Consider the following 43124-nt stretch of genomic DNA (forward strand, 5'->3'; position numbering starts at 1 on the left):
TTCAAAATAGCTTTTGATTTGTTTAAACAAGATGTGTATAAAGAGTAGTTCCCCATGGGGAGCCAAAAAATCAGATTTCAGTTTCAAAAATCAAATTATAATAGAATATCAAATTTTTCAATCTAATCATTTTGCTGAATCTTTTCCCTGACTCCCCTTGGGGTCGGGGTAAATCAGGGAAAATTAAACTATAGTAATTCTTACTGATTAGTAACTAAAAATGAAATTATAAAAAGTTTTGAGCTATTTTAATGTTTATTCAAAAAGATTAAAATCATATAGAATGCTATTGTACAAAGAACCACCAAGATTCACAAAATCCACAAAGAAGAATCATATAAAGTGAGTTATTCTAGTTTTTTTATTTTCGTGTCTCCTTTGAGTGTTTTGTGCCATAATGCTTTAATTTTTTCAAATTGAAAACAGTTATCGATACACTTCAAAAAGCCTTGCGAAAATTGTTTATATTTGACATCCATACCAATAAATAACTATAAAAAGCCAAATAATAAATAGAAATGAAAAAATACCTACCTATTATTCTCATTTTACTTTGGTCCTGTCAAATGGAAGTGAAAAACGAAAAAGAACAAAAAATACAAACTAATCCCGATTGGACCATAGTCATTCACGGAGGAGCTGGAGACATTGAAAAAGAAGGATTCTCTGAGGAAAGACAATCAGAATACAAACAAAAATTAGAGGAGGCCATTCAGGCGGGCTCTGTCATTCTAGAAAATGGGGGGACAAGTTTAGAAGCTGTTGAAGCAAGTATTCATATCATGGAGGATTCACCACTTTTTAATGCTGGTAAAGGAGCCGTTTTTAATGCTTTGGGTCAAAATGAAATGGATGCTTCCATTATGGATGGAAAAAGTGGAAAAGCAGGGGCGGTGGCTGGAGTCCGTCATATTAAAAACCCCATCAGTGCAGCCATTGCAGTGATGGAAAAATCGCCACATGTATTGCTTATTGGTGATGGTGCTGAGAAATTCGCTTCAGAACATGGAGTGGAAATCACCGATACTTCTTGGTTTTATACCGAAAAAAGATGGAAAAGCTACGAGAAAATGAAGCAAGACAAGCACGGAACAGTGGGCTGCGTAGCACTAGATAAACACGGGAATATTACAGCTGGAACCTCCACTGGAGGCATGACCATGAAAATGCCCGGAAGAGTGGGTGATAGCCCAATTATTGGCGCTGGCACCTATGCCGATAATCATACTTGTGGGATTTCAGCCACGGGTCATGGGGAGTTCTTCATTAGAAATGTAGTGGCCTACGATGTGGCCGCCATCATGAAATATCAAGGAAAAAGTATTGAAGAAGCAGCAAATTATGTGATTCAAGACAAACTAAAATCTCAAAACGCTAGCGGTGGAATCATAGGTTTAGATGCCCAAGGGAATATCATCATGGAATTTAATACTACGGCTATGTTTAGAGCATCGAATCGCTCTGATGATGATTTACGAGTGGCTATTTTTAAATAAATCGCTATCTGGCCAAGCAATATTAAGACCGCATTCATTTCCACGGGCTTCCCCGCGGCTATTCATCTGTCGCCCTTCCAGGACTCAAATTAGCATCATCCTTAGACTATTTAAATGAGCTCGAGAAGTGGCGAGGCGGAGAGCTTGCGATTCTAAAAAAACACATCTGTGGAAATAAGCGTTTTAATCCTGACCGTAATGTCATGGATTCCCTTTTAATACCATCTAATCCTAAGCCCTTAACAAATCGTGAATTTTTTCCTTTGCTGCTCTTAGTGCCTCAGCAATGTTATTTTCTATAACAATAAGCTCCTCAAAATCGTTTGAAGTAGCTTTGTATTTGCCAGAGGGCAATTTCTTAATGTTGATATTTATCGTACTGCTCATCATCTATGGGTTTTAAACATATTTTGCAATAGTGCGTCTGAGATGAGTTAGATTGATTGGTTTGGCAATGAATTCTACACAACCAGCTCGTCTACACCTCTCTATATCTTCATCTTGGGTATAGGCGGTTTGAGCAATGATGGGTAAATCGGGTTGAAGTTTCAATATTTCGGTGGTAGCCTGCAAGCCATCTACAGTAGGCATTTTAATATCCATAAGCACCAAGCAAATATTCTTTTCTCTGCAATAATCTATGGCTTCCTTACCATTTTTAGCCCAAATGACATCTAGATTTAAATCTTTCAATACATATTTCAGTAGGTGGTAATTGTCCTCTTCATCTTCTGCTATCATCACCATGTTTTTTTGAGGAGGTTTTACCTTAGAATTGTTTTCTTGGGATAAAGGATGGATGATTTCAAAAACCGATCCTCTATTTACTTCGGAGCTTAAGCTAATTTCCCCACCTAATAATCGCATTAAAGAACGGCTAATAGACAGACCAATACCAGTTCCTTGTGGCTTCTCAATATGATCGATTTGCTGAAAACGTTCAAATATTTGCTGCTGTAATTTGATAGGGATCCCAATCCCTGTATCCTTTACATATATGTGAACTAAATTGTTTTTTATTTCAAAACTAATCTCTACACTACCTTCTTCTGTAAATTTCAAAGCATTATTGACTAAATTCATCAATACCTGCTTCAGCCTCAATTTATCAGTTTCAATAATCGTGTCTAAATTTTCAGTCTGTGAATATTTAATTTCAATATGACCTTTGTCTTTATTATGCTTATCGAAATCAAATATCGTTTTTATATCCAGTAATAACTGGTGAATACTCAAGGCTTCTGTATTGATGGCTACAAGATCAGACTCAATCTTTGCAATATCCATTAAATCATTAATCAATTGTAATAGCGTATCGGAATTATTATTGATGATGCGTATAAAATCAGAAGTATCCTCAGGATCGGCATCTTCCAATAACTGACTAAAACCCACAATAGCATTCATAGGAGTTCTAATCTCATGACTCATATTGGCCAAGAACCTATTTTTCAGTTTTTCTGCATTTTCAGCCTCATTAAGGGCTAATTTTAAAGCATGTCTGTTTTCTTCAATTTCTCTATTTATATTTCTAAGTCGATCATTCTGGGTTTTATACTCTCTATTAATCTTCTCTAAATCACTATTTAGATTTTTCAATTCCTTATTGGTTTCTAAGCGATCAGAAATATCACGAGCAATAGTAATGATCACTTGCTTGCCCTTTATTTCAGTAATGGAGGAACTAATTTCTACCGGAATGCTTCTGAAATCTTTAGAAATGAGTTCTGTTTCATAAACATGCTTTTTCTTATCCTTTAATAATCGAACCTCTAATAAATAGTCAAATATCTTTTGTGGAGCGATAATCTTTTCTGGTTCCATGCTAAGCATTTCTTCACGGCTGTATCTCAATCGCTCTAATGAATTATAATTGACAGTAATAAAAGGGCCTTCTAGTTCTCTGATAAATACCAACTCATCTATCACATCTAAAAATCTGGTAAACTCATCTGGTTTATTCTCTGATTTTGCTATCTCCAACTGTTTCTTTTCTCTCTGGAGATGAGTCATTAATAAAACAATCCTCTCAAAAACACTAATTAGATTAGATTTCCCTTCTACAATAAAATCACGAGCTCCATATTCAATGAGGCTTTCTATGATTTCCGTTTTATAATCATCAAGTATAAAAATAATGGGAGGAACTATATTGAAGTCCTTTTTAATCTTCTTTAATAATTCTAAACCATTAAATGCTGGGAATAAATAATCAGAAACTATGATGCAGTTTTTCTTATCCTCTATTATACCCAACAAAGCCTGATAATTGGCTGCACTAGCTATGTTCATTCCCTTTTGTATCAATCCTTCCTTAATATCTACAAAGAATGAAGAATGAGGGCTAAAGAATACGATCCTATATGTATTAATTTTAGTCAACATAATAAAAGTTTATATATTATAAGACTATATTTTAAGAAATGGTGGTTACGAAAATGAAGTATTATAAGTTCTTTCAAAAAATAAGTCGTCTATTTAAGTAAAGATAATAAATATTAGTTCGAAATCAAAATCTAAAACAATATTTATATATCATCAATTTATTTAGTTTTGCTGCTTATTATAATATCGTAGAATATGCCATCCAAAAGGTTAGGCCGTAATAAATATGGAAAGTCAAGAAGGTAAAGGAATTACAATTTTAGGATCTACTGGGAGTATTGGAAGGCAAGCCCTTCAAGTTATTTCTGAATATCCCGAATTATTTAGACTAAAGATATTAAGTGCCCATTCAAGTATTGATTTATTGATAGAACAGGCATTGAAATATCATCCAGAAATGGTGTTTATTGCAAACTCCACGCGACAAAATGCCCTTAAAGCTGCTTTAGCTCATACCTCCATTCAAGTATTAAACACTGAGGAAGAACTATATGAAACTTTTCTTCAAGAAGACCTCCATATGGTGTTATTGGCCATTGTTGGATTTGCTGGACTAAAGCCTGCATTAAAAACCATTGAAGCCTCTAAAGATTTAGCTATTGCAAATAAAGAGAGTTTGGTGGTGGGTGGTCATATCCTCATGGATTTGGTAAAAAAGCATCAGGTCAATTTATTACCGGTAGATTCGGAGCATTCTGCGATTTTTCAATGTTTACAAGGTGAGCAAGCCGAGAGTGTAGAGAAAATCATTTTAACCGCTAGCGGAGGGCCGTTCTTTGAATGGTCAGCTGAAGAAATGAAGAAAATCACCTTAAAACAAGCGCTTAAACATCCCACGTGGGAGATGGGGCACAAAATCACCATTGATTCTGCAAGCATGATGAATAAAGGGCTTGAGGTGATTGAAGCCAAGTGGTTATTCAATTTGAATCCTCAACAAATAGACGTGGTAGCTCATCCTCAGTCTTTGGTACACAGTATGGTCCAGTTTAATGATGGCTCAGTAAAAGCCCAAATGAGTCCTCCCGATATGCGAGGTCCTATTCAATATGCTATGTTTCACCCCCATCGAAAACAAGCCGGTTTAACAAGATTTAATTTTTCGGAAGCATTGAGTCTCAGTTTCAAGCCTGTTGATATGAAAAAATTTCGTAATCTTGCACTCGCTTTCGAAGCTCTAGAAAAAGGGGGGAATATTCCGGCTATTTTAAATGCAGCCAATGAAGCTGCTGTTGAGGCGGTTCTCCAAAACCAGCTTCCTTTCTATAGAATATCAGAAGTGGTTGAAAATATGATGAAAGAAATGAACTTTATCCAAAATCCAAACTTACAGGATTTAGAAAATACTCATTTTGAAACCATCGCCAAAAGCAAAGAATTAATCAAGAGAAAAAACTAGAATGGATATCCTTATACAAATTTTACAACTCATTTTAAGTCTGTCGGTATTGGTAATTGTGCATGAATTTGGACACTTTGCCGCTGCAAAAATATTTCATACTAAAGTAGAGAAGTTTTATCTTTTCTTTAATCCTGGCTTCTCCCTTTTTAAGTTTAAATATGGGGAAACAGAATATGGTATGGGTTGGTTGCCTTTAGGGGGCTATGTGAAAATTGCCGGAATGATAGACGAAAGCATGGACAAAGAGCAAATGGAAAAAGACCCTGAGCCATGGGAGTTTAGAAGCAAACCCGCGTGGCAACGCTTAATCATTATGTTGGGTGGGGTTTTTATGAATGTGATATTAGCCATGCTTATCTATATTGTAATGATGGCCAGTTATGGTGAAGAATACCTTCCTACATCGGCTGTTAAATATGGAATTCAGGTGGATAGCTTAGGCCAAACCTTAGGTTTAAAAAATGGAGATAAAATTTTAACTCTTGATGGACAAGAAGTGGATGATTTCATGAAGATTCCTGCCCATTTAATTTTAGAGGAGGTGCAAGCCATTCAAATTGATCGTAATGGACAGCGATTAGATATTCCAGTAAGTACTCAGTTTGTAGGTGACTTAATAGCCAGCGAAAAACCTGGTTTCCTGATGCCTCGTATGCCCATTCGCATCAGTGAATTTGCCAAGAGTTCCACCGCAGAAGAAGCCGGAATTATGAAGGGCGATTGGATACAAAGCCTTAACGGACAACAGGTGGCCTTTTTTGACCAGTTCCAAATATTCAGAGATAGTGTAGCTGCCAATACAGGTAAAATGGTTCAGGTGAGTGTATTACGTGAAAACAAATTAAAGACCTTTGAAGTAGCAGTGCAAGACGATGGTCTTATTGGTATTTCAATTGGTGCCGATTTAGGATTGGATTTTGATTTAAAATCTCGCGATTATACCGTGATAGAAGCTATACCAGCTGGTATCAACAAAGCATTTGAAACCATTAATAGCTATCTTAAACAATTAAAGATACTTTTTAACCCTGAAATGAAAGCTTATAAGTCGGTTGGTGGATTTATTAAGATTGGTAGCATCTTTCCTCCGGTTTGGGATTGGATGAAATTCTGGAGTCTGACCGCTTTCTTATCCATCATGCTTGCTGTATTAAATATACTACCTATTCCAGCTTTAGATGGTGGTCATGTGATGTTCTTGATGTATGAAATTATTGCCCGCCGTAAGCCTAGCGATAAGTTTATGGAATATGCACAGATGGTAGGAATGTTCCTTTTATTAGCTCTATTGGTATTTGCCAATGGTAACGATATCTGGAACTTGTTTAACTAATGCTTGCCAGTAAAACCATATCAATTGGTTTTCTAACAAACACAAAAGCAAAGCCATAAAATGCCATTTTTTTCCTTATGTTTGTACTGAAAACAAACATTTACAGACATTAAAAAAACGGAATCTTGACGAAACCATCAAATAAAAAGGTCTACTTTCTCTCCGATGCTCATCTGGGTATTCCCGATGTGGAATCTAGTAAAGTTAGAGAGAGAAAGATGGTGAGATGGTTGGATGAGGTCAAGAAAGATGCACTAGCCATTTATATTCTCGGCGATCTCTTTGACTTCTGGTTCGAGTATAAAACGGTGGTTCCCAAAGGTTTTACTCGTCTTTTTGGCAAGCTGGCTGAAATTACCGACAGTGGTATTCCAATACATTTCTTTAGAGGAAACCATGATATTTGGGCTTTCAATTATTTAAATGAAGAGCTCAATATTGAAATCCATCGAGAGCCTTTAGAAGTGGAGCTTTTAGGTAAAAAGTTCTTTTTAGCTCATGGCGACGGATTAGGCCAAGGCGATAAGGGCTATAAGTTCTTGAAGTGGATATTTGAGCAGAAACTCAATCAATGGTTATTTCGTTGGATTCATCCCGATTGGGGATTGGCTATGGGTTTGTTTTGGTCGAGAAGAAGTCGTTATGCGAATGTAGCCCGAGAAGAAAAAGAAAGAGAAGAACCAGTTATACGAGCCATAGAGGATTCTAGATTACCTATGTTTGCCAAAGATTATTTAAGGCAAGGCCATCAGATCGATTATTTTGTGATGGGACATTGGCATATTGTTAGAGATTTCGAACTTCAATCAAACAGTCGTTTTATCTTCTTAGGCGATTGGATTTCTCGTTTTTCTTATGGTGTTTTTGATGGCGAGGTTTTTGAGATGAAGGTTTTTGAGGGGTAGATTAAAGAGATACCACAGAGGCACTGAGACACGAAGAGAAATGAGTGAATGATAGAATGGTTGAAGGAAGGTGCTATATCAAGATGCATCAATTCTTATAAGAGATTGCTTCATCGAACCTCCTCGCAATGACCCATCTTCGAATGGAGATACTAACCTGTATATAATTAAAAGGCCGGTCATTGCGAATGTAGTGAAGCAATCTCCTCAAATCTAGCCTATTTTCTATTACTATCAAACCAAGGATACTATCCTCAAACTTCGACTCTGCTCATTTCGAGGGGCTATCTTTCTATGCAAGGTTGATTACATCATTGGAAAACATCGATAATACTTCACAAACCTAAGCTTATTATATTTTTCGTTACCAAGGACGCTATCCCTTCTATGGCTATCATCCTTTATATATTCAGCCAATATGGAACATCTAACTAAGCGCCGTAGGTGCGGTATTTTGGTAGCATGGTGCGAAACGAAGTGGAGCGCCATGATAGCAATAATAGAATATTTTAAAGAGCCGCTCGATGATCGGGTTGATACGAAACAGAAAGGTTAGCGGTTTGAAAAGGAGGCTTGAGCTAGGTTCTGTTGTTTACATCGTTGTGTATTTACGATGGTTACGATTTCGCACCTGCGTAAATAAGTGTATTCGCATCCAAGGACGCTATCCCCTCTAGGCTTATCATCCTTTCTATTATGCTTTGCCATATGAAACGCTTAGCAGCGACATTTCATTAGCCCAGTATAAGGGCATGCAATGACCGAAATGCTGGGATAATGATGAACCCTAGTTTTATCTGGCCGGCCAGAGGTTCTGAATTAAAAGCTGCGTTTGCTGCCGGCTATATATCAATTTTCTTATGTGAGAAGGTGGGGTCAATTTTATTTGAGCACCAAGAAACCCTAAAAACCAGGGAAGCCTTCCCTTTTGGGGAATGATTCCCTTATTCGCCGGTTTGCCAGCTCAACCATATTATATTTTTCGTAATTTGCCCGATTATGAATGACCAGATTCCCATCAAAAAGATAATACATGTGGATATGGATGCCTTTTACGCATCGGTGGAACAAATGGATAATCCTGAGCTACAGGGGAAACCATTAGCTGTAGGTGGTGGTGGAGAGAGGGGTGTGATTGCAGCAGCCAGCTATGAGGCTAGAGCTTATGGTGTGCGTTCTGCCATGTCTGGAGCACTTGCTCGTCGTAAATGCCCTCCTCTAATCTTTGTGAAACCTAGAATGGAACGCTATAAAGAAATCTCCAATAAAATTCAAGAGATATTCTTTGACTATACCGATCTTGTAGAACCCTTAAGTTTGGATGAAGCCTACTTAGATGTCACAAAAAACAAGAAAAACATAAGTTCTGCTAGTAAATTAGCTAAAGAAATCCGCCAACGTATTTTTGAAGAAGTGGGATTAAGAGCATCGGCAGGAATATCTATTAATAAATTTACGGCCAAAATTGCCTCTGACATCAACAAACCCAATGGTCAAAAAACCATTATGCCCAACGCGGTTATTGCTTTCTTGGAGGAGCTCCCCATTGAAAAATTCTTTGGAGTTGGAAAAGTTACAGCTGAAAAGATGAATAGCCTAGGTATTTTCAATGGCAAAGATTTAAAAGCCCAAAGCTTAGCCTTTTTAGCAAGAAACTTTGGTAAATCGGGTAGTCACTTCCATGAAATCGTGAGAGGTATACAGCATAGTGAAGTCAGACCAAATAGGTTGAGAAAATCCATTGCTGCGGAGCGTACTTTTATTACTGACATTTCCTCAGAAAGCGATATGATTAAAAAGCTAGAACAAATAGCTGAGGAATTAGAGAGACGATTATGGAGAACCAAAGTAAAGGGGAAAACCATAACTGTTAAAATGAAGCATCATGACTTCACCATACAAAGCAGATCCAAAACCCTTAACCACTGGATCAATCAAAAAGAGGAGCTATTAATATTAGCAGTAGACTTATTACGTCAAGCCGCATTAGAAAAACCGGTGCGTCTATTGGGTATCTCTATTAGCAAATTAGATAACGAGCCCGATTTGCCTGTATCTTGGATTCAGTTGGAGATTGAGTTTCCGGGGAGAAGTATTGAAGAATTTAATAATACAAGGAAGAAAGAAGATACCACGGAGGCAATGAGACACAGAGGTGGAATGAGAGAATGAATGAATGTTACAAGGAAGAAAAGAAGGAAGCGGACCACGAAGGGTGGAAAATATTTCCGCCTGAGCTGAATTCTTGGATGTAGGATATGAAATGTCCGATGACCGATGTGGTCTTAAATCAACCTACATCTCTTATTGCTTAAGATTGCCACGTCGCTATACCTTACCACTCAGTGTATTGCCTCGCAATGACACATCTTCGGAGGAGATTCTACTACTGAGTTTTATATGAAACAAGTTCATGGCGAGCAAAGGAAGCCATCTCCTTAAATCAACACTTATTTCCAACAAACAAAAGCGCATAAATATAAGCTCTTTTCGGGGTATAAAATGACTATTTATACAAACTATTTATAAGCTATAAAAAGAAGGAATAATAGTCAAGATTTTCTATTCAAAAGGCAATACGACATTTAAATATCTGTATATTTGCGCTGCAATTAAATTAATTTTATAATCCAAAAGACTTGTTTAAACGCTTCTAAGTAAAATGGTTAGAAAGACAAGTCTCTAAAACACACATAGCATATGTCTGAATTCATTTCTTCAAAGGAAGCCATGGAGTTGGAAGATAAGTATGGTGCACATAACTATCATCCACTACCAGTAGTATTATCTAAGGGAAAAGGAGCTAAAGTATGGGATGCAGAAGGAAAAGAATATTATGATTTCCTAAGCGCTTATTCTGCCGTTAACCAAGGGCATTGTCATCCAAAAATTGTGGAGGCATTAGTTGATCAAGCACGTACGTTAACACTAACGTCTAGAGCTTTTTATAATGATGTTTTAGGTCCTTACGAAAAGTATATCACTGAATATTTTGGTTTCGACAAAGTCTTACCTATGAATACTGGTGCTGAAGCTGACGAGACTGCATTAAAATTAGCTCGCAAATGGGGATATACAAAAAAAGGTATTCCAGAGAACGAAGCTAAAATCGTTGTTTGTGCCAATAATTTCCATGGTAGAACTATTACTATCATTTCTATGTCGACAGACCCAGACGCTTATAAAGGTTTTGGCCCTTATACTCCTGGTTTTGTTACTGTTCCTTATAATGATTTAGATGCCTTAGCCAACGAATTAAAAGACCCTAATGTTTGTGCATTCTTAGTGGAGCCTATTCAAGGTGAAGCTGGTGTTTATGTACCAGACGATGGATACTTAAAGAAGTCATATGAGCTTTGCAAAGCCAATAATGTACTTTTTATTGCCGATGAGGTTCAGACAGGCATTGCCCGTACAGGTAAATTATTAGCTTGTGACCACGAAGAGGTACGCCCAGATATCTTGATCTTAGGGAAAGCCCTTTCTGGTGGTGTTATTCCTGTTTCTGCTGTTTTAGCTGATGATGACATTATGCTTTGCATTAAGCCAGGCGAACATGGTTCTACTTTTGGTGGTTTCCCATTAGCTGCAAAAGTAGCTGTTGCTGCTCTAGAAGTAGTCAAAGAAGAAAAATTAGCTGAAAGAGCTGAGTATTTAGGTGAGATTTTCCGTCGCGAAATGAAAGCCATTGATTCTCCTATGATTTCTTTAGTAAGAGGTCGTGGTTTATTAAATGCAGTTATTATTAAGCCAAAAAATGGAAAAGAAGCTTGGGATGTATGTATGAAGATGAGAGATTTAGGTGTTTTAGCTAAGCCAACTCACGGAGATATCATCCGTTTTGCTCCTCCTTTGGTTATCACAGAAGAACAATTAATGGCAGCTATTGCCTTAATTAAAGAAGCTATTGTTTCATTTGAATAGTCATTCTTCTTAGTATAGAATATAGAGCCATCGGATTTTTCGGTGGCTTTTTTTTATATTTCTTACCAAAAATGACTGCTCTTATCATAAAAATCATTTTCAGTATATTTATAAATTTCAATACAAAAGGTTTTCTTTGCAAAATCAGGCTTTTTGCTTGCACTAAAACATCATAGTCCGGAAATTCTATAATATTATATTTCTACCAGTTTTACTGAATTTAATGCAAATCCAATACTGTCCAAAATAATTTTTAGATTAAAAAAAAGATTCTTCATTTCTTTGGCTGAGAACGACAGTGTTTTACAAGGTAAAGAAGAAGCTGTTTACTATTTGCAATATCAAAAACGAAGGAGAGTTCTTCTCTCTTTCTGTTTTAAAAAATTAATACTTTCGCCTCTAAATCGAAAAGTTGCATTTACTACTTGAATTTAAGTTCTTTATGATGGAGTAAATGGGCTAACATTTGAAGCACCTTACTGATTGCGTTTAGTAACCTTCCAAATACCAGATTTCACTCCTTTTGAGAAACGAAAGAAACCAATAAACAAAGCCAAGTTCATGCTATAGAAATGGGTGATAAAACGGAGGAATCTAGAGTTAAAGCTGAGTTTTTTTAATAAAGAATCTAGCAGTGGAATAAAAAATCCGGCTATCTGAATACTAAAAGCCAATTGGTAAAATGGGGTATTCCAGAGTAAAGCGGAGCTCAGCAAACTAATGAGTAAGAAAAATGGACCTAGCCACCGTAGTACTTTATGTGATAAGAAAGTGAATGCCACACCGTTATTCATAGGCCAGAGTAGGTGACCAAACCATTTCAGGTTTTGAAAGTTCCCAGTAGCGATTCTTATTTTACGAATTAATTCAATTTTCAGGTCATTACTCACATCTTCAAAAACCTTAGCTTCTAGGTTATTAACACTCAGCTTTCCCTTTTCAAAAATCTTCATATTGATATAAAAATCATCAACCAAAGCATTGGAGGGAACCTGACTATAATCCTCTCGACGAATAGCATAACAACCACCGAAAGGGCCCATCATACTACCCCATACCAAAGACTCGTATTGCTTAATGTAAACTTCTCGGGAAATATAGGCTTTCTCCTGATGACTGATTCCTTCTTTTTTCAATCCCCTGTTAATCATATTTGTATCTACCAAACCAATATTCTCATCGGTAAAAGGGCGTGCAATTTCCAATAAGGTATTCTCATCGAAGATCACATTAGCATCAGTTAGTATCAGGATAGAACCCTTAGACAGATGAAACAAATCATTTACTACATTCTGCTTTCCTCTGCGCTTGCTATAGGCATTAAATATGAGATTGGGATGTTTATCAGCATAGGATTGAATAATTACATTGGTATCATCATCAGAATTATCAGAGCCAATTAATAGCTCAAATTTAGCAATTGGATAATTACTCTTGAAAACACTTTCTATCTTTTCCGCTATGACTGCTTCTTCATTAAATGCAGATACCAAAATAGACATCTTCGGTAACTCATCATCAGAAAGCTCTGGATAATTAAAGGTTTTTCCCTTAGCTAAAAATTTTATTAATAAAGGAAAGAAAACATAACTATGAAAAATCATGAGTACAGAGAGCCAAAACAATATTTGGAGGATCATCATCATAAGCTCTTATAAAAATTGATCAAGGATTGAGTAATCACTTTATTATCAAATTCCTTCTTTACAAATTCGTAGGCATTTCGTCCCATGGAATCGAAAAGCTCTTTATTCTCTACTAATTCTATAATTTTAGCTGCAAACTCATCAGGCTCGTCGGCAATCATCAACTCTTTTCCATCTACTGCAGGATTTCCTTCAGCGCCAATTTTCGTAGTCACTTGAGCCTTTCCTAAAGCCATGCCCTCCACTATTTTTATTCTCATTCCACTACCCGATAATAACGGAACTACGCCTATAGCTTTGCTGTTCATAAACTCAATAGCACTCTCTACTTCACCTATATAAACTAAGTTCTTCACCTTCATGGTTTTTATCCAATCTGGGGCATTTCTCCCTGCCAAATAAAACTTCAGATGAGGATGTTTCTTCACCACTATAGGCCAGATTTTATCAAAAAACCAAAGTAATCCTTCTTGGTTTGGTGGCCAATCGAGCGCTCCAATATGGAATACTGATGGAAATTCTTGTTTACTGGTATTTAATTTACTACCAAGGACATCAAAACCCGTTGGTGTGGTATGAACAGGAATCTTACACCCTAAAGACTGGAGTATTTTTCCATCTCTAGAAGTGATAGGAATCATGGCATCAAACTCATTCAACTGTTTTATTTCCAGCTTTTTTATCCTTTTAGCTAGGTTTGAAAAATAATAATTCTTTGGAAAAGAAGCATTCTTGGCTGTTCTTTCCCATATTTCAAATTCTAAATTATGAGCACGCATAGATACTTTTGCATTGGAATGGGCTCTAATGGAAGGCATATACATTCCCATATAACTTCCTTCCAATTGTATCACATCATATTCCTCCTCATCTAATAATAATTCTAATCTATCTCTAAACTTTTCCGTATAAAATCGCTCAGCAATATAAGCTTTATCAGAAAAGAAAAGGTTTTTTAGTGCCCCAATAGGAGAAATGAGAGCAGGAGTATCCACACCAACAAAACGAATAGTTCTACTTAGTTCGAGAGGGAGCTGATCGAGTCTGAAATAGTGTTTGGAGGTATTCATAGTCAGAATATCTACTTGATGTCCAAGCTTCACAAAATTGCGTGCTAAGGTTAAGGTAGCAATACTACCTCCATCTTTTGGAGGGTAAGGTATTTTATTGACTATGATTAATATCCGCATGCTACTGTTTTGGGTGAGCAAAGATAAAATTTTCAATCTGTTTTATAGAAAAATTAAGAATAAATCGGTGTTTTCCGCAGTAATTAAAATCCAATTTAAAAGAAACCAAGTCGAATTACACTAGCTATTAGATAAATATGAGGGAAAAGTGAAGAAAGCTAAGACCTAAATACTAGCCATAAAGTGAATAAAGAAACCACTCTCACCCATTTTATTAAAGGAATACTCTAATCGGAATACTATATCATAATAGGTGACCATATTTAAGCCCATTCCATATCCCCATAACCATTTATTCTGTAGATCATTTTCGTATTCAACTTCTCCAGGTACCCAACCTCCATCACTATATAAACTTAAATAAACTGCCCACGGAATTTTATTGAATTTGTCGGTAGGGATAAATTTAAGTGTTGAAACTTGCTGAGGAACCAATGAAAATTTCAATTCTCCTTTCAGGATAAAATAATTTTGACCATCGACAACGTAATATTCATAGCCTCGCACAAAATCTCTGCCATAACCTACTCCATAATTCAAGAAATAGGGCTGTTCGCCTCCACTACCAACACGCGCAATTATGCCTTCGGAATAATAAAATCTTTTATTAAGCTTCCAATATTTCCTAGCATTTATTTTGACACTCAGAATATTTATATCAGATCCTTTGAAGAATCCCATTCCTGTTTTCTCAATTAATAAATCGAGGTAATATCCTTTTAAAGGGAAGGTACGATAGTCTCTATGATCATTCTTAAAATAATAATTGATCTTAAAATATTGAGCTCGACTACGGTTTCCATTATAAAAATCAGGATTGATCTCAAAAACAGTATCCGCATAAATATGATCGTTATAACTCAACTCTACGCTATGTGTATTATAAATATCAGGGCGGTGTCCCAAAGTAATATATCCTGAATATCCTTTATGAGCATAATCGTCCACCAACTTCACTCTTTGAACTTTGTTGCCTACCGTTCCGTAAGAGACTTCGTGGTTCTTTGTCTGATTGAATCCAAATTCCAAACCTATGGTTTCTTTCTTATCTATATAAGGCACAGAATAACTAAAGCCCAACTTTTCATCATAACCAAATTGCAATAATATTTTTAAGTTCTCGCGCTTTCCTCTAAAATTCTCCCAATTGAGGAACATTCCATAATTGATTTTACTAAAATCTTTGGTTTCCCACCAAGCATTTAAGTTTCTTTCGGCCAATTCAAAAATAGGCAAAGGCCATATATACCAACGCTCTATCACTTTATAGCTTACCACATGTCTTTTTATACCATTAGAGGAGCTTAAAGAATCGATAACATCCACAAAATTAAACAGTGATGTATTCATTAAGTTCTCTCGGCTTTGTTCTAATATTCCTTGATAAGCAGAAATCCCAATGGTATCTCCAGGTTTAAAAGTGATTTCCCGTAAAAGGATGTTATCTCTCGTTACCTTATTTCCTATCAACTGTAAATCTTGAATAATGATTAAAGTATCTTGAGCAGATTTAAGCTCTTGTGCCCTCAGAGAGTAGAGGGACAATAAAAACACTGAAATAAGGAGCAAGATATGATATCGCATTCTAGATGTTTAAGTAGTTCATGAGTGAGTCGTAGCGTTCTGTTAAACTTTCGTTTAGTTCAGTTTCAGTATAAGATGCTTTTATTTCGTAGTTATATCTTGAGAAGGTTTGAAGTACAGGTTCAATATCTATAGAATTCAACTTTATGGTGACTTCTATTTTTGTTGATTCAGCAAAGGTACTTACAAACAAATTGAGAATCTTTATGTTATTGGTTTCAACTATTTGAGCTATTTCGGAAAGAGAATAGTCATGGATATTCATCATTAAAACGATAATACCTCCTGGATTACTGAGACTTGTAATCTTAGCCAAACGAGCTGCTAAATCACTCACCAAAATGCTTCCTAAATAAATTTCATTTTGATCCACCACCGGAACTAAAGTTAGATGATGCTCATGTATCAGCTCTAAAACTTCAAACAAATGTTGTTCTGAATGCACCGAGATATTAACATTAGCAATGGGGTGTCCTCCAATGGCCTCCTCAAATCTATTATAGGAATAAATATCATCTTCACTGATTAATCCAATATAGGTTTCTGCATTCACGATAGGTAAATGCGTCACTTTATACTCCTCCATTAAACTCAATCCGAGCATGCCAGTATCGGAAGTTTTAAGCGGAACAATAGTATTTGTTATGAGTTCGTGTGCCAGCATTTAAAATGGTTTTTTATCAAATTCCTCATCAAGAATGATGGCAAGATAGTTAATATATCTAGATTCTGCAATCTCTCCATTTTCTACCGCTTCCTTAACAGCACATTGGGGTTCCCGCACATGCAGGCAATTATTATACTTGCAATCGTGCATAAAAAATTCCATTTCAGGAAAGTAACCTGCCACATCTTGCTTCTCCAAATTCACTACTCCAAATTCTTTAATCCCAGGAGTATCTATGATGTATCCATTAAATTCTAGGGGATGCATTTCAGCAAAAGTAGTGGTATGGCGACCTTTTTGATGAACGGAGGAAATTTCAGATGTTTTTAGTTCTATTCCGGGCTGAATGGCATTCACTAAAGCTGACTTTCCCACTCCGCTATGCCCACCAAACATAGAAGTACGACCTTTCATCATCGCTTTAAGCTCATCTATTCCATCTCCTCTGGTAGCGCTGGTCACCAAACATTGATAACCTATGGTTTGATATAATTCCAAGAACTCATTCTGAATTTCATTCTCTTTCTCTTTATTGAGATCCACTTTATTAAATACCAAGACCACTGGAATATGATAGAGGGCAGCAGTTAAGAGAAAGCGATCTATAAATCCAGAACTGGTTCGAGGCTGACTAATGGTAACCACCAGAAAAGCATAATCAATATTGGTGGCAATGATATGAGTTTGCTTACTAAGCTTGGTTGACTTTCGAATGATATAGTTTCTTCGTGGCAAAATAGAATCAATCACCCCATTTTCTTCTCCATCTTTGATAAAGGTAACCCGATCGCCCACTGCAATAGGATTGGTACTTTTGATACCTGCAATCTTAAACTTTCCTTTAAATCTACAAGAAAGCACCAGCCCCTCATCTGTTCTCACCTCGTACCAACTACCAGTAGACCTTACAACTACGCCGCTATTTTGTTTTTCTTTTGTCATTTAAAAATTTGATTATTTCTCAATTCAAGACTCTTATAAAACTAAGAATCAACTCAGAAATTTTCGATAAAGATAATACTTTGAATAATTTGCTGTAAATTTACAAAACATAAGTATTACAAATCGAATTCTATGCTACAAATTGTACTTTCTCTTATACTTGGTCCTTTAATGGCCGCCATATTATTTGGCTATATGAAATATCGATTCCCGAGAGGATATTTTGGACTTTTGCTTCGCTCTTATTTTTGGGGGATATTTAGCACCATTGTTTTCGCGACCATTTTTTACATCACCTATCAACAGGGCTATCTGGTTTTAAAAAATCTTAGACGAATTATTTTCTTTAGCTTTTTCATTATCGCCTTTGGTCAAGAAATCGGGAAATTCATTGTTTTAAGATATTTAATGCTGCCTGCTAAGGTATTTCGAAATCCTTCGGACAGCATTATCTATTCTCTTATGATTTCATTTGGAGCTGTGACGGCAACTAATATTGGTATCCTTTTATTTTTCCCAAATTATGATTACAGCCTACTCATTTCAAATGTATTGGTAGGAATGGTTTATGCAGTACTAATGGGCTTCTTTGTGGGCATGGGTAAAATCAGGAATAACAGAATGATAGATTCATTATCTGGATTGTTTGGGGCTATTTTATTCCACGGAATATATGAATTTATCATCCAAACCAATGATCAACTTTTAATTTGGCCTTTCTTGATAGGTTCAGGTATTATTACCTTTCTATTAATTGTTAAAAGTATTCAGATATCCGACGAACTCTAAACTAGAATTTATCTAATTTCGCAGCTTGAAGTAGTTATCAACTTAGGAACAATATATCAAGAATGAAAAAGCCCATCAGAAAACTCCATTTTGACAGTGTTTTAGAGATTTTAAAAGAATACGATTTAGAGTCTACCTACGAAAAGGTGAACATTATTCCTAATCATGCAGATTTATACGAGGAAATATCTTCTTATATAGATACCGAAAGCTTTAGCAGAAGAGCTGTATTAGGTATTGATATTTATCGATATGGAATGTTCAAACATCTTGAACAAACCTTAATCCCCGCTTTGTTTAAAATTTTCTTTGAAAAAGCCATTAGGCTCTGCCTTGAATCCAATCAATATGTATTTCAAAATTATGACAAAAAAGCAATAGAAAAAGCTTTTATTAGTACTGGCGATGGTGGATTCTTAATTTTAGAAACACCTCTTCATGCAGTGCTATTTGCCATTAATTTTGAATTGGTGGTTCGCTCATATAATGCTTATCATTTGTTTCCAAAGTTGAGAAAAATAATTGGTAGTATAGAGTTAAGATATGCTATTACCCACGATACGCTATTCCATTTCGATGATAATTATTATGGAAGCGCTATTATCAATAATGCCAGAATCTTAAACAAAGACAACCTGAATAGATGTTTGATTGACGAAAGCACTTATACCTGGTTCCTCATTAACTGCGATGGAATTGAAAACCTTCAGGTATACACCATTCATGATATTGCTAATGTTTATGATTTCCAAGAATACGAACTCAAATGGATAGACAAGGGAGAAAACCTAATTATTCCTCCAAAGAAATCCAGATACGATGGAATCATCAATTCGGATATTTCTAAGATTGGCCAAATTCAGTCCAAAGAAATGTATTTAAATATCTACAACCTTCACATCCAGGTTAGCATGTACATTCGTTCAGATGCCTCTCAAGATAAAGAAAGACTAATTACTATTAGTTTGGGTAATCTGAATACCTCAGGAATATAATAGTTCCAGCGTTGAATGTATCATTAAAAATCTAAAGTAATCTGATTTTCATTTGATGTGGTTCCTGGTTTGGGAGTTGGTTTTTTCGCCTTTTTATAGTGCATAGGTTTTGGCTTATCCTTCCTCTCCTCCACTAAAACATGGTTCTCGTCCACCTCTATTTCTAATTCAATCTTCAGTTCAGTAGCTTCTTGTTTAGACTCCTCCTTTATGGTTTTCTTCATGGGAGGAGGATTCTGAAGTCTAGGTCGTTTTGCTCGTTTTTCAAGTGGCTTCTCTGCCGGCTTTTCCACAGGCTTCTCTTCTATTTTTTCGACTACATTTGGCTTAGCCTCAACAGCTGATTTTTCTATTGCCTTAGGTTTTTCCTCAATACTTGGCCGCTCTCTTAGTTTGGCCTTTGGGGTTTCTTCCTCCTCTACCTTTTCTTTTTGAACTTCTTCCTTAAGAACAGGAGCTTTTTCTTCAATTACAGGAATAGGTTTTCCTGAGTCCTCCTCAATGGTATCTCCTTTCGTATTTGATTCTACTGCTGTTTCCTCTACATTGTCATCTTCTGTATCATCATCTAGAGAAGGGTATTCATAAGCTAAGGGAGCAGCCCATTTTAAAGATTTTACTTTATCATTGGTCAAGCGTTTTCCCTTAGCTTTAAGGCTTTTTATGCCAATGAAATCATCCACATGAATTACTTCAACATTGGAATCTTTTCCTTTTCCGGTAGTCAACTCAAGTTGAGCTAAATAATCGAGGCTATACTCTAACATACGACCATTTTCATCACCAACAAAACAGACTTTCCTATCGGTTTCATCGAGATAAAAACGCTTCACATAGGGCAATTTAGTGGAAGGCTCCACATAAACCACAGTCATTACTTTTCTAGGATCATATTTTTCAATGTGAATCATTTGATCGTCAAAATGATTACTGATATCGAAATTATAAAGCTGATAATGCCCGTTTTTAAGGATGGTTAAAATCCTATCCTCCCCTTTGAAAGCACCAAGATAAAGGCCTCTATCTTCTGTATTTAAGCGTTTCACCGTCTCGTCATACCAAATATCAATAGCGCCTAAAGTACTCACTCCGTCTTCTTTTACTATGATTTTTTTGATATACTTCTTGGTGAGAATATTTCCTTTTGAACCTCTTCCCTTAATAGATAAATCTTTGAAATCGAAGTCGAGAACAGTTTTCTTGAGCTTGGGTTCTGCTCTTAAGTATATCTTAATCACTTCGGCTTCCCCATTCGGATTGGCTGTGAAATAAATCACTTTGGAATCTTTTTTACCCGTGGTAAGATCATACATCTTATCGCGAGTAATGGAAGTTACAGGGAAGCGTTTCACATAGTAATTCCCTCCTCTACCTTCCCGATAAACCATATTATAGGTCATACGGTCATCGCTCCTATTGAACACATCCACATGAATGATATTCTTACCCACAAAGGTTTTAGAACTCACCTTGGTGACCATGAAGTTACCATCTTGCATAAAGACGATAATATCATCTATATCGGAACAAACACCTACATATTCGTCTTTCTTTAGTGCAGTTCCTACGAAGCCATCCTCACGATTAACATATAGTTTAGTATTCGCAACAGCTACGGTTGCCGCATTAATGCTTTCGAAATTTCTAATTTCCGTTTTACGCTCTTTTCCTTTTCCGTATTTCTTCTTAATTAATTTATAATAGTCAATCGCATAATCAATTAAATTGGCTAAATGAAATTCTACTTTAGCTAATTCCTCATTCAAAGCAAAAATCTGCTCATCAGCCTTAAAGCTATTATACTTGGATATTCTCTTGATTTTAATCTCTGTTAACCTGATGATATCATCACGAGTCACCTCTCTAATAAAATCCTTTACAAAAGGTTTTAATCCTTCATCAATAGCAACAATAACCTCCTCAAAGGATTCACAAGTTTCAATATCACGATAGATTCTATTCTCAATGAAAATCTTCTCTAAAGATAGGTTATGCAGCTGCTCTAGTAGCTCCCCTTTCTTGATATCCAACTCCATTTTCAGAAGCTTCACCGTTTGCTCAACTGAGAATCGAAGCATTTCCTTAACCCCAAGAAACTGAGGTTTATCGTTCATGATGGTACAAGAGTTTGGTGAAATACTCACCTCACAATCCGTAAAAGCATATAAGGCATCTATGGTTTGATCTGGAGAAACACCAGGTGCCAAATGGAGCAATATTTCTACATCTTGAGCCGTATTGTCATCAATCTTTTTTATCTTAATCTTACCTTTATCATTGGCAGAGAGGATGCTATCGATTAGATTGGATGTGGTTTTGGAAAAAGGAATCTCAGTAATCTTAAGTAATTTGGCGGACTCCTGAACAATACGAGCTCTCACCCTTACTTTCCCTCCTCTTAAGCCATCTTTATACCTTTCTACATCTATCAAACCACCAGTCTGGAAGTCAGGAAAAAGTTCAAAACTTTTGTTTCTTAAAACAGAAATAGAAGCATCTATCAACTCAATAAAATTATGAGGCAATATCTTAGATGCCAAACCAACGGCAATACCTTCTACCCCATGTGCCAGCAATAATGGAAACTTAACGGGTAAAGCAACAGGCTCATCATTTCTACCATCATAGGACGATTTCCAGGTAGTTGTTTTGGGGTTGAACACCACCTCCAAAGCAAATTTTGACAAACGTGCTTCAATATAACGAGAAGCAGCGGCACGGTCACCTGTAAGGATATTCCCCCAGTTCCCCTGCATGTCTATTAATAAATCTTTCTGACCAATATGAACCAAAGCGTCACCAATACTGGCATCACCATGGGGGTGATACTTCATGGTATTTCCAATGATATTGGCTACTTTATTATAGCGGCCATCATCCATTTCTCGCATAGAATGTAATATTCTACGATGAACAGGCTTTAAGCCATCGTGAATATCGGGAACTGCACGCTCCAGAATCACATAGGAAGCATAGTCGAGAAACCAGTTCTCATACATGCCCGAAAGGTGCAATGCCTTTTGCATTTCACCCCGTTTTTTTTCCTCCTCACGTAAATCTTCGTCTGGCTCTAGATTCTCATCTAGAGGGTCAATATGTTCGTCGTCCATTCTTATTAATTTTATGCTTGTGCTCTAATTCATTTATTCCAAAAAATCTATTTCCAAAATCGTAATATCATAGTTTCCACAAAAATAAATATAATTGCGAAAAATAGAAACCATTTCCAAAGACTAAATCCCTGATCCATCTGAATCAATTGAGCAGTGATTTGTTTGGCTGAAGATTTTATCATCTGAAAATTGGGCCAATTGTTCTGGGCTATCTTATTGGAGAGCTCTTCTGGTGACCATATTCTAAAATCCGATTCTTTTCTATTATAGTTTACAGCAATTTCTTCGGTTGTGTTTTCCTGATACTGCACTTGAAAAATCCCATCATTGGGCCATTGCACATGAAGCAAAGTATATTCTTGGTAGCTTTTATGCTTCATCTCTGGAATCCACATTTGCTCGCCCTGTTTCAAATATACAACCGCATCTTGAGCTCTATCGTCATGGTTTATCTTTACCTCAACAGGAATTCCAGAGCCCAAAACCTCGTACATGGGTTTCTGATCTTTAGATTGCATCACCATTTGATATACTACAGGCACAAATAAAGCATGTTGTGGCAGCTGACTATACGAAGCCTGCAATGGGAAAGCCAATTGATATACTTTTCCTTTTCCCATTTCCGATTCACTAAGCAAAGTCTTACCACTTCTGGTTTGTAATAAGCTCAAGGTGGAGCTAGCTGACTGCAGATTAATGGGCCAATATTGATAAATCATGGGTAAATCTATCTTCTGATTTTTATCGCTTTGCGCCCATTCCTTTTGGAATACCCTTTCGAAGAAGGATAGCTCTTTATTGATTTCATTTAAACGTACTGAAGCACTATCCATTGATTGATAGCTGGGCAAATTGTTTATTCTTAACCAAGAATGATACTGATTTTTTTCTGAAGGAATAAATAAAACTTGAGTTCCAGATCTCACGTCGTCGGCAAGCTCTTTAGCCAAGCCACTTCCCATTTCTCCAATGCCATTTACTATGATTAAATCTTGCTGAGCGAGTAGATTATAATCAACAGAATTAGCGGTGAAATTAGTTAATTGGATGAGGGTATCCTCCTGAAAAAGCTGATTGAGATAGGCATTGGATTTTTCATTGGAAATCACTGCCACTTGAAATAAATCACGAACCTGAAAGCCAAAGAATAATCTATCATCATAAGTAATTGGATAATCTTCTATTGCTATTCTTCCTGTAAAATGGCCTTGTTCCTCGTTGGTGAAAGACAAATCAAAGACTCGACTTTCTCCTGCTTCTAAATCCACTGTTAAAACAGCCTTTTGCTGCGATTGAATAAATAATTTAAGCGGAATGCTATTCTGGTCCTCCTCTCCATTATTACTTAATAGAACATGTAAAACCGATACGGTTTGAGGAAGCTGAACAGGATGCTCGAACCAAACACTATCAACAGAAAGGTTATTAACGGGATTGTTTTGAAGCGGTAATAGTCGGACGAGCAGATTGGAATCTACCACCATGTTTTTATTGAAACTAGCATTTTTCTGGAAATCGGAAAGAAGATAGAAATAGGCTTTATTGGAAAGCAATTCATCTTGATTTCGAAGCATCTGCTCTCTTTGAAAAACCTCCTCTATATCTTGTTGCATATAAACCGGCTCCACTTCCATAATATGTTGAGCCATTTCCATTTTATTAAACCAACGGTGATGACGCGCATCCATTTCATTAGTGATCAAATGGAATTTATCGCTGTTCTCATAAGACTCTAAGATATTCAAAGCCATGTTTTGAGCTTCGTTGAGCAAACTTCCATTTTCCCCCATATGAGTCATACTAAAGGAATTGTCCAAATACAAACTCACCATCTGATGCTCTTGCTTCTCAATAGCTGCATTTTCTTTTGGAATAAAAGGACGTGCAAAGGCCAAAACCACAAAAACAATAGCTAACAACCTCATTAACAACACCATAAGATGTTTCAGCTGAGATTGTTTCTTGGTTTTTTTGTGGATACTTTTTAAAAGTGCCACATTACTAAAGTAAACTTTCTGATACTTTCGGAAATTAAAAAGGTGGACTAATATGGGAATAGCCACTGCAAATAATCCGTATAAAATATTTGGGTATAAAAACTCCATGTTTAAGTATCAAAATTTATGGAAAAGCACAAAAATAAGGCATTTCATTTAATTGAGAAATAAGGCTTTCGAAAAGATTTAAACACTTTTATCCGCGACACATTCCCATAATTATCACTGAAAAAACTAAGCTTTTTAAAACTAAGCTAACATTTATTATAGAAAGCTGTTTTATAGAATATTACAATAGATATAAAACCCAATAACAGCTTATCATTTCTCAATAGCCAGTAAATCTCCAGCCACATCTTCTCTTAACATTAACATATCGTATACTATTTTAAACCAAATAGCAATGCAAGGCCAAGCCTTAACGGAGTAGGGAACAATAAATTCACGACGAACAATGGGTGGAAAAGCATCTGTAAGTGCCAAAGAGGTGAGAATAATAGATGAAGCAAAAAGCGCAATATTCCATTTATTCTTAGGACTAGCCACAAACCAAATAGCAATTCCTGCCATGGCAATCACAAAAGTAGGCGATTCAGCTCTATGATTAAAAATAACCACCCATATCAATATGGAAGCTAGAGTAAGTAATCGGAATCTATAGAATTGATATTTCTTACAAAAGAGCATGGGAATTAGAAACACCACCACTCCTAAGACCTGAATAAACAAGTTATTGATAGGAACTGAAGAAATGAGCTTTAGCACGCTTAAAAACGAGAAATTGAGATAGGTTATTTTCTCTGCTCCTAAAAGATTCATCCAGCTTTCTACCAAAAATTGATATTTCTCCAAATTGATAAATGCCAAAGGCAGAATCAACCAAACCGCAAACCAGAAGAAGGAATATAATACCACTTTCCATTTCTTGGGATAAAGCAAAAAGATGGCAAAACCCACTAATCCAAACACCTTAATAAAGACAGAACTCACCATGAAAAAACTGGCCCAAAATTCTTTTCCTTTCTCCATTTTTCCGAAACTCAGAATCATCAAGGCCGCTAATAACGCGTTGGATTGCGCATTGAGCAAGGCAGTGATTAATTCAAGCAAGACTATCATCACCATCAGGCCTTTTGAGAAATTAGAAATCCGCGGTAAATAATAGAAGGAATAGACCAATAATAGCGCATTTAACAAACTCCAGAGCATCAACCCTATCCAATCGGGAAAATGGCTAAAAACCCCAAAAAAAACCGCAAAACTTGGAGAGTATTTAAAAAAATCAAAGTGTTCTGTAGGATGAATGACATAGAGATTTTTACCCTGGAAAAGATGATGATGAGAGTATTTAAATATCTCATAATTATTATAGTGAGAATATAGATTTTCATCTACACCAAAAGTCTTTTCACCTCTAAATAATAATGTAGACATCACTAGTATGGTTAGCATACTAATAAAGATGAAAATCGCTTTTCTATTGGATAAAAACCTTTGTAAATAAAGACGCACCATAATATTCAACAATTATGGTGCGAAATTATATATTTTAATCCTATTTATCTATTGGTATTTAAGAAGCTTCATTAACTAATCAACCACTTCACCAATAAGGGTAGCAGCAGTACAATCTAATACTTTCACCATGGCATAATCACCTGGTTTATAATCCTTTCTTGGAAATACTATCATCTTGTTCTGGCTATTTCTACCGGCTAACTGCTCGTCTGACTTCTTAGAAACTTTTTCTACTAAAACTTCGAAGGTTTTCCCAATATCTTGCTTATTAAGCATCAATGCTGATTTCTGCTGCTGCTCTATAATTTCTTGTAATCTTCTGCTTTTAACCTCCTCCGGAACATCATCATCAAATTTCTTTGCTGCAATGGTATCTGGACGCTCAGAATATTTAAACATAAAGGCATAATCGTAAGCGACCCATTCCATCAAACTCAAGGTTTCTTGATGATCCTCCTCTGTCTCGCTACAGAATCCTGCAATAATATCAGTTGACAATCCCACATCTGGAATATGTTTTTTAATGGTTTCAATGCGCTCCATATACCATTCTCGGGTATATTTTCTATGCATTTTTTTCAGTACTGCAGAACTCCCCGACTGAACTGGAAGGTGGATATAATTACAGATATTATGGTGTGCTGCAATAGTTTTAATTAAATCATCTGAAATATCTTTTGGGTGAGAAGTGGCAAATCGCACACGTAATAGTGGAGACACTTCTGATACCATTCTCAATAAATCGTGAAAACCCACCTTATCTTCTTCAGAATCCCATTTATAAGAATTCACATTTTGGCCTAATAAAGTCACCTCCTTATATCCTTTTGCAAATAATTCTTTTGCTTCTTTAATAATGGTGTGAGGGTCACGGCTACGTTCCTTCCCTCTGGTAAAAGGAACCACGCAATAGGTACACCAGTTTTGACAACCACGCATGATGCTAATAAAGGCAGAGATCCCATTATCACCATAACGAACAGGTTCTATTTCGGAATAGGTTTCTTCTTCGCTCAATAAAACATTAATGGCTTTTCGACCAGAATCCACGGTTTTAATCAAACCTGGTAATTCACGATAAGCATCAGGCCCCACAATCAAATCAACAAATTCTTGTTCTTCTATGAGTTTTTCCTTTAAACGCTCGGCCATACAACCCAAAATACCAACAGTGAGATTGGGATTACGCTTTTTCATCTTTTTAATTTCATGTAAACGCTTTCTTACTCTTTGCTCGGCATTATCACGAATAGAACAGGTATTGATAAAAATCACATCGGCATCTTCTGGACTATCGTTTTGTTCGTAGCCAATTCCTTTCATAATGGAACCCACAATTTCGCTGTCCGATACATTCATCTGGCAACCATAGGTTTCTATATATAGTTTTTTATTAATGGGTTTTAAGTCCATAAAGCTTTGTTTTTTAGTTATTTAAACAATTTTATTTCAATTCTAAAATGGATTACAAACCAGTGCATTGTCTACTTTAATCATCCGTATTTTATAGAACCTGAAAGAATTAACGATTGGGATAAACAAACATTTTTTTGTTAAATATTTCTAAATATATGAATATTAGATAGTTATACCATCCCAATGGGGCGCAAAAGTACATATTTTTTCTTTCAAAAGAAGAATAGATTTGGATAAATAAAATATTTATGTGTTACTTTGCGCGAAATTTCGAAGAAATAAAACCGTAAATAGCATTCATTCGCTGGTATTTTTCGTAAAACAGAACATCTAAAAAGGAGCAGTACAATATATGGCAAAGAATTTAGTAATTGTTGAGTCACCCGCCAAAGCCAAAACTATAGAGAAATTTTTAGGCAAAGATTTCATGGTAAAATCAAGTTTTGGTCATGTGATGGATCTGGCAAAGAAGGATTTTGGCGTAGATATTAAGAATGGGTTTATACCCAATTACGAAGTATCTGCAGATAAGAAGAAATTAGTCGCCGAATTAAAGAAAGATGCAAAGGCAGCCGATATGGTATGGCTTGCATCGGATGAGGATCGCGAAGGAGAAGCCATTGCTTGGCATCTATTCAATGCTCTTAATCTCAAAACAGAAAAAACACGCCGCATCGTTTTTCATGAGATTACAAAACCTGCAATATTAAATGCCATCGAAAATCCGAGAGATATCGATGTACACTTAGTAAATGCCCAGCAAGCACGCCGTGTTTTAGACCGCTTGGTTGGATACGAAATATCTCCTGTATTATGGAGAAAAGTAAAACCCTCTCTTTCTGCTGGTCGTGTACAGTCTGTTGCTGTTCGTCTCATCGTAGAAAAAGAAGAAGAAATTAAAGCATTCATACCTGTATCTGCCTACAGGGTAATCGCCAAATTCTTAATTGATGGTGTTGGAACCGTATTAGAAGCTGAACTTCCAAAAAGATTTGCAACCAAAGAAGAAGCTAGGGCATTTTTAGAAACTTGCATGGCCTCTACTTATAAGGTTGATGCAGTTGAGAAAAAGCCTGGAAAAAGATCACCAGCCCCTCCTTTTACTACTTCCACACTACAGCAAGAAGCCAGTAGAAAAATGGGATATGGTGTGAGCAAGACTATGGTAGTTGCTCAGCAGTTATATGAAGCAGGGTATATCACTTATATGAGAACTGACTCTGTGAACCTGAGCAAACTAGCGATTGCCAAAGCAAAAGAGGTGATCACCGAAAACTACGGTGTTGAATATAGCAAAACTAGAGTTTTCGCCACTAAAACCAAAGGTGCTCAAGAGGCTCACGAAGCCATAAGACCTACCTATTTAGAGAACAAAACCATAAAAGGAGATAGTAGTCAGCAAAAGCTATACGAACTCATTTGGAAGCGTACTATTGCTTCTCAAATGGCAGAGGCAAAACTTGAAAAGACTACTATTAATATAGAGATTTCTAAGTCACCCGAGAAAATGAGAGCTCAAGGTGAAGTGATCACTTTCGAAGGTTTCTTGAAAGTATATATGGAATCGAAAGATGACGATAACGACAGCAGCGAAACAAAAGGAATGCTTCCTCCATTGAAAGATGGACAGCCTTTGGATTTGGATTGCATGATGGCCACTGAAAAATACACCAAACATGCTCCACGATATTCTGAAGCCAGCTTAGTAAAGAAACTAGAGGAACAGGGTATTGGTCGTCCATCAACTTACGCCCCAACCATTAGCACGGTTCAAAAAAGAGGATACGTTATTAAAGAAGACAGAGATGGATTAAGTCGAAATATTAATGAGCTTCGCCTAAGTGGCAATGAAATCACTGAAGCTATTCACGCTGAAGTATATAACGCTGTCAAAAACAAACTATTACCAACAGACATTGGTACTTTAGTTAATAAATTCCTCTCTGAACATTTCAAGGACATTCTTGATTATCAGTTTACTGCCAAGGTAGAGAAAGAATTTGATTCTATTGCCGAAGGTAAGACCCAGTGGAATAAAATGATTAGCGATTTCTACCAGCCATTCAAAACTCAGGTAGACCACACCATTGAAAATGCGGAGCGCGAAAAAGGAGAGAGACTTTTAGGGATTGATCCTAAGTCTGAAAAGAATGTTTATGCTCGCATTGGTAGATTTGGCCCTATGGTTCAGATTGGCGAAGCTGAGGATGAAGAAAAACCACGCTTTGCAAGTTTGAAAAAAGGACAAAGCATTACAGAAATCAATTTAGAGGAGGCTTTAGAACTGTTCAAATTCCCTATAAAAGTGGGAGAAATTGATGGTAAAGTAGTGAATGTAGCCATCGGACGTTTTGGTCCTTATGTGAGTCATAATAAAGTATTTGCCTCTATCCCTAAAGGTGAAGATCCTGCTGATGTTGATTTTGACAGAGCGGTAGAACTACTTGAAGAAAAGAAACAAAAAGATATAGAGAAATTCATTAAAGGATTTGATGAAGAGCCAGAATTAACCATTCTAAAAGGACGTTGGGGCCCTTATATTAAATTCAAAAAAGGCAACTATAAAATTGCTAAACCAACAGGTATTAAAGACAAAGATAAACTTGCTGAAGCCTATTTGGAAAAAGCAAAAGCCATTACTTTGGAAGAATGCCAGAAGTTGATCAAAGAACAAGACAAGACCAAGAAGAAGAGATAATCAATCTTTGGTCATGCTAAAAAACGTCAAAAACAGCGAAAGCTCAGTCTTTGACGTTTTTTTTATATTTGCAAACCTATAATTGAATAAAAGATATGCTCCAAAAAATCAGCAGATTTAGTCGTGACATCAGTTTTAAACCCGCTTTTTCACTTATTATTCCATCGTGGAATAACTTGCCTTACCTAAAGCTTTGTGTAAAAAGCATACGTAGAAATAGCGATTTGAAACATCAGATTATTATCATCCTCAACGAAGCCAATGACGGAAGTTTGGAATGGGTGAAAGAACAATCTGATTTGGACTATGTTTATGCTCAGGAGAATATTGGAATTTGTTATGGCCTCAATAGTACTCGTCAACTCCTTAAATCGGAATATATTCTTTATGCCAACGACGATATGTACCTCCTTCCCCATTGGGATCAATATTTAATGGAGGAGGTTAAAAATATAGGACATGCTGAATTTATGCTATCCTCCACTATGATAGAACCTTTCGAGACTAGAAACAAATCGGTGATTGTAGCACCCTTTGGGGAGCGTTTGGAAGATTTTCGAGAGGAAGAGCTCCTTGCCAATTTCGAAGCCCTAGAGAAAACCGACTGGAAAGGCAGCACATGGCCTCCAAACCTCATGCATCGCGACATGTGGGATTTGGTTGGCGGCATGAGCCCCGAGTTTCATCCGGGCATGTATTCTGATCCCGATTTAAGCAAGAAATTCTGGGATGCAGGTGTAAGAGAGTTTAAAGGAGTGGCCAAAAGCCGTGTTTATCATTTTGGCAGCAAATCCACAGGCAGAGTTAAGAAAAACAAAGGCGCCCATACTTTCCTTATGAAATGGGGAATGACCTCGGGTAGCTTCACCAAGTACTTTCTAGAGCGTGGAGAAGATTATACAGGAAAGACTGCTACTCCGGGTATGAGCTCCTCAAAGAAGTTTTTGAATAAGCTGAAGGGATTGAAGAGTCTGATGGGAAGTTAAGAGGTGACTGTTTGCTTTTAGCTTTTTGCCATTGGACTTTGGCTGGCTTTGTAATTGATTTCACAGCATTGATAAGCAAAAACTCGAAGAGTTGTGCTACTAGTATTTTGGAATATTTGACCTAACTTAACTCTCCAGAATTGCCGTTTCAAAGCCCTCCTCTAAAGGATATTCTTTAAATGAAAATACGATTTAAAAGAATAGGGCAATTATTCAATCCAAACAATTCATCGACAAACTACACACTCAATAAACTCCACTTTAACATTCGTGAAATAGAACCATTTTACATTTAAAGAATCATTCGTGCATTCGTGGCCAATAAAATCAGTCTAGAAATTAAACACAGCACACTATCTTGTTTATCCCTACATTCGCCGAATATAAATGAGGAAATCATTCTTGTTTGTCAATTTTAAATTTAACATACATGAATGAGTCTTTAAATATATGCTTGCCTTGTGGAATCTGTTGCAACGGAACCATGATTGGCTTTGTTCAGCTCGAGGCAGAAGAGCTTTCTGTAATGAGAGGATTAATGGATATCACAGAAACCAATGGTGAAGGTTTTTTTCTCGAACCCTGCAAGAAGCTCAGTGCTGATGGCTGCACCATCTATTCCCAAAGACCAAAACATTGTGATAATTTCAATTGCAAGCTTCTGAAATCACTCCAACAAAAGGAAATAGATTTTGATTCAGCCATAGAAGTCATCAATGTGGTGAAACAAAAAAGGCTCAGCATAGAAAAGCAGTTAACTGGTCTAGATTTTGAATTACAATACCCTTCTTTTCACTTCAAGATACTTGAATTAAAGAAATTGATGAGGAAAAACAAGTCAGAATCCTCCTTCAGACAAAAACACCCCCAATTAATATCCGAAATTGAGGAACTCGATAAATTACTGTCCGAATACTTTGGAGTCTCCTTATTCTAAAAGCATTTCTGGACAAAATATTCTTTATATTTCAAATCAATAGCATTCTAATCATTATTAAAGATTCCTCGTTAGGCATCGGAACGACGGCTTTTTTTTAGAAAAACCGAAGGCATAATGGATAGTATTGATTTCAATCAAGCAACATGCCTACACTCCCATTTAACCTACCTGAGCAATCCATGTTAATCAGCGCAAATCTGCGGACAAAACAAAAGATTTCGACTGCCTAAAAAACCACAAAAAAGAATTTTAAAAGTAATTCATAAATTATATACTTTTGCACCCTTTTTGAAATGATATTAATCCAAAGCCCAAAAGCATTGCTGGGCATTTTAGTGAAGTGAGATATGAAGAGAGTGAATGAGTATAAGAAATTATTTAAAGTTGAAGGCAAATTAGACTTAAAGACCTTGAAAACAACTTATAGAAACCTGGTTAAAGAATGGCATCCTGACAAATTCCGATCTGATGATGAGAAGGCAGCAGAGGCCGAGGAAAAAAGCCGTCAGATTATTGATGCTTACCACTTTTTAGTGAGTATTGCACCAGAAACCCACGAGCTTAATAAAGCAGAGTACGAAGAAACCATCTCAAAAGGTGGCATTACAGATATTCATCATAAAGGCTTATTGCTTGAGATTTCGTTTGTAGACGGCACTACTTTCGAATGTTTTGGAGTACCAAGAAGCGTCTATATCAAATTGGTGAATTCAGATAAACAAGTACGTTTTGCCAAAAGAAACATTTTCGGTCCCTTTTTATACCGCAAATCGAAAAGAGCTTTAGCAGCTTAATTCTACCAAATATTTATCATAAGAATGGCGAAGATATTTAGAGGTCTTCATCATTTTTGTGTTAGTACTCCCCATCATTATACACAGCCAAATAAATAAAAAACAATTTAACGATATGTTATCAAAAACTATTCGTTAAATTTGGACTTTTATTGGAAGACTTCCATTTGATAGGAACTAATAATCAAACAGTCTTAAGCTTAATCAAAAAGAAAGCATATATGCCAGGTTCAGATAATACCAAGAAGTTATGGATTGAGAAAGGATATGAGCATTTTGCGCTTTTTGGACCAGAAAACCTAAGCATCAACAAAATAAGCAAAGAGATAGAATCCTCACGCGCTTGCTTTTACCATTACTTTGGAGATATTGACATCTTTATGGAAGAACTCCTAAATCTACACATACAAATCACCCAAGAATTCGACCTTATTGGTAAAAGAGAATGCAAAAAACTCCTCCCCGATTTATATCTATTATTAGAAAAACACCCCATTCCCCTTAAATTCTGTAGGCAATTATTCATCAATAGAAGCAATTCGCTTTATAATACTTCTTTCAATAAAGCATATAGGGACTCCTCTAATACATTTGCACTTCAGCTATTTACTCAACAATATGGACTAAAGAATAATGCAGAGACATTTAACCTCTGGGCTACTGTAGGCGACTCTTGGTATTCCAGATTAGACATCAATGATTTATCAGCAAAAAAAATGCAAGAAATTGCTGAAGAAGTTTTAAATTCTGTTTTCAAATTTGTTTCTTCTGAATTATATTCCTCTTCACAAGCAAGCACTTAAAGAATTCACTCATTAAATAGTCCCCACTCTGTCACTCTCCCATTAACCCATTCCCCCATTCTCTCATACCCTCCTCCACCCTGTCACACAGGCCCCAAGTCTCACTTTCTTCATCTCGATATAAAAAACAATTCTCTCAGTATCACACAGCTTGGAACTTTAAACCTTAAACTTTGAATTTAAAAAACTCCCAGTCTTCTCCTCTCTTCTCAATATTTTACAATTCCCCAAGTTTCCTACAAAACATATTTCCACGCAAAGAAAACGCAAAGAAAAATCGCTAAGCTCGCAAAAGAGGATGGAACTCGGATAACACTGATTTGACGGATTTCCGCTGATTACATTTTATAATAAGACAGGATTGCGTGTATTAGTATGTTCGCCAGCTCTCCAGCTCTCCTCCTCAATCTTTTACCATTCCTTACCATCCTTTACTATTCCTTACCATCCTTTACCATCTTTTACCATCCCTTCCAAGTCCCACCAAGTCTCACTTTCGCCAGTTCGCCAGTTCGCCCCATCCCCAGCTCGTTCTTCCTTCATGTCAATTTAAAAACAAATCTCTCAGTATCACACAACTTTGAACTTTAAACCTTAAACTTTGAATTTAAAAAACTCCCAGTCTCCTCCTCTCTTCTCAATATTTTACAATTCCCCAAGTTTCCTACAAAACGTTTTTCCACGCAAAGAAAACGCAAAGAAAAATCGCTAAGCTCGCAAAAGAGGATGGAACTCGGATAACACTGATTTGACGGATTTCCGCTGATTATATTTTATAATAAGACAGGATTGCGTGTATTAGTATGTTCGCCAGCTCCCCAGCTCGTTCTTTCTTCATCTCGATATAAAAAACGATTCTCTCAGTATCACACAACTTTGAACCTTGAGCCTAGAACCTTGAAAAACCCCAAATCTCCACGTCCCCCATCCGCCCCCTATACAAGCCTGTCTAACTTCTGATTACTCAATAGTGTAAATTTGCCGCAAACCAAAAAAAGCATCATGAAATTTAAAAAGACTATTCTCAATTTTACCATCTTCCTATTCATTTTTAGCATACTATTTAGCTCATGTGAAAAGAAGATGACACCAGGTGAAGCAAAAGAAATCGCCAAGGAAGCCTATGTTTATGGTTTTCCAATGGTAGTTAACTACAAAACAATGTACAATTACACATTGAATGAAAAGTCACCTGAGTATAAAGCTGCATTCAACGAAAAAAGTTGTGAGGCACGCGTTTTTACTCCCGAAGACAAGGCTATTGTCACTCCAAACTCTGATACTCCATATTGTATGTTTTGGCTTGATATAAGAAGTGAGCCCATCGTATTATCGGTTCCTGAAATGGAAGATGACCGCTATTATAGTTTTCAATTAATTGATTTATACACCCATAATTTTGCCTATTTAGGCACCTTGTCAACGGGTAATAAAGCAGGAAAATACATAGTTGCCAAAGAGGGCTGGAAAGGCGAGAAGCCCAATGGAATTACAGATATACTTTATAGTGAAACAGATTTGTTTTTTGTAGTGGTACGTACACAATTAATAGATGCTAACGATCTTCCAAATGTAAAAGCCATTCAAGAAAAATACCAAATTCAAGAATTAAGTAGCTTTTTGGGTGAAGAGCCTGTGAAAGCAGCAAAAATAGACAATAGCTTAGCATGGAATGATGGCGATGAATTTACTGTTGCATCTCTCAACTATATGAATTTTATGCTAAATCTAACAAAACCAGTTGCATCTGAAGTTGAGTTGAGAAATAAATTTGCAAAACTTGGACTTGGTACCGAAAAAGGTTTTGATATCAATAGTTTTGATGAAGAAACTCAAAAAGCCATTAAAGAAGGGATGCAAACAGGCCTTAAAAAAATGACTGATTTTGCTACTGAAGTAACAACAACAGATCCTATGGCAAGCACTAAAATTTTTGGAACACGCGATTTCCTCACAAAAAGTGCCAAGGGAAATTACAACTTAGATAACTTTTATGTACTGCGTGCTATCGCTGCCCAACATGGTCTTTATGGGAATTCTGCTCAAGAAGCAATTTACCCTACCTATTTAATGGAAGCGGCAGGTGTTCCCTATGACGCGGCTAAATTTAATTATACCCTTACTTTCAAAAAAGATGAATTACCACCAGTAAACGCTTTTTGGTCATTTAGTATATACGATGGTATCACCCAATTATTTATTCATAATGAATTAGATAGGTATTTGTTGAACTCAAACATGTTGGAAGACTTTGTTTATAATGAGGATGGTTCGTTGACATTTTACATGCAAAAAGATGCTCCAGAGGATGCACTGAAAGCGAATTGGCTACCTGCTCCTAATGGACCTTTCTACTGTACCATGAGGCTGTATGGACCCAAAGAAGAAGCTGTAAACGGAGAGTGGATAAATCCTCCATTGCTAAAATTAGTTAAATAGAAGTGTTCAGTTACAACTGATATTTAATCTATTTATAATATTCTGTGCATTAGTTTCTTTGTTTTCCCCAAGCCTAAAGTATACTGGGCAAAAGCAGTAAGACAAGGAAGCAAAAAAACATAATACTCAGCAAATTTATCTTGGTAATCCTTCAATCTCATTGATTATCAATATCTTAATAATAGTACACGTAAATAGTTGAATAGCTTATAAATTAAAAATAAAGTCAAATAATAAAGGAGAAAAATGATGATGATCAATAAAAATAAAAACAATCGCATGGCAGCTTTGCTAGTTAGCCTGTTCTTTATTCTTAACCTATCAGCGCAGACAGATGAAGCTGTTATTGTAAACGTAGACAATTTTGCGCGTGCCGAAACAGCTTTTCAATTCGATCGCGTGCTCACATTGGTTGAGGGTGGCGAAGTCAATAAATTCATTCACCTACGTCAGCCCACCCCCTTAGATCAACAAAATGTTATTCGAATGAATAGAGATACCTACTACAGTGCTGCCATTGTAGATATTAGTAAGGGAGCTACTCTTACGATTCCAGAAACAGAGGGTAGATATGTGTCTGCTATGATCATCAATGAAGACCATTATAATAATAAGGTATATCATAAACCAGGCACCTATAAACTGACCATGAAAGAGTTCGGCACTTCTTTTGTGAGTGTTAACTTACGCATCTTAGTTGATAATTTAGACCCAGAGGATGTATAAAAGGTATGGGCTATTCAGGATGGAGTAAGCATAGAAGCAAAATCTGCCAGACCTTATACGCACCCGAATTACGATAAGGTAAGTTATGAAGCTACCTATAAGCCCTTGATTGAACTGAGCAGAGGTATGCCAGAAACCAGTAGGATGTTCGGAAAAGAAGAAGATCTTGATAAAGTGCGCCATTTGCTTGGTACAGCATTTGGCTGGGGTGGTTTACCCGAGTATGAGGCATTCTATCTAACCATCGAACCGAATCTTCCCGTTGAAGCCTATGAAATTACCGTAAAGGATGTTCCCGTAGACGCATTTTGGTCTATAAGTGTATACAACAGGGATGGTTATTTTCAGGAAAATGAATACGATTCCTATAGCATCAATAATATTACGGGTACTCCTAATGAGGATGGTTCTTTTACCGTCCATTTTGGCGGTGATCCCAAAAGTTCAAATTATTTGCACATTACTGAGGGTTGGAATTATACGGTACGCTTGTATCAACCTCGTAAGGAAATTATTGAAGGAGAATGGGTTTTTCCAGATGTAAAACCAGTAGAAAAATAAAATATTACACTTTATATGTGAATATCAAGGACCTGAAAAGTTGAACCCCAAGGGGGTGAATCTTCCAATAATTAAGTTGCATTAACACCAATAAATTAATTAGCAAGAATAATAACTAGGCCGTTCATACTTTCAGAGGTACTTCTTGAACAGGCCGATATAATCCTAGAGAGAGGAAAACAATTTGGCATTAGTCGAAATGTGTGTTATGTGCATTGGCATAGCGATGTGGTTTACGGAAGAATGATGGGTACTGCAACAGTGGCGGTATTGCACTACAATAGTGATTTTATAATTGATTTAGAGGCTGCCAAAGCAGAAATACGTAAACTAAATAATCCACTACCGACTGGAGGTTCATAAGCTTGTTTTAGGAATGGAATTCCTTCTAATAATTACCAAATACAATGGAAGGCAAATGACAGAAGCCCGAAGTAGATTTACTTCTAGCTTCGGAATCCTAGCTTTCAACCAAAAAATTTGCAGAAACAAAAACACTAAAGTGGAATTTTTAAAAAAGAATGAGACAAATAAATTACAAATTATTAATCCAAAACCATATGAAAAAATTACTATTATTATCGCTATCAATCATACTTGGAATTTTCTCCGTAAACGCTCAGGAATCTCTCGAGCATATAGAGCATGATAGTACGCTACAAGAGTTAGGTAACGAAAGCATGGAAGATCTATCAGCTGCTGCAGCAAACCCATTAGCTAATTTAATGAGTTTTCCATTTCAGAATAACCTGAACATGAATTATGGCGAACACAATCGTAATACAAACATATTAAACATTCAACCGGTAGTTCCTCTTTTCGGTGGTAAACTAATCACTAGGACAATATTCCCTATTGTTCGAATACCAGATTTTAGCAACGAAAGTGGAAAACTTTCTTCGGGTCTGGCTGATATTGTATTTACAGCATTTTATGTTCCGAAAAGCAAAGGAGTAATGGTGGGTTTTGGACCCGTTATTGAATTACCAACCGGTGGCAGTATTCGAGGCAGTCAAAAATGGAGTGCAGGTCCTTCTTTTGTGGCTTTGGTTACCCCAGGAGATTGGACCATCGGTGCCTTAATAAACAACGCCTGGTCATTCGCAGGTAACTCAGATAGAGATGATGTAAATCATATGATGATCAATATATTTGCTGTTCGACAATTAGGAAAAGGTTGGTATGTGAACAGCGCACCCATCATCACAGCCGACTGGACTGCTGACTCTGACAACCGATGGATTGTGCCAGTAGGTGGCGGTGGCGGAAAAATGGTCATGCTTGGAGGGAAACTCCCCTTAAACCTTCAATCACAACTATATTATAATGTAGTACGCCCCGATTTTGGTCCAGAATGGCAGTGGAGAGTACAAGCTCAATTCCTTCTTCCGATGAATATGTTTAGCAAAAAATAGCGTTTGTGGTAATAGAAAATTAAGCTGAAAGAAATAAACTATTAGGACTTGAAGTTGGAAGCCCATATTTAATGATTTTAAACACCTAAAATCCAAACAAATACCCATGGCTTAAAAGCCGTGGGTATATATTCCACCAAAGTTTTTAAGTCGGCCAGAGCATGCTATTAAAAACTTATATCCCCTGCCGACTTTCTACTCTGATTTTCATTATTAAGCTCCTCAAAATACGTCTCTCAATTTAATCTTTACTAAGAGAATCTACTAACTTTATGAGAATATTCTACTTATACGTACCTTATGTAATGATATATTTTCTAAATTTGGGGGAATTATTAACCTCAATCGATTCATGATGAAGTATTTTGAAGAAACATTTGAGTTTGAAGAAGACAAACCTTTAAACTTTGATATTGACACACCCTTAAATCAGAGCATGGGTTTTGCACAGATTACGCCAACAGAAACTCCAGGAGAAGTTCTTGGCATTAAGGTAAGAATAGGGAATGAACCTATAATAAAAGACCTCAAAAAACTCTATTTTTACGCTAACAAAGCTATTCCTGCCGATCTACAAGTTCTATTTGAAAACAAAGACATCTACCTCATCATGCATACCATTAGTGCCATCCGCCTTTCGGGTTCTGCTAAAGTAGATGAGTTACAATACCATGCAGAATTTGTAGAGAAGGGACCACAAACCATCGACCTTTTACCCAATACCTCATTTAAGGAAGTCATTAAGGTGGATTTAGGAATTAAGGGTGCCATTTCTGGAGGAGGGAATTTCTCATCTACTCTTCCTGCTGAATTATCACAATCTCTCTTGCCGCAAATCATCACTTTTGGTGCAGATATGAAAATCCAGCTTTCCTCCCATGCCAATTTCGTGGGCAAGTTTAGCTATAGCCTGAAATTCCCCATCATTCAATCTGCAGGGATAGCTTCTAATTTCTGCACTTGGGTTTTAAACCCAGATGACAAGCCGCTTTTAGGCGATCAATGCCTTATTCAAACCATAGCAGTTCCCAAAGGAACCAAAAACATTACTTATAAAACCACCGGAGTTTGTAAGGCAGATAGAGGTTTATTTTGGAAACAGCAAACTATGCAGACTGAGGAGTATTTGATTGGGCTTGGGTTGGGGTAGTGATTTTTTTTTTTGCAAAAACATTTTTGGTGATTAATGAATAACACTACTAATACAGCTGATTACATAGGAGATAGAAGACACAAACTAAACAAAGTTAATTTATATAATAACTGAGAGGACATGGAAACACTAAAAATATTCAAATGCTTTATTTCATCGCCAAGCGACTGTGAAATTGAAAGAGAGATTTGCCAAACAGTAATGGATAAAATAAATACTGGTTTAGCAAAACATCTAGGAATCAATTTTCAACCCTTTATGTGGGAATATGATGTCTTACCAGATATGGGGCAAAATGGGCAAGAAATTATTGATGAATATATTAGAAAATCAAATTACGATATTTTCCTTGGAATAATGAAAAATCGTTTTGGTCATCCAACTAAAAAGGCAGGCAGCGGTACTGAGCACGAATTTAATGATGCAATAAAGCGTAAAAAAAATTCTAAAGATTCATTGCCGAGAATTTTGTTCTTTTTTGGCAAAGAGAATGTTGATTTAAACAATCCCAAAATTGATGAGATTTTAGAACAACATAAAAAAGTAAAACAATTTAAATCAGGAATTAGCAACGATGGTATTTATATTGATTTTGAATCAGTTGATATATTTGAAAAAGCATTAGAAGAAAAACTTAACTTATTTATTTCTGAATTTTCACCTTTAAGTAGTCCAAAAGAAAAAATTAAAGAAATAGATATAGTGTTAAAGCGACTTAAAGAAGACTTAAATGAATCGCTTAAAACATATAATGAAAAAAGCCCCATTTGGATAGACCCCATTATAAGTTCGAAACGCGAAATCCCAGCTAATCCTACAAAAAATGGAGAACATAGGGTATATTTAAAATCTATTATTGAAAAACCAAATAACATCATAATTAAAGCACCTTCAGAATTTGGGCTAACTTCATTAGCCCATTATTTAAAATTGAATGCTTGGAAAGCGGGTAAAACATTTGTTTATATTGATTCTAAGAAATCTAAGAAGCATAAGATAGCAAAGGATTTTCTTAATGAAGCTCAAAATTATTATTTTAAAACCATCCAAAATATTGATTGTTTGATCCTAGATTCTGTTTGTTTTGAAGAACAAGGTATTATGCAGATGATTAAAAACATATGTGATGAGTACAAAAACATCCCATTAATCCTTCTAAATACTCTCGGTAATAATTTCTTTATTAAAACTGATGAAGATGACAAAGTTGAAATAAGAAGAGAATTCATTTCGTTATATCTGCTCCCTTTACCACAAACGGAGGTCAGAAAAGTTGTAACTACATACGCAAAATCGAAGTCATTTATTGAAGACAGTGAAACTACACTAACTAAGGTTACAAAAGATTTAGAAACTTTGAATATGCATCGTACAGTTAAAAACTGTATTTCAATTTTGAGAGCAAGTTCAAAAATGGTTGATGATTACAGCCCAATTAACAGAACAAAATTATTAGAAACAATTTTAAATGGAATTTTTCAAGATTTCGATTTACCAACTTATCATGACGAAAAGCCAGATGTAAAAGACTGTAGCTTTGTTCTAGGATTTTTATGTGAGTTGTTAGTTTTAAGAGAAGATTTTGAATTTAGTGACAAATACTTTAATGAAGAGTTAACTAAGTTCTGTAATGACAATTATATTACACTCGATTTAGATTATCTTCTAAATGCTCTGAAATCTAATTCAATCATTGGAAGTACAAGTGCATCTTCTAACTATTTTAAAAATTCTTATTGGGTATTTTATTTTATTGCTCAAAGAATGAATATGAACAAAGAATTTCGTGAAACAATTTATCACGAAAAAAAATACATCGATTATCCTGAGATAATTGAGTTTTATACAGGTATAGATAGAAATAAAGAAGATGCTCTTATTATACTAAGTAAGGACTTAAAAGAAACTTTAAATATAGTTAGAAGTAAAGTAAAAATTCCGAATGATTTGAACCCATATAAAGCGATTCAATGGAATCCTGACATTCCAACTTTGGAGAAAGAAGAAGCAAAAATTGGAGACAATGTAATTTCTTCAGGCTTTCCTGATGAAGTTAAAGACAGATACCAAGACAAGAACTATAATCAAATTAGACCTTACAATCAAGTTATAAACTCTGTAATGAGAGACTATTCTTTCTTAGTTTTAATGCGTCAAATTTCTGCTACTTCTAGGGCGTTGAGAAATAGTGACTTCGTTACAGATGCAAATCTCAAAAAAGAGTTACTAAATAAAATTATTCAAGGTTGGAATGAAATAAACAAATTATTAATTGTATTATCTCCATTACTTGCTGAAAAGGGGGATGTAGCATTTGAGGGTACGAGATTTCATCTAGATGAAGACGATTTTAATATTGAAGACCCAATTCAAAAAAAAATGGCTGTATTATCATCTGTGCCAACAAATGTTGTGAAATTTTTTAAAGATGACCTATATTCTATTAAGATTGGACCACTTTTAATAGACAAAGCCATAAATGAATCAAATAGCTTAATTAAGCATGAACTCATGATATTGCTTATTGCTGAAAGACCAAAGAAGTGGCGTGAAGTAATTGATAATTATATAGTCAGATTAGATAAAAATTCATTTTTTCTTTCAGATGCTTTATCAGTTCTAAATTTCAATATTGATTACAATACAACCGAATTAGAAGATGTACGAAAATTACAACTGTTAGCAAAAAAATGTAGGGCTAAACATATTTTAAAAAATAATAACCCTGACAATGGATTGATTAAAAGGCTCGACAGATTGGAAAAAGGTTTAAAGCATTAATTAAACTTACAAACAAACACGAAAATGACAGATATCCCACCATCGGGAATAAAGGCTATATACAATTAACAAAAACGACTGCTTGTAATAAACAGCACTCTAAGTATTCCGCAAGCTTCAGCGTGAAGTCTATTTTGAACTATATCCCGATTTAGTATGTACTTAGAAAGGAGTATACTTATTTTATTGAATGGTTTCTTTGGCAATACCCTTCGTTTCTTGCGATATTCTTGATAAGAACCAACATTAGGCTATCATAAAACACCTTATTCTCGGTCAAAATATTGGCGTTGCATCCGGGTAAAAAAAAGGCTACCAATACATCCCTCTTCCGAAAAACTATAAATTCAATATTGAATTCAAAATAAATACCTATCTTTGTATCCAAGTAGATACAATACTTATGTTCTTTATTGAAAAAACAGCAGAGTTTGACAAGTGGCTGAGGAAGCTAAAAGACCTAAAAGCCAAAGTGGATATACCGGCGTTATTGTGCCAGTCATACCGACGTTATTGTGCCAGTGTG

General features: G+C 36.0%; 30 protein-coding genes and 1 pseudogene. 20 read left to right on the top strand and 11 right to left on the bottom strand.

Features of this window, described 5'->3' with window-relative positions; all coding sequences use genetic code 11:
- Positions 1–518 precede the first annotated feature (518 nt).
- Positions 519–1496: an isoaspartyl peptidase/L-asparaginase family protein gene (locus tag HNS38_RS13385; RefSeq protein WP_172276503.1), complete on the top strand. Its 978-nt coding sequence runs from the start codon at positions 519–521 to the stop codon at positions 1494–1496.
- Positions 1497–1727: 231 nt separating this feature from the next.
- Here HNS38_RS13385 and HNS38_RS13390 read toward each other — a convergent pair whose 3' ends face one another.
- Together HNS38_RS13390 and HNS38_RS13395 are read right to left on the bottom strand one after the other, a co-directional pair.
- Entirely contained in the window at positions 1728–1883 is a 156-nt protein-coding gene (locus tag HNS38_RS13390; RefSeq protein WP_172276506.1) for a hypothetical protein, read from the bottom strand.
- A 12-nt stretch (positions 1884–1895) separates the two neighbouring features.
- On the bottom strand, positions 1896–3881 hold the full coding sequence (locus tag HNS38_RS13395; protein ID WP_172276509.1) for a response regulator: 1986 nt from the start codon (positions 3879–3881) through the stop codon (positions 1896–1898).
- A 226-nt stretch (positions 3882–4107) separates the two neighbouring features.
- Between HNS38_RS13395 and dxr the strand changes: the two genes are divergently transcribed.
- From dxr to rocD, 5 genes are all read left to right on the top strand, one after another.
- Entirely contained in the window at positions 4108–5280 is a 1173-nt protein-coding gene (gene dxr, locus HNS38_RS13400) for a 1-deoxy-D-xylulose-5-phosphate reductoisomerase (protein WP_172276512.1), read from the top strand.
- Position 5281: 1 nt separating this feature from the next.
- The gene (gene rseP / locus HNS38_RS13405) at positions 5282–6616 is read left to right on the top strand and encodes an RIP metalloprotease RseP (RefSeq protein ID WP_172276515.1); all 1335 of its coding nucleotides are present in this window, start codon (positions 5282–5284) and stop codon (positions 6614–6616) included.
- A 125-nt stretch (positions 6617–6741) separates the two neighbouring features.
- Positions 6742–7521, top strand: coding sequence for a UDP-2,3-diacylglucosamine diphosphatase (locus HNS38_RS13410; protein ID WP_172276518.1), 780 nt, complete (start codon positions 6742–6744; stop codon positions 7519–7521).
- A 999-nt stretch (positions 7522–8520) separates the two neighbouring features.
- Positions 8521–9693 (top strand): DNA polymerase IV, encoded by a 1173-nt coding sequence (gene dinB, locus HNS38_RS13415; protein ID WP_172276521.1) that lies wholly within the window; start codon positions 8521–8523, stop codon positions 9691–9693.
- A 528-nt stretch (positions 9694–10221) separates the two neighbouring features.
- Positions 10222–11445 (top strand): ornithine--oxo-acid transaminase, encoded by a 1224-nt coding sequence (gene rocD, locus HNS38_RS13420; protein WP_172276524.1) that lies wholly within the window; start codon positions 10222–10224, stop codon positions 11443–11445.
- A gap of 476 nt (positions 11446–11921) precedes the next feature.
- Here the strand turns inward: rocD and HNS38_RS13425 are convergent, their stop codons facing one another.
- The 5 genes from HNS38_RS13425 to rsgA all read right to left on the bottom strand — a co-directional run bounded on the left by HNS38_RS13425 (position 11922) and on the right by rsgA (position 17474).
- Positions 11922–13091 (bottom strand): glycosyltransferase, encoded by a 1170-nt coding sequence (locus tag HNS38_RS13425; RefSeq protein WP_172276527.1) that lies wholly within the window; start codon positions 13089–13091, stop codon positions 11922–11924.
- Positions 13088–14281: a glycosyltransferase family 4 protein gene (locus HNS38_RS13430; protein WP_172276530.1), complete on the bottom strand. Its 1194-nt coding sequence runs from the start codon at positions 14279–14281 to the stop codon at positions 13088–13090. The genes HNS38_RS13425 and HNS38_RS13430 overlap by 4 nt, the downstream gene beginning before the upstream one ends.
- Before the next feature lie 165 nt (positions 14282–14446).
- Positions 14447–15865 (bottom strand): BamA/TamA family outer membrane protein, encoded by a 1419-nt coding sequence (locus HNS38_RS13435; protein WP_172276533.1) that lies wholly within the window; start codon positions 15863–15865, stop codon positions 14447–14449.
- Between the two features lies 1 nt (position 15866).
- Positions 15867–16529, bottom strand: coding sequence for a CBS domain-containing protein (locus HNS38_RS13440; protein WP_172276536.1), 663 nt, complete (start codon positions 16527–16529; stop codon positions 15867–15869).
- The gene (gene rsgA, locus HNS38_RS13445) at positions 16530–17474 is read right to left on the bottom strand and encodes a ribosome small subunit-dependent GTPase A (RefSeq protein ID WP_172276539.1); all 945 of its coding nucleotides are present in this window, start codon (positions 17472–17474) and stop codon (positions 16530–16532) included.
- A gap of 132 nt (positions 17475–17606) precedes the next feature.
- On the opposite strand from rsgA, the gene HNS38_RS13450 reads away from it, so the two are divergent.
- Together HNS38_RS13450 and HNS38_RS13455 are read left to right on the top strand one after the other, a co-directional pair.
- Positions 17607–18263: a PrsW family glutamic-type intramembrane protease gene (locus HNS38_RS13450; protein ID WP_172276542.1), complete on the top strand. Its 657-nt coding sequence runs from the start codon at positions 17607–17609 to the stop codon at positions 18261–18263.
- Between the two features lie 62 nt (positions 18264–18325).
- Positions 18326–19258 carry a hypothetical protein gene (locus HNS38_RS13455; protein ID WP_172276545.1) on the top strand — a complete coding sequence of 311 codons (933 nt, stop codon included), beginning with the start codon at positions 18326–18328 and terminating at the stop codon, positions 19256–19258.
- Positions 19259–19740: 482 nt separating this feature from the next.
- Here the strand turns inward: HNS38_RS13455 and HNS38_RS13460 are convergent.
- The 4 genes and pseudogenes from HNS38_RS13460 to miaB all read right to left on the bottom strand — a co-directional run.
- Positions 19741–22368, bottom strand: a pseudogene (locus HNS38_RS13460) (DNA gyrase/topoisomerase IV subunit A); the annotation flags it as partial.
- A 47-nt stretch (positions 22369–22415) separates the two neighbouring features.
- Entirely contained in the window at positions 22416–24476 is a 2061-nt protein-coding gene (locus HNS38_RS13465; RefSeq protein ID WP_172276551.1) for a BatA domain-containing protein, read from the bottom strand.
- A 213-nt stretch (positions 24477–24689) separates the two neighbouring features.
- Positions 24690–25802: a glycosyltransferase family 87 protein gene (locus HNS38_RS13470; protein WP_172276558.1), complete on the bottom strand. Its 1113-nt coding sequence runs from the start codon at positions 25800–25802 to the stop codon at positions 24690–24692.
- 156 nt (positions 25803–25958) lie between these two features.
- Positions 25959–27299, bottom strand: a complete 1341-nt coding sequence (gene miaB, locus HNS38_RS13475; RefSeq protein ID WP_172276564.1) for a tRNA (N6-isopentenyl adenosine(37)-C2)-methylthiotransferase MiaB — start codon at positions 27297–27299, stop codon at positions 25959–25961.
- A 355-nt stretch (positions 27300–27654) separates the two neighbouring features.
- Between miaB and topA the strand changes: the two genes are divergently transcribed.
- The 12 genes from topA to HNS38_RS13530 all read left to right on the top strand — a co-directional run bounded on the left by topA (position 27655) and on the right by HNS38_RS13530 (position 42598).
- Positions 27655–30000: a type I DNA topoisomerase gene (topA, locus tag HNS38_RS13480; protein ID WP_172276570.1), complete on the top strand. Its 2346-nt coding sequence runs from the start codon at positions 27655–27657 to the stop codon at positions 29998–30000.
- A 95-nt stretch (positions 30001–30095) separates the two neighbouring features.
- A complete protein-coding gene (locus HNS38_RS13485) occupies positions 30096–30986 on the top strand; it encodes a glycosyltransferase family 2 protein (RefSeq protein ID WP_172346600.1) in 891 nt (296 codons plus the stop codon).
- 430 nt (positions 30987–31416) lie between these two features.
- Positions 31417–31923, top strand: coding sequence for a YkgJ family cysteine cluster protein (locus HNS38_RS13490; protein ID WP_172276580.1), 507 nt, complete (start codon positions 31417–31419; stop codon positions 31921–31923).
- 350 nt (positions 31924–32273) lie between these two features.
- A complete protein-coding gene (locus tag HNS38_RS13495; protein ID WP_172276585.1) occupies positions 32274–32720 on the top strand; it encodes a DnaJ domain-containing protein in 447 nt (148 codons plus the stop codon).
- 221 nt (positions 32721–32941) lie between these two features.
- The gene (locus HNS38_RS13500) at positions 32942–33523 is read left to right on the top strand and encodes a TetR/AcrR family transcriptional regulator (protein WP_172276591.1); all 582 of its coding nucleotides are present in this window, start codon (positions 32942–32944) and stop codon (positions 33521–33523) included.
- Between the two features lie 1002 nt (positions 33524–34525).
- A complete protein-coding gene (locus HNS38_RS13505; RefSeq protein ID WP_172346601.1) occupies positions 34526–35962 on the top strand; it encodes a DUF1254 domain-containing protein in 1437 nt (478 codons plus the stop codon).
- Positions 35963–36250: 288 nt separating this feature from the next.
- Entirely contained in the window at positions 36251–36688 is a 438-nt protein-coding gene (locus HNS38_RS20235) for a DUF1254 domain-containing protein (protein ID WP_216663724.1), read from the top strand.
- Positions 36689–36814: 126 nt separating this feature from the next.
- On the top strand, positions 36815–37249 hold the full coding sequence (locus HNS38_RS20240) for a DUF1214 domain-containing protein (protein ID WP_216663725.1): 435 nt from the start codon (positions 36815–36817) through the stop codon (positions 37247–37249).
- A gap of 210 nt (positions 37250–37459) precedes the next feature.
- Entirely contained in the window at positions 37460–37612 is a 153-nt protein-coding gene (locus tag HNS38_RS13515; RefSeq protein ID WP_172276602.1) for a hypothetical protein, read from the top strand.
- 197 nt (positions 37613–37809) lie between these two features.
- On the top strand, positions 37810–38664 hold the full coding sequence (locus HNS38_RS13520) for a neuromedin U (protein ID WP_172346602.1): 855 nt from the start codon (positions 37810–37812) through the stop codon (positions 38662–38664).
- A 352-nt stretch (positions 38665–39016) separates the two neighbouring features.
- Entirely contained in the window at positions 39017–39814 is a 798-nt protein-coding gene (locus HNS38_RS13525) for a hypothetical protein (protein WP_216663726.1), read from the top strand.
- 123 nt (positions 39815–39937) lie between these two features.
- The gene (locus HNS38_RS13530) at positions 39938–42598 is read left to right on the top strand and encodes a DUF4062 domain-containing protein (RefSeq protein ID WP_172346604.1); all 2661 of its coding nucleotides are present in this window, start codon (positions 39938–39940) and stop codon (positions 42596–42598) included.
- Positions 42599–43124 lie beyond the last annotated feature (526 nt).

The sequence above is a fragment of the Lentimicrobium sp. L6 genome (genome assembly GCF_013166655.1).
In the GTDB taxonomy this organism is placed as follows: domain Bacteria; phylum Bacteroidota; class Bacteroidia; order Bacteroidales; family UBA12170; genus UBA12170.

Bases quoted from the DNA above. Each gene is read 5' to 3' on its own strand.
- HNS38_RS13385 (WP_172276503.1), top strand. From the start codon at position 519: ATGAAAAAATACCTACCTATTATTCTCATTTTACTTTGGTCCTGTCAA.
- HNS38_RS13390 (WP_172276506.1), bottom strand. From the start codon at position 1,883: ATGAGCAGTACGATAAATATCAACATTAAGAAATTGCCCTCTGGCAAA.
- HNS38_RS13395 (WP_172276509.1), bottom strand. From the start codon at position 3,881: ATGTTGACTAAAATTAATACATATAGGATCGTATTCTTTAGCCCTCAT.
- dxr (WP_172276512.1), top strand. From the start codon at position 4,108: ATGGAAAGTCAAGAAGGTAAAGGAATTACAATTTTAGGATCTACTGGG.
- rseP (WP_172276515.1), top strand. From the start codon at position 5,282: ATGGATATCCTTATACAAATTTTACAACTCATTTTAAGTCTGTCGGTA.
- dinB (WP_172276521.1), top strand. From the start codon at position 8,521: ATGAATGACCAGATTCCCATCAAAAAGATAATACATGTGGATATGGAT.
- rocD (WP_172276524.1), top strand. From the start codon at position 10,222: ATGTCTGAATTCATTTCTTCAAAGGAAGCCATGGAGTTGGAAGATAAG.
- HNS38_RS13425 (WP_172276527.1), bottom strand. From the start codon at position 13,091: ATGATGATGATCCTCCAAATATTGTTTTGGCTCTCTGTACTCATGATT.
- HNS38_RS13430 (WP_172276530.1), bottom strand. From the start codon at position 14,281: ATGCGGATATTAATCATAGTCAATAAAATACCTTACCCTCCAAAAGAT.
- HNS38_RS13435 (WP_172276533.1), bottom strand. From the start codon at position 15,865: ATGCGATATCATATCTTGCTCCTTATTTCAGTGTTTTTATTGTCCCTC.
- HNS38_RS13440 (WP_172276536.1), bottom strand. From the start codon at position 16,529: ATGCTGGCACACGAACTCATAACAAATACTATTGTTCCGCTTAAAACT.
- rsgA (WP_172276539.1), bottom strand. From the start codon at position 17,474: ATGACAAAAGAAAAACAAAATAGCGGCGTAGTTGTAAGGTCTACTGGT.
- HNS38_RS13450 (WP_172276542.1), top strand. From the start codon at position 17,607: ATGCTACAAATTGTACTTTCTCTTATACTTGGTCCTTTAATGGCCGCC.
- HNS38_RS13455 (WP_172276545.1), top strand. From the start codon at position 18,326: ATGAAAAAGCCCATCAGAAAACTCCATTTTGACAGTGTTTTAGAGATT.
- HNS38_RS13465 (WP_172276551.1), bottom strand. From the start codon at position 24,476: ATGGAGTTTTTATACCCAAATATTTTATACGGATTATTTGCAGTGGCT.
- HNS38_RS13470 (WP_172276558.1), bottom strand. From the start codon at position 25,802: ATGTCTACATTATTATTTAGAGGTGAAAAGACTTTTGGTGTAGATGAA.
- miaB (WP_172276564.1), bottom strand. From the start codon at position 27,299: ATGGACTTAAAACCCATTAATAAAAAACTATATATAGAAACCTATGGT.
- topA (WP_172276570.1), top strand. From the start codon at position 27,655: ATGGCAAAGAATTTAGTAATTGTTGAGTCACCCGCCAAAGCCAAAACT.
- HNS38_RS13485 (WP_172346600.1), top strand. From the start codon at position 30,096: ATGCTCCAAAAAATCAGCAGATTTAGTCGTGACATCAGTTTTAAACCC.
- HNS38_RS13490 (WP_172276580.1), top strand. From the start codon at position 31,417: ATGAATGAGTCTTTAAATATATGCTTGCCTTGTGGAATCTGTTGCAAC.
- HNS38_RS13495 (WP_172276585.1), top strand. From the start codon at position 32,274: ATGAAGAGAGTGAATGAGTATAAGAAATTATTTAAAGTTGAAGGCAAA.
- HNS38_RS13500 (WP_172276591.1), top strand. From the start codon at position 32,942: ATGCCAGGTTCAGATAATACCAAGAAGTTATGGATTGAGAAAGGATAT.
- HNS38_RS13505 (WP_172346601.1), top strand. From the start codon at position 34,526: ATGAAATTTAAAAAGACTATTCTCAATTTTACCATCTTCCTATTCATT.
- HNS38_RS20240 (WP_216663725.1), top strand. From the start codon at position 36,815: ATGCCAGAAACCAGTAGGATGTTCGGAAAAGAAGAAGATCTTGATAAA.
- HNS38_RS13520 (WP_172346602.1), top strand. From the start codon at position 37,810: ATGAAAAAATTACTATTATTATCGCTATCAATCATACTTGGAATTTTC.
- HNS38_RS13525 (WP_216663726.1), top strand. From the start codon at position 39,017: ATGATGAAGTATTTTGAAGAAACATTTGAGTTTGAAGAAGACAAACCT.
- HNS38_RS13530 (WP_172346604.1), top strand. From the start codon at position 39,938: ATGGAAACACTAAAAATATTCAAATGCTTTATTTCATCGCCAAGCGAC.